We start from the raw sequence: 54,519 nt of genomic DNA, 5'->3' as shown, positions 1-54,519 counted from the left end.
TGCCACCTTGCTGCGCGCACTGGCCGTGCTGCGCCAGCGCGGCCTCAAGCCCACGCTGACCCTGGCCGGCGGCGGCAAGGCGCGCGCCCAGCAGGCGGCGCAGCGGCTCAGCGCCGAACTGGGTCTGCAGGACCAGGTGCAATTCATCGGCATGTGCAACGACGTGCCCGGCCTGCTGCGTGCGCACCGCGTCTGCGTGCTGTCCACGCACTACGAGGGCATGCCCCTGTCCCTGCTGGAAGGCATGGCGGCGGGCTGCGTGGTGGTGGGCAGCCGCGTGGTGGGCGTGCAGGAAGTGGTGCGGCCCGGCGATAACGGCCTGCTGGCCGCGCACGCCGACCCTGAATCGCTGGCCGACGCCCTGCAGCAGGCGCTGCAGGATGACGAGGCCGCCGTGCGCATGGCCGCCACTGCGCGGCAGGAAGCCCTGTCGCACTACAGCCTGCAGCGCATGACCGGCCAGTACGAAGACCTGTTCGCACGCCTGCTGCAGGGGGAGCGTCCGTGACCTGGCTCAGCATCCTGGTGCCCGTCTACAACGTGCTGCCCTACCTGGAGGAATGCCTGCAGTCCGTCATGGACCAGGCCGATGCCGGCGTGCAGGTGCTGGTGCTGGACGACTGCTCCACCGATGGCTCCTGGACCCTGATGCAGCAGCTGGACCAGCGCTGGCCCGGCCGCCTGCAGCTCATGCAGCACGAGCGCAACGCCGGCCTGAGTGCGGCGCGCAACACCATGATCGATGCGGCCACGGGCGACTACCTGTGGTTCCTGGACTCCGACGACAAGCTGCTGCCCGGTGCGATTGCCGGGCTGTCGGCCATCGTGAAACAACATGCGCCCGATGCCGTGCTCTGCGACTTCTCCGTCTGGCGCGAGGCCCCGCGCCTCAAGCACCGCCTGCGCGGCGAGGCGCACCGGCACAGCTTCCAGGGCCCCACGCTGCAGCGCTCGCAGGACCGGGGTGCCCTGCTGGCCGGCCTGCTGCGCACGGGCCAGCTGCATGCCTGGTCCAAGATCTCGCGCCGCAGCCTGTGGGATGCGGGCCTGCGCTTTCCTGCAGGCCGCTACTTCGAAGACATGATGACCATGCCGCAGATGGCGCTGCGCTGCAGCAGCTTCTACTACCACCCCCAGCCCTGGGTGGCCTACCGGCAGCGTGCCAACTCCATCCTCGCGTCCATGACGCCTGCCAAGGCGGCAGACCAGTCCGCCGCCCTGTGGCCCCTGGCGCAAGCCGTGCAAGCCCTGCAGGATGATGCGCTGCGCAACGACGGGCGCCTGCACTTCGCCTGGGCGCACCAGGCCGCGCGCAACCTCATCGGCGCCCTGCGCTTTCTCGACCGGCAGCGGGACATGCCGCCCGCGCAGCGGCAGGCGCTGGCGCAGCAGTTCCTGGCGGACTTCGGCCGCATCTCCCCGCTGTCCCTGCCGGCCCTGCGCCAGGCCTATCTGCGGCGCGGCTGGTGGCTGCGCGCATGGAAGCTGCGCAGCTGGGAGCGCCGCGCGCAACAGCTGGGAACACCGGGAGCCCCTGCATGAGCGGCCTGAAACTGAAAACCCGGGGCGAGCTGTGGCTGGCGGCCGGCATGCGCCGCTTCTATGCCACCTTCGCACGCCGCCTGGAGCAGGGCCCCGCGCCCGACTTCCGCAGCCATGACATCGGGCCTGCGGCGCCCGTGCCGGTCTCCACGCCCATACCCCGCATCATCTGGGCCTACTGGAACGGCGACTCGGTGCCGCTGCTCATACAGCGCTGCTTTGACAACTGGGCCCGCCTGAACCCCGGCTACAGCCTGCGCATCCTCAACGACGCGCAACTGCCGCAATACGTGCCGCAACTGCCCGGCAACCTGCAGCAGCTGCCCGTGGCCAAGCGCTCGGACTGGCTGCGGCTGGAATTGCTGCACCGCCACGGCGGCATCTGGCTGGATGCCAGCACCATCCTCACCGAGCCGCTGGACTGGCTGCTGGAGCAGCAGCAGCGCAGCGGCGCCGACCTCGTCGCCTACTACCTGGAGCGCTACACCCGCGACCCGCAGGTGCCCGTGGTCGAGAACTGGCTCATGGCCGCGCCCCCGGGCAGCGCCTTCATCGCCGCACTGCACAAGGAATACGTGGAGCAGGTCCTGCCGCAGACGGGCGAGGCCTATATCGCCCAGCTCCAGCAGGCCTGCGAATACGAGCAACTGCGCCAGGGCATAGACATGCCCGCCTACCTGAGCATGCACCTGGCCATGCAGCGCGTGCTGCGCGCCGGCGGCAGCTACCGCCTGCGGCTGGCCAAGGCCGAGGACGGCCCCTTCTTCCTGCACGTGCAGGGTAACTGGGGCCGCACCCCGCTCAAGATCCGCCTGATGTTCTCCCGCACCGAACAGGCGCCCGTGCCGCTGATCAAGCTGCGCGCCCCCGACCGCAAGAAGCTGGACTTCTACCTGGAGCGCGGCCTCTACGTGCCCGGCAGCATCGCCGACCGCTACCTGCGGGGCTGAGCGGCGAGCGCGGTCTGGGCCATCAGCCCAGGGCCGTCTCATGCAGGTAATGCCACAGCACCCCTTGGCCCGCACGTTTGAGGATCACGACTGATCGGCGCGAGGTCTCCACGCCGTCCAGGCGATGGGTTTCCAAGTAGCGCATGGCCAGGCCGGCCGCGTCCCGCCATACGGGCTGCATGTCGCAGACGCATATCTCCAGCCCTGGCCGCTGGCCGGCCGCGCGCCGGAACATCTGTTCCACATCGTCCAGGCCGACGAGTCTGCCTGCGGTGGTCACCATGCTGAACTCCGGGCTGAACTGCGGCATCAGCGCCTGCAGCGCGGCCTGTGCGCCCGCTGGTTGGGTGAAGACGGTGTGGATCAGCTTGTGCACCTGATGGATGCTGCGTTCGGCGATGCCGATGTCAATGTCACGGTCGATGGGCTTGTTGTCTTGCATGGTGGTCCTTGAGGGTGTGCAGCGATCGCAGTTGCAGCAGGGGCACAAGCCCTGCCAGCGATGCGATCAGAAACGTCATGTGATAGGCCCGGCCTGCGTCCAGGCGGGTGGCGAGCGTGTTGAAAACCATCAGGAAAAACGCGGCGCCCACGCTGAAGGCCATCTGCCGGTTGAGGTTCCAGATCACGCTGGCCTGCTGCGTCTGCCGGCCCTCGAAGTCCAGCAGCGCCGTCGTCTGCGCGGTATTGGCCCCCAGGCCGCCGCCCAGGCCCATCAGCCCGTAGGCGGCCGCCAGCAGCCAGGGGTCGGCAGGGGCTGCCACGGCGGCCAGCGCCGCAATGCCCAGGCTGTGCAGCACCATGCTGGCGATGAACAGGGGCCGTGCGCCCGCGCGGTTGTACAGCCGGCCGCCCACCAGCATGGACACCAGTGCGCCGCCGGCGTAGACCATCATGAATCGGCCTGTGGCCTGCGCGCTCAGGTGCAGCATGTCCTGCAGGTAGAAGATGTTGAGCAGGTTCACGCCCGTGAACACGCCGGGAATGGCGTGGTAGACGGCCACCGACATGCGCAGGCGCGGGCTTTTGAGCAGTTGCAGTTCCACAATGGGGTGGGCCGTCTTGCGGGCATGGATGGCATACAGCACCGTGAAGGCCAGGCCCGCCGCCATGCCCAGCCAGGCCAGCGCCAGGCCCTGGCCCGAGCCTTGGCCTGCGCCATAGAGCGACATGCCCAGCAGCCAGGCGGCCAGCGCGGCGCTGACCAGCACCAGGCCTTTGAGGTCCGGCCGCTGCCGGGCCGTGGCCGGTGCATCGCGCACCCACAGCCAGGCCAGGCCTGCGGCGGCCAGGGCCAGCGCAATATTGGAATGGAACACCCAGCGCCAGGAGCCGTGGTCCACGATCAGCCCGCCCAGCCAGGGCGAGAGGGCCGGTGCGATCAGCGCCACGGCCATGACCAGCGTGGAGACACGCGCGCGCTCCGGTCCCTGGAACCGGTTGAAGGCCAGGGCCTGGCCCACGGGAATCACCAGGCCGCCCGCCATGCCCTGGATGAAGCGCCAGCCCACCAGCTGGCCGAAGCTGCCCGCCTCGCCGCAGGCCCAGGCGGCCAGGGCGAATGCCAGCATGGAGCCCGCCATCAGCCCGCGCGCGCCCCAGCGGTCGGCCAGCCAGGGGGCAAGGGGAATGGCCAGCGTCAATCCCAGCATGTAGGCATTGGCCACCCAGGCCCCGGCCGAGATGCCCACATGGAACTCGGCCGCAATCGTGGGCAGCGCGACGGCGGGCATGAAGATGTTGATGCAGTCGACGAAGAAACCCATCAGGAAAACGGTGGCCAGGCGGTATCGGTATGTCATCTTGCGCTTTCAGGAGGGGCAAGACTAAAGAGCGCGGGCGGCCACGTCGATGGGGCTATGCTGGACTCTTTGTTTGACTGGATTGAACAATGACCCCCACAAGCACGGCCATGCACACGCTGCTCCACCGCGCGCAGACGTTTCTGGCCGTGGTGGATTTCGGCTCGTACACCAGGGCGGCGGACTTCCTGGGCATCAGCAAGGCCATGGCCAGCCTGCACGTCAAGGCGCTGGAAGAGGCGCTGTCGGTGGCCCTGCTGGTGCGCAACACCCGCAGCATCGCCCTGACGGAAACCGGGCGGGAGTTCTACGACGAGTTCAAGGGCATCGTCCGCGACGTGGGCAGCGCCTTCGACAACGCCATGCACAGCGGCAACCGCATCGCGGGCCGGCTGCGCATCAGCACCACCAGCGAATACGGGGAGAAGTACATTCTTCCGCTGATCCCGGCCTTTCTGGAGCGCTACCCGGGCATCTCGGTGGCCTATGACGTCAACTCTTCACTGAGCGACCTGGTGGCCGAAAAGCTGGACCTGGTCGTGCGCCTGGGCCACCTGGCGGACTCCAGCTTCAAAAGCCGCAGGCTGGCCGGCTACGACATCGTGCTGGTGGCCTCGGCCGCCTTCCTGCGCAGCCATCCCGTGCGCCGGCCCGAAGACCTGGCAGACCTGCCCTGGATTGCCAACAGCAACCTCACCCACCCCACGGCCTGGACGCTGCGCACTGCCGGTGGCCAGGGCGTGGACGTGGTGGGCCGGGCGGCCCACCAATCCAACTCCTCCACCGCCATCCGCGCCCTGGCCCGGTCCTCGCTGGGCGTGGCCGTGCTGCCTGCGTGGTTTGTGGAGGACGACCTGGCCGACGGCGTGCTGCAGCGCGTGCTGCCCGACCACGCCCTGCCGCCCCAGCCCATCAGCGTGGTCTTTCCCGACAGCAGCCACCTGCCGCGCAAGACCCGTGTGTTCATCGACTTCCTGTGCGAGCACCTGGGCCGGGATTGAGCGCGCGGCTGGCCGGCCCGCTCTGGTCCCGTTAAACTGCCCGCAAGCCGAAAGGCCCGGTGCGTAGAAACACCTTCCGTTAGGTTGCAGCCCCCACCTTAAAGCGGGGCTTTGTCATGCCTTATCTCGTCGGATTGGCGCATTTGCTTGCGCCTGTCCGCATGGTTTCGGGCGTGGTGGGGGCTATCCGCAAGGACGCCCGCACGGCTACGGACGTGTTTCTAACCACCACGCCCACCTGTTGTGCGTAGAAACTCAACCGGTGGTTTTCTGTGATCTCGTAGGAAAACAGACCATGACCTTCCCCATCCTTGCCAGCCCCAGCGCTGCGCTTGCCCCTTCCAGCCCTCTTTTCTATCAGGAGGGCTGACCCCATGACATCCCGCAAAAACACTGCCGACGCGGCAGTGCAGGCGCAGCCGTTGCCCAAGCGGCCGCAAGCCGCAAGGCCTTCCGACTGGCCCAGCGCCTGGCAGGCCATGCATGTCTGTCTGGTCGTCATCGAGGGGCGGCTGGTCACCCTGGCCGAGGTCTGTGGCAAAAAGCCTGACCGCAAGGCCCGCCAGTTCGACGTGGAATGCGCGGTGGAGCTGGCGCTGGCGCACATACGCCGCATGCGCGCCGACCCGCCGGACAGCCACCAGGCGTTCGAGCAGCAGTGGCACCTGGCGGCCTGCGCCATCGAGCTGGCCGATGGCGCCTACCGCTTCCCCCGCTCGCGCTACGGCCGCCTGCTCAAGCGCACCCGCTGGCATTTCGACCTGCTCAGGGACCTGGTGGAACGTGTGGAGTGGCAGCACCGGCGCGGCTGAGCCGCAGGCGGCAGCTCAGGCCAGCGGCAGCCGCAGCACGAAGCAGGCGCCCGGCTGGCCGTCGGCGCGGCCCTCGCAGTGCACGCTGCCGCCGTGGCGCTGGGCGATGGAGCGCACCAGGGCCAGGCCCAGGCCCACGCCGCCCGAGCGCTCGCTGGCGCCGGGCAGGCGAAAGAACTTCTCGAAGATGCGCTCGCGGTGGGCCGGCGCCACGCCGGGGCCATGGTCGCAGATGCGGATCTCGGCCATGGCGTCCTGGCGTGCCAGCTCCAGCGTGATGGCGCCCTGGCTGTAGCGGCGCGCGTTCTCCAGCAGGTTGCGCACGGCGCGGCGCAGCAGCTTGGAGATGCCGGGCACTTCCAGCGCGTCGGTGGACTGCAGGTCCAGGTCGGCATCCACGCGTGCGCATTCCTCGGCGGCCAGGCCGATCAGGTCCACGGGCTCGATCGTGCCCACGTCGCCCTCATAGGTCTCCAGCCGGCTGGCCAGCAGGATCTCGTCCACCAGCTGGTCCAGCTCGCTGATGTTGCGCTGGATCTCGGCGCGCGCGCGGGCGCTGGCCGGGTCGTCGCCCATGAATTCCAGGCCCATGCGGATGCGCGTCAGCGGCGAGCGCAGCTCGTGCGAGGCATTGGCCAGCAGCGATTTGTGCGAGGTCACCAGGGTCTCGATGCGCGCGGCGGCGGCGTTGAACTGGTGGGCCAGGTCGGCCACCTCGTCGCTGCCGTGCTCGGGCACGCGCACCGACAGGTCGCCCTCGCCAAAGCGCTTGACGCCGCGCTGCAGGTTCTCCAGCCGCTTGAGCAGGCGGCGGATGATGGGGAACACGCCCACGGCCACGGCCACACCCACCAGGCCCAGCAGCCACAGAAAGCCGAAGGGCGGGCGCAGCCAGAAGGCGGCTGCGCCGTCGTGCGGCGGGCGGTCACCGCGCGGCGGGCGCGGCGCCATGTGCAGCATGTAGGTCTGGCCGTCCGTGCCCTCGATCTCGAAGCGCAGGCCCTCCTCGGGCGGGCCGGGCAGGCGCCGGGCGCGGCCCTGGGCGATGACCTTGCCGTCCGCATCGCGCATGGCCACGTCGCGCGAGGGCGGCGAGCTGGCGCTTTGCACGTTCTGCGCGTTCTGCTCGGCCGCGATCTGCCAGGCCCAGGCCACCGTCAGCGTGAGCACGGCCACGCCGCCGACCACGGCCAGCCAGATGCGCAGGTACAGGCGCTGGGAGAAGAGGGACAGCAGCTTCATTCGCTTGGCTAGTCTTGTTGTTTGGCGAAGACGTAGCCCACGCCGCGCACCGTGAGGATGCGCTTGGGCGCCTTGGGGTCGGCCTCGATGGCGGCGCGGATGCGGCCCATGTGCACGTCGATGGAGCGGTCGAAGGCCTCCAGCTCGCGGCCTCGCACGGCCTCCATGATCTGGTCGCGCGTGAGCACGCGGCCCGCGCGCTCGGCCAGCGTGACCAGCAGGTCGAACTGGTAGGAGGTCAGCTCGCAGGGCTGGCCCGCCACGGTGACGCTGCGCGCGTCGCGGTCGATCTCCAGGCTGCCGAAGCGCAGTGCCGTGGTCGGCTGGCCTGCGGCCGAGCCCTCGCCGCCGCCGCCGCGCCGGCGCAGGATGGCGCGGATGCGCGCCAGCAGCTCGCGCGGCTCGAAGGGCTTGGGCAGGTAGTCGTCGGCGCCGATCTCCAGGCCGATGATGCGGTCCATGGGGTCGCCCTTGGCCGTGAGCATCAGCACCGGCACCTGGGCTGCGGGGCCGGGCAGGGCGCGGATGCGCCGGCAGACCTCCAGGCCGTCCATGTCGGGCAGCATGAGGTCGAGGATGACGAGGTCGGGCAGGTCGGCGCCCGGCACGCCGTCGGCGGGCTGCAGCTGCTCCAGGCCGCTGCGGGCGTCGCCCATGTGCGTGACCTGCAGGCCGTTGTTGCCCAGGTAGTCACCCACCATCTGCGCGAGGCGGGTGTCGTCTTCGATCATCAGAAGATGGTGCGTACTCATGGAGGGCAGTGTATTCATGCTGGGGCCTGGCGTCGTATTGCGACGATGCTCGCAGCGCCCCGTCAGCCGTGCTTGTCGCTTGCGTAAAGTTCGGTAAAACAGCGCAGCCTGCGGCCAGCCGCTCAACTGCCGCGTTGCGCGGGCCGCACCGCATGCACGCGCGAGGCCAGCGCGATCAGCACCAGCACGGGCAGGCCCAGCAGGGCCGTGGCCTGGAAGAAGCTCACGTAGCCATGCGCATCGACAAAGGCGCCCGAGAAGCCGGCCAGCCACTTGGGCGCCAGCAGCATCATGGAGCTGAACAGCGCGTACTGCGTGGCCGAGTACTGCACATTGGTCAGCCCTGACAGGTAGGCGATGAAGGCCGCCGAGGCGATGCCGCCGGCCAGGTTGTCCGCGCTCACCACCCAGACCAGCGCATTCACGTCATGGCCGCGCGTGGCCAGCCAGGCGAACAGCAGGTTGGTGGCGGCCGACAGCGCGGCGCCCAGCATCAGCACGCGCATCACGCCCCAGCGCATGGCCAGCGCCCCGCCCAGGAAGGCGCCCGCCAGCGTCATGATCACGCCGTACACCTTGGTCACGGCGGCCACCTCGTCCTTGGTGAAGCCCATGTCCACGTAGAAGGGGTTGGCCATGATGCCCATGACCACGTCGCTGATGCGGTAGATGGCGATCAGGCCCAGCACCAGCAGCGCCTGCCAGCGGTAGCGGCCCAGGAAGTCGGCAAAGGGCTCGACCAGCGCGCTGTGCAGCCACTCGGCCGCGTTGCGGGCAGGCGCCAGCGGGCGTGGCACCGGTTCCGGCGAGAGCAGCACGGTCAGCATGCCCACGGACATGGAGGCGGCCATGGCCAGGTAGGCCACCTGCCAGGCGCCGCTCTGGTAGCCCGCCGTGCCCGCCACCTCGGCGCGGGCGGCCAGCCACAGCACGCCGGCGCCGGCCCAGATCATGGCCAGCCGGTAGCCGGTCTGGTAGGTGGCGGCCAGCGCGGCCTGGCGCTCGGTGTCGGCAGATTCGATGCGGTAGGCGTCCAGCGCAATGTCCTGCGTGGCCGAGCCGAAGGCCACGGCCAGCGCGCACCACACCAGCGGCGTGAGAGAGACGCGCGGATCGTTGAATGCCATGCCGCACAGCCCGGCGACGATGAGCATCTGCGCGAACAGCAGCCAGCCGCGCCGCCGCCCCAGCCAGCGCGTGAGCAGCGGCAGCGGCATGCGGTCCACCAGCGGCGACCAGACCCACTTGAAGGCATAGGCCAGGCCCACCCAGCTCAGGTAGCCGATGGTGGTGCGGTCCACGCCGGCCTCGCGCAGCCAGAACGACAACGTGCCCAGCACCAGCAGCAGCGGCAGGCCTGCCGAAAAACCCAGGGCCAGCATGCGCAGGCTGGCCGGCTCGGCATAGACGCGCAGGGTCTGGGCCCAGCTGCGGCGGGGCGCTTCAGTGGGGGTGGAAGGGGCGGAGGAGGTGGTGGTGGACGGCTCGGTCATGTTGGGCTGCGGCAGGCTGCGGCCATTATCGGGCCCATGGTGGCGCGGACTGGCGCGCGCTACCATCGCGGGCACAGGATGCCGCCATGGCCTACACCCTCTCTTCCCTCCACAGCGATGCCACCGATACCGCCTTCGCGCCGCACAGCTCGGTGCGCAGCTACAGCGGCGAGCACCAGGCCCACGCCCACGGCCATGCGCAGATCCTCTATGCGCTGCAGGGCCGCATGGAGCTGGAGGTGGGCGGGCGCAGCGCCTTTGTGGACGCCGTCAGCGGCATGCTCATCCCCGCCGGCGTGGACCACGGCTACCTGGCGGCGCCGCGCTCGCGCGTGTTCGTCATCGATGCGCCCAGCGGCCCGGGGCTGGACCGGATGCGGCGCTTTTCCGTGCCACCGGCCCTGCGCGGCCGGGAGTCGGAAGGCCCGGCCACAGAGCAGCTGGCCCAGGTGCTGCAGGCGCCCGGCCTGCTGGCGCGCCGGGGGCTGGACCTGCAAGGGCTGGCCGCGCAGGTGCAGGCCGCGCTGCACGAGGACTGGCCCACGGCCCGGCTGGCCGCCCTGTGCCACATGAGCGCCCAGCGCTTTCACGCGCGCTTCGTGGAGCTGGCGGGCCAGCCGCCCCAGGCCTGGCTGCGCGGCCTGCGCCTGGATGCGGCCGAGCGCGGGCTGGCGCGGGGCCTGCCCCTGGAGGCCACGGCGCTGCGCTGCGGCTATGCCTCGGCCAGCGCCCTGGCCTATGCGCTGCGGCGCGACCGGGGCGTGACGGCGCGGCAACTGCGCGGCTAGCCCGTTCACAGTCCTCCGGACTACGAGCGTTTCTCGACAAATGCCCTGCCGCGCCCGGCGCAACATGGCGCCATGGTTCGCAATTCTTCCGCTTCTTCCTCCGCCGTCGGCATCGCCTTCGTTTCGGTGGCTGCCGTGCTCTGGGGCACGACGGGCACGGCGCAAAGCCTGGGCGCAGGCGGGCTGTCGCCGTTCTGGGTGGGCGCCGCGCAGCTGGCCGTCTCCAGCCTGTTTCTGGGGGCGCTGCTGGCGGTTTCCCATTGGAGGCTGCGCGGGCGGGCCGGGCAGGGCGCGGCGCGCGTCCAGCCGCTGCTGCCCAACCCGGTGCACCTGGGACTGCGCCCGGCCTGGTTCCTGCTGGCATCCATGGGAATCGGCGGCTACAGCATCTTTTTCTACGAGGGCGTGACGCTCACGGGCGTGGCCGTGGGCACGGCCGTGGCGATTGGCAGCGGCCCCATCTGGGCCGGGCTGATGCAGGCGCTGGTGCTGCGCGCGCCCCTGTCTGCGCTGTGGTGGGCCGGCACGCTGGTGAGCGTGGCGGGAGGCGCGGCCATGGTGATGGCCCGGGGCGGCGCCACGCTGTCCTGGAGCGGCCTGGCCCTGTGCCTGCTGGCGGGGCTGTCGTACGCGGGCTATGCGCTGATCAACAAGCGCCTGGTCACCCACATGTCGCCGCGCGTGGTGAATTTCTATGTCTTCACCGGGGCGGCCTGCATGGCGGTGCCGATTGCGCTGGTGCAAAGCGGCCTGCCGCAGTGGAGCCTGGCGGCCGTGCTGGTGGTGGTCTACCTGGGCGTGGTGGTGTCGGGCCTGGCGCACATGCTGTTTTCCATCGGGCTGCGCAGCATCTCGGGCCCCACGGGCGTGACGCTGAGCCTGATCGAGCCCGTGGCGGCCTTCGTGCTGGCGGTGTGGGTCGTGGGCGAGCGGCAGCCGCTGCAATCGTGGCTGGGGCTGCTGGCCGTGCTGGCGGGGCTGATGCTGGTGATCGGCGCCGAGATGCGGGCGCAGCGGGCCGTGATGGCCGCGCAGATGGCGTAACTCTTTGTAGGCCGGCGCCGCTCTTCACGATGCGCTGTTCTCCGCATGTTTCAGGCATGCATGGCCGCTAGACTTGGCGGCATGCAGCAGCCATCCCATCTCTCCTCCGAACCCTGTGCCCCGTCCGCCTGGGGCTGTGCCTGCGCGCCCTGGCGCGCGCGTCGCGGTTTTCTGCTGGCCGGCAGCGCGGCGGCCATGGGCCTGGCCACCGCGCCGGTGGCGGCACAGGTGCAGGTAGGCGGTGCCTCGGGCCTGCGCAAGCTGGTGCCGGCCGAGACGCTGGAAGGCGCCGCCACCGACCAGTACCAGCAACTGCTGGCCAAGGCCCGCGCTCAGGGCGCACTGGCTGGCGACAGCAACCCGCAGCTGCAGCGGCTGCGCGCCATTGCCCGGCGGCTGATTCCCTACACCGCCCAATGGAACCCGCGTGCCAATGCCTGGCGCTGGGAGGTGAACCTGATCGGCAGCAAGGAGATCAATGCCTTTTGCATGCCGGGCGGCAAGATCGCCTTCTACACGGGCATCATCGACCAGTTGCAGCTCACCGACGACGAGATCGCCATGATCATGGGCCACGAAATGGCCCATGCGCTGCGCGAGCACTCGCGCGAGCAGTTGGCCAAGAACCAGGCCACCAGCATCGGCATCTCGCTGGGCGCCCAATTGCTGGGCCTGGGCGACCTGGGCAATGCGGCGGCCCGCCTGGGCGGCCAGTTGCTGTCGCTGAAATTCAGCCGGGGCGACGAGAGCGAGGCCGACCTCGTGGGCCTGGAGCTGGCTGCGCGCGCCGGCTACAACCCCCAGGCCTCGGTCTCGCTGTGGCGCAAGATGGGCCAGGCCACGGGCGACCGTGGCGGCCTGGAATTCCTGTCCACCCACCCCGCAGGCCCCGAGCGCATCCGCGAACTGGAGCGCAACATCCCGCGCGTGGAAGGCCTCTACGAGGCCGCACGGCGCGGGTAGGCAGCCGCCTTCAGGTGGCGGCTTTTTGCTTTGGTTGGTAGCCCATCACGGCTTTCACTTCAAGGTACTCCTTGAAGCCGTGCTCGCCCCATTCCCGGCCCGTGCCCGACTGCTTGTAGCCGCCGAACGGCGCGCCGAAGTCCGGTCCTGCCCCGTTGAGGTGGACCATGCCGGTGCGCAGGCGCGAGGCCACGCGGCGCGCGCGCTCCAGGCTGCCTGACTGCACATAGCCCGACAGGCCGTAGGGCGTGTCGTTGGCCTGGGCGATGGCCTCCTCCTCCGTGTCGTAGGGCAGGATGACCAGCACGGGGCCGAAGATCTCCTCGCGCGCAATGGTCATGTCGTTGCGCACGTCGGCAAACACCGTGGGCCGCACGAAGTAGCCGCGCGCAAGGCCCTCGGGGCGGCCCGTGCCGCCGGCCACCAGGGTGGCGCCTTCGGCGATGCCGGCCTCGATCAGGCCCTGGATCTTGCGGAACTGCGCCTCGCTGACCACGGGGCCCATGTGCATGGCGCCGGTGTCGGCCAGTGCATCGCCCACCTTCACGCCCTCGGCAGCGGCCTTGGCGGCCGCCACGGCGCGCGCATGCAGGGCACGCGGCACGAACATGCGCGTGGGTGCGTTGCAGCTCTGGCCGGAGTTGGTGAAGCAGGCGTTCACGCCCTGGGCAACGGCCTTTTCGATGTCGGCGTCGTCCAGCACGATGTTGGCCGACTTGCCGCCCAGCTCCTGCGTCACGCGCTTGACGGTATCGGCCGAGGCCTTGGCCACGGCAATGCCCGCGCGCGTGGAGCCCGTGAAGGTCATCATGTCGATGCCGGGGTGCACGGACATGGCCTCGCCCACCGAGGGGCCGTCGCCGTTGACCAGGTTGAACACGCCGGCCGGCACGCCCGCTTCGTGCAGGATCTCGGCCACCAGGATGGCATTGAGCGGTGCGATCTCCGAGGGCTTGAGCACCATGGTGCAGCCCGCCGCCAGGGCCGGTGCCACCTTGCACATGATCTGGTTGATGGGCCAGTTCCAGGGCGTGATCATGCCCACCACGCCCACGGGCTCATGCACGATGCCGGTGGTGCCGCGCACGCTCTCGAACTCGAATTCCTTGAGCACCTGCAGGGTCTGCTTCAGGTGCCCTGCGCCCACGGTGGCCTGGGCCGCGCGCGACAGCCACAGCGGCGCGCCCATCTCCAGCGAGATGGTCTGCGCCACCTCGTCGATGCGGCGCATGTAGACCGCCAGCACCTTGTCCAGCAGGGCCAGCCGCTCGTCGCGCGTGGTCTGCGAGAAGCCGTCGAACGCGCGGCGTGCGGCGGCCACGGCTGCATCGACATCGGCGGCCGAGCCCATGCTGATGCGGGCCGCCACCTCCTCGGTGGACGGATTGATCACATCCAGCGTGCGCGGCACGGCCGGGGGAACCCATTGGCCGTCGATATAGAACTGCAGGTGCTCTTGCGTGCTCATGAAGCTGTCTCCGTGTCTCGTTGTCATTGGGTGGAAGGGGTGTCGAAGGTGACGCGCTGGTTCACGCGGTAGTGGGGCCAGTAGTCGGCCACAGCATAGTGCTGCGTGCTGCGGTTGTCCCAGATGGCGATGCCGCCCGCGTCCCATTGATGATGCACCATGAACTCCGGCTTCTTCAGCCAGTCCAGCAGGAAGGCGAGCACGCCGCGCGCCTCGTGCCGGTCCACGCCCGTGATGTGGCGCGTGAAATCGGCATTGACGAAGATGCACTTGCGGCCTGAATCGGGGTTGGTGCGCACCACGGGATGCGTCACGGGCTTGAACTGGCGCAGCGCCTCGAACAGCGCATCTTCGCCCTTGCGGCCCAGGTATTCCCGGAAGCCCGATTCCTCCCAGGTATGGACCGCCTGCAGGCCTTCCAGGTACTGCTGCATGCCGGGCGAGAGCCAGTCATAGGCCTTGCTGGTGCTGGTCCAGCAGGTGTTGCCGCCGGCCGGCGGCGTGGTCACGATCTGGATCACGGTGCCCAGCGGCGGCTGCTGCTTCCAGCTGATGTCGGTGTGCCAGTTGTCTATGGCGGGCGGGCGGTCCTTGTCGGAGATGATCATCTCCACGTCGGGCATGCCGCTCTTGCGCTCGAAGTACGAGCCCTTGGACAGCGGGCCGAACACCTGCGCCAGCGCCACATGCTGCTCGGCCGTGATGGCCTGGGGCCGGAAGAAGATGACCTCGAAGTCGTACAGGGCCTGTCGCAGTTCCGCCTGCACCTCGGGGGACAGGGGCCGGGTCAGGTCCACGCCCTCGATCCAGGCCGCGAAGTTGGGCATGCGCGGCACGGGGCGGATGTGGTGGTAGCGGGCGTCGATGTCGATCAGCTGCATGGGGGCGGCATTGGCCATGGGGTACTCCTTGAAGGAACGGATGGGAGGGGAGGAAGGGGGGAAGGTGGGGAGAAAGGGCTGGCGGGCTCACTGCCAGTGCAGCAGCCGCCTCTCGGCCCAGGACATGAAGCGCACCATGCCCACGCCCAGCAGGGCCAGCACCAGCAGCAGCGCCATGACGCCATTGATGTCGAAGGTGGAGCCCAGGTAGGCCAGGGTCTGGCCCAGGCCCTTTTCGCTGGCGATGATCTCGGTGCCCACCACGCCCAGCAGGGCATAGATCAATCCCAGGCGCAGGCCCGAGAAGATCACCGGGACGGCGCCGGGCAGCGTGACCTCGAAGAAGGTGGTGGCGGCGCTGGCGCCCAGCGTGCGGCACAGCGTCACATGGTCCTGGCTGACGCCCCGCATGCCTGCCACCGTGGCCGACAGCACGATGAAGAAGGTCAGCGAGCAGCCCACGGCGATCTTGCTGCCCAGCCCCAGCCCGAACCACAGGATGAACAGCGGCGCCAGCGCGATGCGCGGCATCACGTTCAGCGCGTTGAAGTAGGGCTCTGCAAAGCGCTCGATGGCCGGCCAGCGCACGAAGGCCAGCCCCGTGGCGAAGGCGGCCACGCTGCCCAGCACGAAGGAGCAGGCCACGGCCGCCAGCGTCCAGCCCAGGTCGGACCAGAACCGGGCCGTGCCCGCATGGTTCCAGAGATAGGCGGCCACGCCGCTGGGCTGGCCGAAGAAGGTGGGGTCCAGCCAGCGGCGCGCGGCGGCCCATTCGGCCAGTCCCAGCACGAGACAGATGAACAGCGCATGCAGCGCCAGCCATTGCAGACGGTCAGCCTTCATGGTGCACCCATCCCGATTCAAGCTGCGACCACAGGGCCGCGTGGAGTTCATGGAAGCGCGGCGACTTCTGCAGGTCGCGGATGGCGCGCGGGCGCGGCAGGTCTATGGGCAGGTCGGCGATGATGCGGCCCGGGCGCGAGGACATCACCACCACGCGGTCGGAGACGGCCACGGCCTCGGCCAGGTCATGGGTCACGAACAGCACGCTGTGGCGGTGCTGCTGGCACAGGCGCAGCAGCAGGTCCTGCAGCTGCAGCTTGGTCTGCGCGTCCAGGGCGCCGAAGGGCTCGTCCATCAGCAGCAGCTGCGCGTCCAGCGCAAAGGTGCGCGCCAGCGCCGTGCGCTGGCGCATGCCGTGGGACAAGGCCTTGGGCAGGGCCTGCGCATGGTCGGCCAGGCCCACCTCCTGCAGCATGCGCAGTGCGCGCTCCGTGCTGTCGGCCGTGCCGACGCCGCGCACGCGCGCGCCGAAGGCGGCGTTCTCCAGCGCCGTGCACCAGGGCAGCAGGCTGTCGCGCGCCAGCATGTAGCCCACGCGGGAACTGCCCAGGCGCGGTGCCTCGCCCAGCACGCGCAGCGTGCCGGCGCCGGTGTGGGCCACCAGGCCCGCGCAGAGGTTGAGCAGACTGGTCTTGCCGCAGCCGCTGGGCCCGACCAGCGAGACGAATTCGCCCTCGGCCACCTGCAGCGCAATGTTGTCCAGCACCTGCGTGCGGCCGTCGGCGGCAATGGCCTGCGGGGGCGGAAGGCGTGATCCATTGGGAGTCATGGCGAGCGCCTCCTTCACTGCGCCAGCAGGGGCGCGGTGTCGATCAGCTGGCTGATCTGCCCCGTGCGCTGCAGGTAGCGGGCGGCGTGCTGCAATGCCCCGGGGTCCACTGCGAACTGCATGGAAGGAATGGCGTTGCGCAGCGCCACCTCCAGGATCCGGTCGCCGTCTGGCGTGTTGATCCTGAAGCTGTCCTGCGCGACTTTGAGCAATGCATCGAAATGGGCCGGTTCGCGGGCATAGCCGGCCGCCTCGTTCATGGCGCGGCGCAAGCCCTCCACGGCCGGGGCGTTCTTGCGCAGGAAGTCGGCGCGCACCACCTGCAGCACGCCGGCGCCGTTGGTGTCCACCACATCGGCCGGACCCTGGCCCCTGCGCGGATCGACGACGATGCGGCAGGCCTGGCTGACCTCGCAAAAGCCATCCATGGGCGAGAACAGCATCAGGCCATCGACCTGTTTTTGCGCAATCGCCGGAAAGGCGGTGTTGGGCGAGCCCACGGCGACGATGGTGACGTCGTCCGCCTTCATGCCGGCACCCTGCAGCAGGCTCACGAGCTGGAATTCGGCCGCGCTGCCACGCGCCGTCACGCCGATGCGCCGGCCCTTGAAGTCCTGCATCACGGCGGGATAGCCCTGGGCGGCACGCGGGGTGGGCAGGGCCGACGAGGCCATGAGGAAGAACGTCGGCGCGCTCGCGCCGCTGCCGATCACCTTGAGGTCGGCGCCCTTGTTGACCGCCTGAAGCAGCACCTCGGGCGGCGTAAACGCCACTTCGAGGTCACCGGCCAGCAAGGTCTGCAGCGCCAGCGGCGCCTGCGGGATGGGGCGCAGTTCGCAGCGTATGCCGTGCTTCTCGCACAGTCCCCGCGCGTTGGCCACGCGCACCAGGAAATTGCCGATGCCGGGGTAGTCCTGGATACGCAGCGTGGGCGTCTGTGCCAGGGCTGCCTGGGTCGAGAGCAGTGCGAACACGAAGGCGGATACCAGGGCGAGCGTGGTGCGGATCATGGGGCGGGCTCCATACGTGTGGGTATGGGGCCGATTACAAGGACGGTGCTATGCGCCAATTGCCGCGAAAGGGACAATGGGCGGGTGAACACCAAGCTCGGTTCCCCCAACACCTCTTTGGCGCAGGCGCGCAGCGAGCGCTATCGCGTGGACCTGCTGGCCGAATTGCCGGCCGCATCGGCACGCGGGCTGCGGGCCATAGGCTCCAGGCGCCGCTACCGCGATGGACAGTTCGTGCAAAAGCGCGGCGATGCGGCCGACCATGCGCTGGTGCTGCTGTCAGGGCGCTTTCGTGTCGTGGCCTTCACCGTGGGCGGCACCGAGCGCATGACGCGCTGGCTGGAGGCCGGGGAGATCACCGGCATCAGCTCGGTGCTGGGCAATGCGCCCGTGCCCGTGGACCTGGTGGCCGATGGCGATGTCGAGGTGCTGGTTCTGCCGCGCCAGCCGCTGCTGGACTTCCTGGAGCGCGATGCGCCCGCATGCCTGGCTGTGGCGCGCCTGCTGAGCCTGCGCGTGAACGGGCTGCTGGACACCATCTTCATCAGTTCGGAGGACACGCTGCATGCCCGGGTCTGGGCCACCTTGCAGGTTCTGGCGGCAGAGAACGGCCAGCCCCTGCCCGGTGGCCGCACCCTGCTGCGCATATCGCAGGGTGATCTGTCGCATGTGGTGGGCGCCTCGCGCCAGCGCGTGAACGAGGAGCTGCGCAAGCTGCAGGCGGGCGGCAGCGTGCGTCTGGGCTATCGGTGGATCGAGGTGCTGGGCTGAGACAGCTGCAGGCTCAGGTCCCGCCCACGTAGGGGTTGCTCTTGCGCTCGCGGCCGAAGCTGCTTTCGGGGCCGTGGCCCGGGATGAACACGGTCTGGTCGCCCATGGGCCACAGGCGCTGGACGATGCTGTCGATCAGCTGCTGGTGGTTGCCCTGGGGAAAGTCGGTGCGGCCTATGCTGCCCGCGAACAGCACGTCTCCCACGAAGGCGCGGTCGATCTGCGGCGCATGGAACACCACGTGGCCGGGCGTATGGCCGGGGCAGTGGCGCACCTGCAGCGTCTCCTGGCCGATGCTCACCGTGTCGCCATCGTGCAGCCAGCGCGTGGGCGTGAAGGGGTCCGAATGCGGGAAGCCGAACATGGCGCCCTGTTGGGGCAGGGCATCGATCCAGAACTGGTCTCCGGGATGGGGGCCGATGATGGGCAACTGCTGTGCATCGGCCAGCTCGCGCGTGCCGCCCGCGTGGTCTATGTGGGCGTGCGTGAGCCAGATGGCCTTGAGCGCCAGGCCCAGGCGCTCAATCTCCCAGCCGATCTGCTCCAGGTCGCCGCCCGGATCGATGACGGCGGCTTCCATGGTCTGGTCGCACCAGACCAGCGAGCAGTTCTGCTGGAAGGCGGTGACGGGGATGGTGTGGTACTGGAGCATGGGCGGCGTGGGTGCTTCTGGCGAAAGCGCCCATTATTCCCGCTCCTTCCCCTGATGGCAGCGCAGGGCCGCCCGCTTGCGCCCTCAGGTGGTCGGCTGGCCGCATTGCCCGCAGAACCGCGCGCCGGCCGGATGGCTGGCGTTGCAGTTCCTGCAGGCCTGCGGCAGCACCGCGCCGCCACACTGCGGGCAAAAGCGCGAGCTGGCGGCAATGGATGCACGGCAGCCGGGGCAGACCGCCGCCACGGCTGCGGCACGGTATGCGCCGCCGCCGTGGTGGCCTCCGCGCGAATGATTTCCGAACAGTCTTTGCAAGAGTCCCATGGTGTATTCCTTCGCACTGCGCGGATGCGCCGCTGCAGTCGTTCAAAGGTGCATTGGGACACGGCAGCGGTGCGCCGGGCCGTGGATGGCGATCATTTAATGTGGCTGTCATCTCGTGGCAATCCAGGTCCTGTGACGGACAGGAGACAGCCTCGCGGGCAGACCCCGTGGCTGCGGCAACGCCGCCGTGTTACAAGCTAGCCGTGCCGCCAAGCCAGCCTGCCCCCGATGCAGGCACGCAAGGATTTTTTCGAGGATGGGCCGGGCCGCCACCTGCGCAATGCAGGGCGGGTACCGGCATCACGCGAGGGAGAACCGGTATGTTGATTGGCGTGCCTGCCGAGACCATGGCAGGAGAAACCCGGGTGGCTGCGACCCCCGAGACCGTCAAGAAGCTGCGTGCGCAAGGCCATGTGCTGCGCGTGCAGGCGGGGGCGGGAGTGGCGGCCAGCGTGCCCGATGCCTTGTACGAGGCAGCGGGCGCGGAGATCGTCGATGTGGCAGGCGCCCTGAGCGCCGACCTGGTGCTCAAGGTCCGTATCCCTTCGGAGGACGAGTTGCCCGGCATCCGCAAGGGCGCAACGCTGGTCGGCATGCTGGACCCGTTCCAGCCCGCAGGCCTGCAGCGCCTGGCCGATGCGGGCATCACGGCCTATGCGCTGGAGGCGGCTCCGCGCACCACGCGTGCGCAGAGCATGGACGTGCTGTCCAGCCAGGCCAACATCGCGGGCTACAAGGCCGTGATGATTGCGGCCAACCAGTACCAGCGCTTCTTTCCCATGCTGATGACGGCGGCGGGCACGGTGAAGGCCGCGCGCGTCGTGGTGCTGGGCGTGGGCGTGGCCGGCCTGCAGGCCATTGCCACGGCCAAGCGCCTGGGCGCCGTGATCGAGGCCAGCGATGTGCGGCCCAGCGTGCGTGAGCAGGTCGAATCCCTGGGCGGCAAGTTCATCGACGTGCCCTACGAGACCGCCGAGGAAAAGGAGGCCGCCGAAGGCGTGGGCGGCTACGCGCGCCCCATGCCGCAAAGCTGGCTGGACCGCCAGAAGGCCGAGGTGGCCAAGCGCGTGGCCCAGGCCGACGTGGTCATCACCACGGCGCTGATCCCGGGCCGGCCCGCTCCCGTGCTGGTCACGGCCGAGATGGTGCAGGCCATGAAGCCCGGCGCTGTCATCGTGGACCTGGCGGCCGAGCGCGGCGGCAACTGCCCGCTGACCCAGGCCGGCATGACCGTGGTCACGCATGGCGTGACCATCGTGGGCCTGACCAACCTGCCCGCCATGGTGGCGGCCGATGCCTCGGCCCTGTATGCACGCAATGTGCTCGATTTTCTCAAGCTCATCATCAACAAGGATGGCGCCCTGCATGTGGACATGGAGGACGACATCGTGGCCGCGTGCCTGATGGCCCATGAAGGCCAGCTGCGGAGGAAATGACATGGAAGCCGTATCCCCCACCATCATCCATCTCATCATCTTCGTGCTGGCCATCTACGTGGGCTACCACGTGGTCTGGACCGTCACGCCCGCGCTGCACACGCCGCTGATGGCGGTGACCAATGCCATCTCGGCCATCGTCATCGTCGGCGCCATGCTGGCGGCGGCGCTCACGGAAACGGGCCTGGGCAAGACCATGGGCGTGCTGGCCGTGGCGCTGGCCGCGGTCAACGTGTTCGGCGGCTTCCTGGTCACGCGGCGCATGCTGGAGATGTTCCGCAAGAAAGAGCGCAAGAGCGCTCCGGCCAAGGACGGCAAGGACGCCAAGGCGGAGGGCCAGTCATGAGCATGAACCTCGTCACATTGCTCTACCTGGTGGCCAGCGTCTGCTTCATCCAGGCGCTCAAGGGGCTGTCGCATCCCACCACCTCCATACGCGGCAACCTGTTCGGCATGGCCGGCATGGTGATCGCCGTGCTGACCACGGCGGCGCTCATCGTGCAGCTGGCGGGCGGCAATGCATTGGGCCTGGGCTGGGTACTGCTGGGCCTGCTGGTCGGCGGCACGGCCGGTGCGGTCATGGCCCAGCGCGTGGAGATGACCAAGATGCCCGAATTGGTCGCCTTCATGCACAGCATGATCGGCCTGGCGGCGGTGTTCATCGCCGTGGCCGCCGTGGCCGAGCCCTGGGCCTTTGCCATCACGGCCAAGGGCGGCGCCATTCCGGGCGGCAACCGCGTGGAGCTGGCGCTGGGCGCCTTCATCGGCGCCGTGACCTTCACGGGCTCGGTGATCGCCTTCGGCAAGCTCAGCGGCAAGTACAAGTTCCGCCTGTTCCAGGGTGCGCCCGTGCAGTTCAAGGGCCAGCATGCGCTCAACGCCGTGCTGGGGCTGGCAGCAGCCTTCTTCGTCTTCGGCTTCTGGCACAGCCAAAGCTGGATGGACATCGTGCTGGTCATCGCCCTGGGCCTGCTGCTGGGCGTGCTGCTGATCATTCCGATCGGCGGCGCTGACATGCCGGTGGTCGTGTCCATGCTCAACAGCTACTCGGGCTGGGCGGCGGCGGGCATCGGCTTCTCGCTGAACAACAGCATGCTGATCATTGCGGGTTCGCTGGTGGGCAGCTCGGGCGCCATCCTGAGCTACATCATGTGCAAGGCCATGAACCGCTCGTTCTTCAGCGTGATCCTGGGCGGCTTCGGCGGCGAGGCCACCAGCGCGGCGGCAGGCTCCCAGCAGCAGCGCAACGTGAAAAGCGGCAGCGCCGACGATGCGGCCTTCGTCCTGGGCAATGCCGAGACCGTGGTCATCGTGCCCGGCTACGGCCTGGCCGTGGCGCGTGCCCAGCACGCGGTCAAGGAGCTGGCCGACAAGCTCACCGAGCGCGGCGTGACGGTGAAGTACGCCATCCACCCGGTGGCGGGCCGCATGCCCGGCCACATGAACGTGCTGCTGGCCGAGGCCGAGGTGCCCTACGACCAGGTCTTCGAGATGGAGGACATCAACAGCGAGTTCGGCCAGGCCGACGTGGCCATCATCCTGGGCGCCAACGACGTGGTGAACCCCGCCGCACACGTCAAGGGCAGCCCCATCTACGGCATGCCCATCCTGGAGGCCTACAAGGCCAAGACGGTGATCGTCAACAAGCGCTCCATGGCGGCCGGCTATGCGGGCCTGGACAACGAGCTGTTCTACATGGACAAGACCATGATGGTCTTCGGCGATGCCAAGAAGGTGGTGGAGGACATGGGCAAGGCGCTGGAGTGAGGCGTGCGCCCGGGCTGAAGTCCGAGGAGGGCAGGGCCCAAGCCCTGGCCTCCTTGAAAACGATCTTGGGTCAGCCCCCGGACCGGGTCAGCAATTCGTCCAGCGCATCGGCGATGGCTTGGCCTTCATGCTCCAGTGAGGCCACCACTTCACCCAATTGATCCAGGGCGACTGAAACCATGTCCAGGGCATGCAGGACGACCGGCACGCCTTCAATGACAAACACAGGATTCATCCGCGCACCCACGGTTGGAGTGCCGCGCGGCAGCAGATTCTGCCGAACCAGTGGAACCACGACGCGACGGCGGTAGCGGTCAAACAGCGAGGACTGGACTACGACGACGTAGGGAATCGAGTCGCGCAAGGCTCCCTTGTTGCGATGAACGTCGAATTGCGCCACTAGAGCGTCGAGTGCTCGTCTGCGAACGAACCCACCGCGATGTTGACCGCGTTCCAGTCGCTGGCGCAGGCGTCGGCAAGCCGTTGGCGCTCACGCTGTGCGCCCTCCTGCCTGGCAACGTATTCGGCCAGCAGGGATTCCATGGTGGCCGAGAGATTGTCGGTATAGGCCTTGGCCTGCGTCACCAGATCTGCATTGATCGTGAGATGGATTGGCCGCTTGGCGCTGGAGACAGCAATGGATTTCATCTCGGAACCCTCAGATAAAGATCATGCGCACAGTGTCTGTATGAGAGCGCGACGAGTCAAACCGCCGCGACCCAAGGCCCTGCTTGAACGTCTCACACCTTCATGTCATAGCCGATGGTGACCGGCGCATGGTCCGAGAACTTCACATCCTTGTAGATGTGCTCGGTGCGTGCCAGTGCGGCGGTGGCCGGGGTGGCCAGGTGGTAGTCCAGGCGCCATCCCACGTTGTTGGCATAGGCCTGGCCGCGGTTGCTCCACCATGTGTAGCAGGCGTCCGTGGTGTCGGGCTGGAGCAGGCGATAAACGTCCACAAGACCGCCCGTGGGATCAGTTTTGTGTAACAACTTTGTCATCCACTCGCGCTCTTCGGGCGTGAAACCGCTGTTTTTCTGGTTGCTGCGCCAGTTCTTGAGGTCGATCTGCTGGTGGGCGATGTTGATGTCGCCGCACAGGATGAACTCGCGCTCGCCCTTCATGCGCATCAGGTGATCGTGCATTTCGGCCAGGAAGCGGAACTTGGCCGTCTGGCGCAGTTCGCCCGAGCTGCCGCTGGGAAAGTAGGCGCTGATGATGGACAGCTTGCGCGCGGGCGTGTCGAAGCGCGCCTCCACGTAGCGGCCCTCGGCGTCGAACTCGTGCGAGCCGAAGCCGACCACGACATCGCTGGGCTCGTGGCGGCTGTAGACGCCCACGCCCGAGTAGCCCTTCTTCTCGGCGTAGTGGAAGTGGCCGCGCAGGCCGGCCAGCAGCTCGAAGCGTCCGGTCATGTCGGCGGCCTGGGCCTTGATTTCCTGCACGCAAATACAATCCGGCGCAGTGGCCTCGATCCAGGCTTCGACGCCCTTGGTCGAGGCCGAGCGGATGCCGTTGAGGTTGAGGCTGGTCAATTTGAACAAGGATGAATCCATGGTGGTGAGTAATCTGCAGGCCGATGACACAGGCCGTCTGGCGCAGGAATTTGTGCAATTCGCCGTTGACGCAGGGGTGCTGCGTTTCGGCGAGTTCAAGACCAAGGCCGGGCGCATGAGCCCGTACTTCTTCAATGCCGGCCTGTTCGATGACGGCGGCAAGATGGGCCGTCTCGCCGAATTCTATGCAAAAGCCATCGCGGCCAGCGGCATCGAGTTCGACATGATCTTCGGCCCCGCCTACAAGGGCATCCCGCTGGCCGCCACCGTGGCCGTGGAGTTGGCCCGCATGGGCCTGAACAAGCCCTTTGCGTACAACCGCAAGGAAGCGAAGGACCACGGCGAGGGCGGCACCCTGGTGGGCGCGCCCCTCAAGGGCCGCGTGCTGATCGTGGACGACGTGATGAGCGCCGGCACGGCAGCGCGCGAGTCCATCGCCATCATCCGCGCCGCAGGCGCCACGCCGCATGCCGTGGCGATCGCGCTGGACCGCCAGGAAATGGCCACCGAGAATGGCCAGGACGTGCCCCACAGCGCCGTGCAGTACGTGCGCAACCAGCTGGGCATGCAGGTCTGCACTATTGCAAAACTGGCAGACTTATTGCTTTATCTTGAGATTCAAGGTGGCAGCGAAGGCAGCGGCCACCATGAGCGCGTGCTGGCCTACCGCCAGCGTTACGGAGTCAACGACAAGGAATAAGGGTTTGATGAACAAGGCGTTGCATGCACGGTTCCTGTGGTGCGCCCTGGCTGGTGCCGCGGCTGGCCCTGCCTGCGCCCTGGATGCCGGCGTGCCGGCCGGCATCTATGCATGCACCGACGCCAAGGGCCGGCGCCTGACGGCAGACCGCCCGATTGCCGAATGCGTGGACCGCGACCAGCGTGTGCTGGGCAGCTCCGGTGTGGAGCTGCGCCGCGTCGGCCCCACGCTGACCGACAACGAGCGCGCCGAGCTCGATGCCCAGCGCCGCCGCGAGCAGGCCGAACAGCGCCGTGTGCGCGAGGAGCGCTCGCGCGAGCGCGCCCTGATTGCGCGCTATCCCAACCAGGCCGCGCACGACGCCGAACGCGCCGAGGCCCTGTCGCAGACCGACCAGGTCGCCAACCTGGCGCGCCAGCGCATACAGGAGCTGCAGGCCCAGCGCGTCAAGATCGATGGCGAGATGGAGTTCTACCGCAAGGACCCGTCCAAGGCCCCCGCCTCCCTGCGCCGCCAGCTCGATGAAAACCGCAGCAGCCAGGAAGAGCAGCAGCGCTTCATCCAGCAGCAGGAGCAGGAAAAAAGCCGCATCAACCAGCGCTTCGATGCCGAGCTCGTGTCGCTGCGTGCGCTGTGGAGCGCGGCCGCCGCCGCTGCGGCTCCCACGGGCCGCTGAACGGCCCTTGCCCCCTGTCTTTCCCGTCTGGCACGAACGGCCTGCCGCACGCCCGGTGCGCGTGAATCGGATTCGTCCTGCAAGCGCTGCCATTGCGGCGGTCTAGGCTGTCACTACATTCCCGGCCACGGATTTTCCCGGGCCCTCAGGGCTTGGCTGCTGGTGTGCGCTGCAGCCACAGGTGCCGGGCCGCCGCGAGAAGGGAGCATGCATGACGGCATGGCGATGGTTGACGGTGCTGTGGCTGTGGGCCGCCGGTGCCTGGCTGGCCTGGGGCGGCGCTCAGCTGCTGTGGGCCGGGGGCAGCGGCTACTACGTGGTGGCAGGTGTGCTGCTGTTGGCCGTGGGCCTGGGCGTGGCGCGCCGGTCGGCCATGGCGCTGTGGCTGTTTGCGCTGTGGCTGCTGGGCACCGCGCTGTGGGCGGTCTGGGAGATAGGGCTGGACTGGTGGTCGCTGGCGGGGCGCCTGGGGGTGCCCTGGTTGATGGGCCTGCTGCTGGTGCTGCCCTGGTCGGTGCGTGCGCTGCGCCATGAGCCCGACATGGGCCAGAACCGGGGCCTGGCACCAGCCCATGCGGCGCTTGCGCTGGTGGTGCTGGGCACGGCCATTCTTGCGGGCCTGTCATTCGGGCGCCAGCGCGATGCCCATGAAACCCAGGGCCAGTTTGCGGGCGCGGCCGCCGCCGCGTCGGACCTGCCGGCCGACGGCCAGGTCACGGCCGTGCAGAACATGTCCATGGTGGCCTCCGATGCCGGTGGCCTGCGCAGCCCGCCGGTGCTGCAGGGCGATGCCACCGATGCCGTGCCCGATGGCGAATGGCACGCCTATGGCCGCACCGGAGCGGGCCAGCGCTATTCGCCGCTGCGCCAGATCGGCCCGCACAACGTGCGGCTGCTGCAATTGGCCTGGGAGTTCCGCACGGGCGATGTGCGCGGCAAACCCGGCGATCCCGAAGAAACCACGTTCGAGGTCACGCCGCTGAAGATCGGCGAGCGCCTGTTCCTGTGCACGCCCCATCAATCGGTGATTGCGCTCGATGCCACCACGGGCAAGCAGCTGTGGCGGCGCGACCTGCCCATGCCCAAGGGGCTGGCGCTGCAGCATCTGACCTGCCGGGGCCTGTCCTACCAGTCGGCGCAGGCGGCCGCGCAGTTCGATGCGGCGGCAGGGCAGACGCATTCGGCGGTGGCGCCGGCTGCAAGGAAGTCCGGCGCGCAGGCCATGCCTGCACCCACCGCCGCATCCACGGCTTCGGCTTCTGCAGCCCCTGGCGATGACGGCCGCTGCACCGCCAAGCTGTTCATGGCCACGGCCGACGGCAAGGTGGTCGCGCTCAATCCCGCAGATGGCCAGGCCTGCAGCAATGTGGCGGGCGGCCAGGGCCAGATCGACCTCTGGCAGGGCATGCCCGAGCGCAAGCCGGGCTCGTACTACTCGACCTCGCCGGTGGTGGTGGCGCGCGACCGCATCATCGTGGGCGGCACGGTGCTGGACAACCATTCCACGCGCGAGCCTTCGGGCGTGATCCGTGCGTTCGACATCCGCTCCGGCGCGCTGCTGTGGGCCTGGGACCCGGGGCGGCCAGGCAACAGCACGCCGCTGCCCCCGGGGCAGACCTATGTGCCCAGCTCGCCCAACAGCTGGTCCATCTCCAGCGTGGACGAGACGCTGGGCCTCGTCTTCGTGCCCATGGGCAATGCGCCGCCCGACCAATGGGGCGGGCGGCGCAGCGCCGAGGCCGAGCAGTATTCTTCCTCGGTGGTGGCGCTGGACATTGCCACGGGTGCCGTGCGCTGGGTGTTCCAGACCGTGCACCACGATCTCTGGGACTACGACGTGCCCTCGCAGCCCAGCCTGATCGACCTGGAGATCGGCGGCCACAGCGTGCCCGCCCTGGTGCAGCCCACCAAGCAGGGTGAGCTGTTCGTGCTGGACCGGCGCACGGGCCAGCCGCTGCTGCCCGTCACCGAGGTGGCTGCGCCGCAGGGCGCGGCACGCGGCGACCGCACGGCGCCCACGCAGCCGCATTCGCAACTGAGTTTCAACCCCCCGGCCCTGACCGAGCGCGACATGTGGGGCGCCAGCCCCTTCGAGCAACTGTGGTGCCGGCTGGCCTTTCGCCGCCTGCGCTACGAGGGACGCTTCACGCCGCCCTCGGAGCAGGGCTCGCTGATCTATCCGGGCAATTTCGGCGTTTTCAACTGGGGCGGCGTGGCCGTGGACCCGCGCCGGCAGGTGGTGTTTGCCACGCCCACGCGGCTGGCCTTCGTCTCCACCCTGGTGCCGCGTGCGGACGATACCTCGCTGCTGGTGCAGGATGGCGGCCCGCCCAAGGACGGCCTGCCCGCGCTCAACGAAAACTTCGGCGCACCGTTTGCGGTGCGGCTCAAGCCCTTTGTCTCGCCGCTGGGCATTCCCTGCCAGGCGCCGCCCTGGGGCTTTGTGGCGGGTGCCGACCTGCGCACGGGCCAGATCGTCTGGCAGCGCCGCAACGGCACGCCGCGTGACCTGAGCCCGCTGCCGCTGGGCTTTCGCATGGGCGTGCCCGGCATTGGCGGCCCGGTGATGACCGCTGGCGGCATGGCCTTCTACTCGGGGGCATTGGACAACTATGTGCGCGCCTATGACGTGGACAGCGGCCGCCAGCTCTGGCAGGACCGACTGCCCGCTGGCGGCCAGGCCACGCCCATGACCTACCTGGGCACGGACCAGCGCCAGTACCTGGTGGTGGTGGCGGGTGGGCATGGTTCGACCGGCACCAAGGCCGGGGACAGCGTGCGCGCCTATGTGCTGCCCAAGGAGGTGGCGGCGCCCTGAAGCGCTCAGCGCCGTGGGGGTCTGCGCCGGGTCATGCCGATCCGGCCCGGCCCAGCATGCGCAGCACGCGCGTGACCAGCAGCGCGGCCACCCAAGCCAGTCCGCCGATCAGAAACGGCAGGCGCAGCAGCGCGCCTTGCTGGGCGAACAGCATCAGCGCGTCCGCCTTCCACAGCGCGGCATAGCCCGTGTACAGGCCGTAGGCCAGCCAGGCCAGCACCCCCAGGGCGAACAGGGCCGCCATGCGCCGGGCGCTGCGGCCATCGCGCGAATCCGCGGGCAGGGCGCGCGTGCCGTGCCAGACCCAGCCGATGGAGGCGAGCACCAGCAAGGCACTGGCTGCCACGGACAGCTGCAGCCAGGTATGGGGAGAGAGTGAGGACATCAAAAGGAAACTGCGCGCCGGCACCGTGCCGGCCGCAGCGAGTGTAGCGGCGCCGTGCTTTGCGCCGCCTGCGCGCTCAGGCCGGCTGCCAGACGGTGGCGCCGTGGCCCTGGCCGCCGCTTCCGGGCACGGCATGGATGCCCAGCACGGCCGCGTGGCGCTGCAGCAGGGCGTCGAATTGCTCGGTGCTTTCCGCCGTGGCCGGGGCGTCGTCGTATTCGCTGGCCACCTGGTCCGTGGTGAAGGAGCTGGCGCCGAACTTCTGGACGATGTTGCGCAGCTTGTCGAGATTGGGGCTGGTGGATGGGGTCATGGCAACTCCTTGGGGTCATGGACGCCTGCTGCGCCGCAGGCCTGTGGGCCAGTGTAGCCCCGGGGCCTGGGCAGGCCATCCGGGGCATCCCCGCAAAGCGGCGTAGGACTTGGAACCCGCCGTCAGCCGCCCGTGGCCACGGGGCCGGCGCTCAGCACTTCGGCCAGCGGCTTGCGGGGCGAGGGCACCTCGCGCTCGCGCAGATCATCGGGCAGGGTGGCGGCATCGCCACGCCAGCCCACGGCGATCACCACCTCGGGCTCCAGGTGCTCGGGCAGGCGCAGCACCTCGCGTGCGGCGTCGGCCGAGAAGCCGCCCATGGCGTGCGTGGCCAGGCCCATGGCATGGGCTTCCAGCGCCAGGTAGCCCCAGGCGCAGCCCGCGTCGAAGCTGTGCTTGCCGGGCGAGGCCTGGCGGTCGGACATCAGCACGATCAGCGCGCTCGCCTCCAGGCACCAGCGGCGGTTGAACTCGTTGGGGATGGTGCTGAAGGCCTGCCAGTTCGCATCGCCGCGCAGCGCATAGGCAAAGTGCCAGGGCTGCTTGTTGCTGGCCGAAGGCGCCCAGCGCGCGGCGTCGGCCAGTTGCTCGATCTGGGCCTGGCTCAGTGCCTCCGGCCTGAAGGCGCGCGGCGACATGCGGCCCAGGAATTGCGGATGGATGGGAGTGGTGGTGTTGCGTGTCATGCGGATAGGCGGCAAGCAGAAAGGAAAGCGGCAACGATAGCGCAAGGCCTCAGGGCTGGCGCGGTGCCTGGCCATGCTGCTGGCTGATCACGCGCAGGTGGCGCTCCATGCGGATGAAGACCAGCACCATCACCACCAGCACAAGGAATGACATCAGCATGCTCCAGAAGGCCGTCTCCACGGCGCCGAAGCGCTCCTTCCATGAGCTGCTGCCTTGGCTGTCCTCGCCGCGCAGCGCGCGCGCCGCATTGTCCAGGGACAGCGTGTAGTTCAGCAGCACCGTGGACAGGATCTGCTGGGCCGTCTGCGCCTGCAGCCGCGGCTCCAGGGCGGCATTGCCGAAGACCTGCTCCAGCGCGGCGGGCAGGCCCTGCACATAGGCCGCATAGGCGCCCTTGCCGTGTTCCAGCTCGGCGGCCTGGGCGCGCTCGTGGATGGCGGCGGCGGTATCCACGGGCTCGACCATCCAGCCGTCTTCCTCGTCGGTGGAGGCGGCTGCGGCAGCCGCTGCATCTGCAGCCGCTGCGTCGGCCGCCGCATCCACGGCACCGGCATCGCCTTCGCGCTGGCCGCGTTCCTGGATGCGGCGCTGCACATCGGCCTCGGATGGCAGGGCGTCGCCTTGCAGCAGCGGGTGCAGCGGCGCCAGGCCCCGGGCCTGGTTGTCCCGCTCGGTGCGCTCGCGCCGCGCGGGATCCTTGTTCACGTAGGCGCGCACCAGGGCGTCGGCCTTCTGGAAGGCGGGGCGCAGCGCCGGATCGGCCAGGCGCTTTTCCATGGCGGGTTCGCCGCCGCCCGCGCCCAGGTCGCGGCTGGTTTCGTCCACGACGAACTGCAGGTCGGGCCTGGCGTCCTTCCAGTTCAATTCCTGGGCCACGGCCTGGGGCGCCTCGGCCTTGCCGGGCCTGAAGCTCTCCCAGGTCCACAGTGCCATGCCCACCAGCACGAGCAGGGAGAACACCAGCAGCACCACGCGCACCACCTGCACCAGCAGGTCCTCGATCCTGCGCAGCATGTTTGTAATCATCGGATTCCTCGGTTGGTTCGTAAAACAAGGGCGCGTCCGGCCCGCCTGCAGGCCTGTTCTGTTGCTATTGATTTGAAAGCGCCGGACACAGACGCGCGAATTCTAGGAAGGCTGCCGCGCACGGGCGCACCGGTTCTCAATGTTTTACATTTCGCGCCAATCTCGAAGTGTGCATGTGCTCCCGTGGCATGCACCGTCCTGCAATGAGTGCCTGCCGGATGGCGGGGCGTTCATGGCCGCAGGGCGCATGGTTCTCCCGCTTGCGGGCGCGCAGGCTTTGGGCCTACCGGCTGTAGCGGCTTCCCGAATCCGCTGTAATGCTCGCTCTGATTTCTGACTGACTAGAGAGGGCTCGCCCATGACCAAAACGTCGCTGGATAAATCGAAGATCAAGTTCCTGCTGCTCGAAGGCATCCACCCTTCCGCACTCGAAGTGCTGCGCAACGCGGGCTACACCAATGTGGAGACCGTGACGGGCGCGCTGGAAGGCGAGGAGCTCAAGCGCAAGATCGCCGACGTGCACTTCGTCGGCATCCGTTCGCGCACGCAGCTGACGGCCGACGTGTTCGCCGCCGCGCAAAAGCTCGTGGCCGTGGGCTGCTTTTGCATCGGCACCAACCAGGTGGACCTGGACGCGGCGCGCGAGCGCGGCGTGGTGGTCTTCAACGCGCCTTACTCCAATACGCGCTCGGTGGCCGAGCTGGTGCTGGCCGAAGCCATCCTGCTGCTGCGCGGCGTGCCCGCCAAGAACGCCTCCGCCCACCGCGGCGGCTGGCTCAAGAGCGCCGAGAATTCCTACGAAATCCGCGGCAAGACGCTGGGCATCGTGGGCTACGGCTCCATCGGCACCCAGCTGTCGGTGATGGCCGAGTCGGTGGGCATGCAGGTGCTGTTCCATGACGTGTCCACCAAGCTGCCGCTGGGCAATGCGCGCCAGGCCGCATCGCTGGCCGATCTGCTGGCCGGCAGCGACATCGTCACCCTGCACGTGCCCGAGCTGCCCTCCACCCAGTGGATGATCGGCGCCAAGGAAATCGCGGCCATGAAGCCCGGCGCCATCCTGATCAATGCCTCGCGCGGCACCGTGGTGGAAATCGAGCCGCTGGCCGAGGCCCTGAAGGCCGGCAAGCTGCTGGGTGCCGCCATCGACGTGTTCCCCACCGAGCCGCGCAGCAACAAGGATGAATTCGTCTCGCCCCTGCGCGGCCTGGACAACGTCATCCTGACCCCGCACGTGGGCGGCTCCACCATGGAAGCCCAGGCCAACATCGGCCTGGAAGTGGCCGAGAAGCTGGTCAAGTACAGCGACAACGGCACCACCACCTCGGCGGTGAACTTCCCCGAAGTGGCCCTGCCCGCCCACCCCGGCCAGAACCGCATCCTGCACGTGCACCACAACCAGCCCGGCGTGCTGTCGGCCATCAACCAGGTCTTTGCCGAGAACGGCATCAACATCGCCGGCCAGTACCTTCGCACCGACGAGAAGGTGGGCTATGTGGTGATCGACCTGGCGGCCCAGTCCTCGGGTCTGGCCGTGGAAAAGTTGACCCAGGTTCCGGGCACCATCCGCTGCCGCGTGCTGTTCTGATGGCCAGGTTTCAGGAAGCTGCGCTTGGGCGCACTTCCTGAAACTGGCGCATTGCCGGGTCGCCCTGTCTGCCCGGCTGCAGCAGCAGCCGCATCAGATCCGTGCGCGTGATCAGGCCGGTCAGCCGGCCTTCGCGCATCACGGGAATGCAGGGCACGCTGTGCCGGGCCAGGGCGTCCAGCAACTGGCCCACGGGCGTGTCTTCGTCCACGCTGAGTTCAGGCGCATGAACCAGCTGGGGCAGCTCCGACAGGCGGGGCACGGCCCGGGTCTTGCCGGGCAGGCGCTGGCCCAGCCAGTTCAACAAAGAAGGTTTTGCCGCAGATTCGGCCGGGCGCACGGGGCTCATCCACAGCCACTCGTACAGCTCGGCGCGGGAGACCGTGCCGGCCAGGCCGCCATCGGCGTCCAGCACCGGCAGGCTCTTGGCCGGGTGCGCGCGAAAGCGTGCGGCCACGGCGTGCACGTCGTCGTCCATGGAGCAGCTCACGGGATGGCGCGTCATCAGCTGGGCGCAGCGCACGCCGCCCAGCCGGTGCTCGATGGCGGTTTCCTCGGCGGCGGCCAGCAGCTCGGCCAGGTCATCGGCTTCCAGGTTGTTTTCCTGGCCGAAGCGCAGCAGCAGCCCCTCCAGATCGGCATGGGACAGGCCCAGGCGCGAGGCATGGCGATGGGCCGCATCGGCGGGCGCGGCCTTGGGCGCCGTGTCGGCATGGTGGGGATAGCGCCGGCCCGTGGCGCGGTGGAGCGCCGTGGCCGCCAGGACCAGCCCCAGTGTCAGCGCGCCCACGGGCAGAAAGGGCAGCATCCAGCCGGCGGCCAGCGAGGCCTTGGCGTTGAGCACCGTCAGCAGGGCCATGGCGCCACCTGGCGGGTGCAGCGAGCGCGTCAGCAGCATGCAGCCTATGGCGCCGCCCACGGCCAGTGCAGGGGCCAGCTGGGGCGGGCACCACTGCAGCACGAACAGGGCCCAGAGCGCCGACACCGTATTGCCCACCACGCAGGACCAGGGCTGGGCCAGCGGGCTGGTGGGCACGGCGAACAGCAGCACGGCCGTGGCGCCCAGTGGCGCGAACAGGCGCAGGGGAAGATCCCAGGTGCCCGCATGCGCCAGCCAGACCAGGGCCGTGGCCAGCCCCATGCCCACGATGGAGCCCATGGCCACGCGCCACATGTCCGCAGGCGCGGGGCGTGGCACCACCGGCCCCCATGCTTTTCTGTTCCAGCCCATGGCCTTGTTGTCTTTTTGTCTTTGCCTGCGCGGCCCCGGGGCAGGGCTGCAAAAGCGCGTCATTTTAGGAAGGGACGCCGCTCTTGCTGGCAGCATGGGCTTTGCACCCTTTCGGTGCGGCGCGCCTGCCGGCTCAGTCCACCACGGACTGGTACACGCCCTCGCGCATCACCCAGCGGTAGGGAATGCGCTGGGCCATGGACTGCATCATGAGGATGGCGAACAAATCCTCCTTCGGATCCACCCAGAAGAAGGTGCCGTAGATGCCGCTCCATGAAAAATCGCCCACGCTGCCCGGCAGCGGGTTGAGGCCGGGCGCCGTGCGCACCGCAAAGCCCAGGCCGAAGCCCTGGCCCACCTCGGGCGAGGGCAGCTGGGCGCCGAAATACGCCATATCCGGCCCCATGCGCACGCTGGCGGGCAGGTGGTTGGTGGTCATCAGCTCCACGGTCTTGCGCGAGACCAGGCGCACGCCGTCCAGCGTGCCGCCGTTGCACCAGAACAGGCACAGCCGCGCATAGTCGGCCATGGTCGAGACCATGCCCCCGCCGCCCGACTCGAACATCATGGCGCGCGTGACCGGGGGGATGGGCGGCATCTGTTTCTGCGGCCCTTCGGGCTGGGGCCGGGCGGCCCGTGCGATCTCGCTGTCGGGTGCATGAAAGCCCGTGTCGGCCATGCCCAGCGGCCCGGTGATGTGCTCGCGCACGAAGGCGGCCAGCGTCTGGCCGCTGACCACCTCGACCACGCGGCCCAGCACGTCGGTGGACATGCCGTATTCCCAGGTCTCGCCGGGCTGGGCCACCAGCGGCAGCTGCGCGAGCTTGGTGATGAACTGCGCATTGGTGAACTTGCCGCTGAACAGGCCCGCATCCAGGTACATCTTCTTGACGGGGTGCTCGGTGCCGGCGAATCCATAGGGAATGCCGGAGGTGTGGCGCAGCAGGTCCTGCAGCGTGATGGAGCGCGCCAGCGGCGCGCGCTCCAGGCCCACGCGCAGCGCGGCCAGCTCGGGCAGGTACTGCTCCACGGGCTCGATGATGGACAGCCGCCCCTGCTCGGCCAGCATCATGATGGCCAGCGAGGTGATGGGCTTGCTCATGGAGGCGATGCGGAAGATGGCATCGGGCCGCATGGCCGTGCCGGCCTCGGGGTCCAGCAGGCCGAAGCTCTCCAGGTAGGCCAGCTTGCCGCGCCGCGCCACCAGGGCCACGGCGCCCGGGATCTCGCCGGTGTCCACGCCGCGCTGCAGCCGGGCCGACAGGCGCGCCAGGCGCGCGCTGCCCAGGCCCACGGTTTCAGGGGAGTCGGCCCAGGGCAGGCCGGGGATGTGCAGGCGGTCGGTGCTGGCGGTCATGGAGTCTCCTGTGGTGTGCGCCGATTGTTCCGGCAGATGGCCTGGTGCGCTGTTGGCTGCGGGACAGCGGCGTGCGGGTGCAGCGGGCATGCCGCCGCTAAACTGGCCCGCAGGAGACAACGACACCATGAAGCAGATCATTCTGGCCGCCGCAGCCTGCGCGGCCGCCGCCTTTGCCATGCCGGCCAGCGCCGCCTATCCCGACAAGCCCATCCGCCTGGTCGTGCCCTTCCCGCCCGGGCAGGCCACGGACATCTTTGCGCGCGCGCTGGCGGAAAAGCTCGCCCAGAAGCTGGGCCAGCCGCTGGTGGTGGAGAACAAGGCCGGGGCCGGCAGCAACATCGGCAGCGAGCAGGTGGTGCGCAGCCCGGCCGACGGCTACACGCTGCTCGTGGCCGGCAGTGCCATGGCCGTGAACCAGACGCTGTACAAGAAGGTGAATTTCGACCCGCGCACCGACCTGGTGGGCATCACGCTGATCGCCAAGGTGCCGCTGGTGTTCCTGGCGCACCCGGGTGCGGGCATCCAATCCATGAAAGATCTGGTGGCCAAGGCGCGTGCCGAGCCGGGCCGCTGGAACTACGCCAGCGCCGGCATCGGCGGCACCCAGCACCTGAGCGCCGAGATGGTCAAGGCGCGCGCCAAGATACAGATAGAGCACATCCCCTACAAGGGCAGCGGCCCCGCGCAGGCGGACTTCGTGGGCGGCCAGGTGCCGCTGATGGTGGATTCGGTGACGGCCGCCCTGCCCAATATCCAGGCGGGCAAGGCGGTGCCGCTGGGCGTGACGTCCAGCGCCCGCTCCAGCCAGCTGCCCGAGGTGCCGGCCATTGCCGAATCGGGCCTGCCCGAGTTCCGGGGCTTCGAGGCCGTGGGCTGGCTGGGCCTGATGGCGCCCAGGGGCACGCCGCAGGAAGTGATAGACCGGCTCAACCGCGAGGCCGTGGCCATCCTGCGCAGCCCCGAGATGCGCAAGTTCATCAGCGACCGGGGATCGGAGGCTGCGCCCACCACGCCCCGCGAGATGGATGCCTTCGTGGCCTCCGAGATCACGCAGTGGGGCCAGGCCGTGCGGCAGTCGGGCGCCTCGGTGGATTGAGGCAGGCGCCCCCCCGGAGCGCGTGGGGGCGCCCGCTGCGGCCGGTCAGGCCAGCTTGGCCTTGAGCAGCTCGTTGACCTGCGCCGGGTTGGCCTTGCCCTTGGAGGCCTTCATGACCTGGCCGACCAGGGCGTTGAAGGCCTTGTCCTTGCCTGCGCGGTACTGCTCCACGTTGGCCGGGTTGGCGGCGATCACCTCGTCGATGATCTTCTCCATGGCGCCCGTGTCGTTCATCTGCTTGAGGCCCTTGGCCTCGATGATGGCATCGACATCGCTGCCTTCACCGCTCCACAGCGCCTCGAAGACCTGCTTGGCGGCGTTGTTGGAGATGGTGCCGTCGCCGATGCGCTTGATCAGCGCGGCCAGCTGGGCGCTGGAGACCTTGGCGGCCTCCATGCCGATTTCCTCGGTGTTCAGGCGGCGCGAGATCTCGCCCATGATCCAGTTGCTGGCCAGCTTGGGCGCATTGCAGGCCCGGGCCGTGTCCTCGAAGTAGGCGGCCATGGCCTGGCTTTGCGTCAGCGTGGTGGCGTCGTACTCGGGCAGGGCGTACTGCTCGACAAAGCGCGCGGCCATGGCGCGCGGCAGCTCGGGCATGTCGGCCCTGACCTGCTCCACCCATTCGGGCGCGACCACCAGCGGCGGCAGGTCCGGGTCGGGGAAGTAGCGGTAGTCGGCCGCGTCTTCCTTGGTGCGCATGGAGCGCGTCTCGCCCGTATCGGGGTCGAACAGCACGGTGGCCTGCTGGATGCGGCGGCCGTCCTCGATTTCCTCGATCTGCCAGCGGATCTCGTAGTCGATGGCCAGCTGCATGTTCTTGAAGCTGTTGAGGTTCTTGATCTCGCGGCGCGTGCCCAGCGGCTGGCCGGGCTTGCGCACGGAGACGTTGGCGTCGCAGCGGAAGCTCCCTTCCTGCATGTTGCCGTCGCAGATGCCGATCCAGGTCACGATCTGGTGCAGCGTCTTGGCGTAGGCCACGGCTTCTTCCGTGCTGCGGATGTCGGGCTCGGTCACGATCTCCAGCAGCGGCGTGCCGGCGCGGTTCAGATCGATGCCCGACTGGCCGATGAAGTCCTCGTGCAGCGACTTGCCGGCATCTTCCTCCAGGTGGGCGCGCACCAGGCGGATGGTCTTCTTCTCGTCGCCGAGGAAGAAGGACACCTCGCCGCCCTGGACCACGGGAATCTCGAACTGCGAGATCTGGTAGCCCTTGGGCAGGTCGGGGTAGAAGTAGTTCTTGCGCGCGAAGATGCTGCGCGGCGCAATGTGCGAGCCCAGCGCCAGGCCGAGCCGGATGGCGCACTCGACGGCCTTTTTGTTCATCACCGGCAGCGTGCCGGGCAGCGCCATGTCCACGGCGCAGGCCTGGGTGTTGGGCTCGGCGCCGAAGGCGGTGCTGGCGCGGCTGAAGATCTTGGACTGGGTGGCCAGCTGGGCGTGGGTCTCGAAGCCGATGACGACTTCATAGCCCTGGATGAGTTTCGCGGTCATGGGGTCTCAGATGCCCTTCGGAGCTTGAAGGTGGAAGTCGGTGGCCTGCTGGAAGCGGTGGGCGGCGTTGAGCAACTGGCCTTCCTTGAAGTAGTTGCCGATCAGCTGCAGGCCCACGGGCATGCCGGCCTCGCCAAAGCCTGCGGGCACGCTCATGCCGGGCAGGCCGGCCAGCGATGCGGGCAGCGTGAAGATGTCGGCCAGGTAGTTGGCCAGCGGGTCGCTCTTTCCGCCCAGCTGCCAGGCCACGGTGGGCGCGGCGGGGCCGGCGATCACGTCGCACTGCTGGAAGGCGGCCTGGAAGTCGTCGGCGATCATGCGGCGGATCTTCTGCGCCTGCAGGTAGTAGGCGTCGTAGTAGCCCTCGGACAGCACATAGGCGCCGATCATGATGCGGCGCTTGACCTCGTCGCCAAAGCCCTGGGCACGGGTCTTCTTGTACATGTCCACCAGGTCCGTGTAGTCCTTGGCGCGGTGGCCGAACTTCACGCCATCGAAGCGCGACAGGTTGGACGATGCCTCGGCCGGGGCCAGGATGTAGTACACGGGAATCGACAGCTCGGTGCGCGGCAGCGAGATGGGCACCAGGCGGGCGCCCAGCTTCTCGTATTCCTTGAGCGCGCCATCCACGGCGGCGCGCACGTCGGCCGACAGGCCTTCGCCGAAGAACTCGGCAGGAATGCCGATGCGCAGGCCTTCGATGCCGTCGTTCAGGCGGGCCGTGAAGTCCTCGGCAGGCACGTCCAGGCTGGTGGAGTCGCGGTCCAGGTCGGGGCCGCACATCTCGGACAGCAGCAGGGCGCAGTCCTCGGCGCTCTTGCCCATGGGACCGGCCTGGTCCAGGCTGGAGGCGAAGGCGATCATGCCGTAGCGGCTGGCGCGGCCATAGGTGGGCTTGATGCCGGTGATGCCGCAAAACGATGCGGGCTGGCGGATGGAGCCGCCCGTGTCGGTGCCGGTGACGGCGGGCGCCAGGCCGGCGGCCACGGCCACGGCCGAGCCGCCCGAGGAGCCGCCGGGCACGCGGTCCGTGTTCCAGGGGTTGCGCACGGGCGCGGGGGCGTCGAAGCCCACGGGCGCGATGGCCGAGTTCTCGTTGGCCGAGCCCATGGCGAATTCATCGCAGTTGAGCTTGCCCAGCGTCACGGCGCCGGCCTCGGCCAGGCGCGTCACCACGGTGGCGTCGAAGGGCGAGCGGTAGCCGGCCAGCATCTTGCTGGAGGCCGTGGTCGGGAAGTCGCGCGTGACGAAGATGTCCTTGTGCGCAATGGGCACGCCAGCCAGGCGGCCGCCCTTGCCCTGGGCAATCAGGGCGTCGGCAGCGCGGGCCTGGGCCAGGGTGGCCTCTTCGTCGATGCTGACGAAGGCGCCCAGGTTCTGGTGCGCCTGGGCGCGGGCCAGGAAATGCTGGGCGGCTTCGACGGCGCCGAGCTTGCGCTCGCGCAGCAGGGCCGACAGGGCCGACACGCCGAGCGTGTGCAGATCAGTGGTTTGCTGGGTCATGTATGGGGTGCGGAAAACGGGGACGGATGCCAGTGACGAGGGCGCGCGGCGCTTACTCGATCACCTTGGGGACCAGGAACAGGCCGCGCTCGACGGCCGGTGCGCTGCGCTGGTTGGCGTCGCGCTGGTCGGGCTCGCTGGCAATGTCCTCGCGAAGACGCAGGGCAATGTCCTGGATGGCGGCGACCGGATGTGACAGCGGGCTGACGCCTGAAGTATCCACAGCCTGCATCTTCTCCACGATGCCGAAAAAATCATTGAGCTGGCCTAGCATGCGCTCACTCTCGGTGGAGGAGAGCTCAAGTCGTGCCAGGTTCGCGATGCGTGCGATGTCTTGTGCGTTCAGTGCCATAGGATTTTTGAAGGGGGCAACGGGATGTAAACCCGTATTTCAAGCCCCGGCAGTAGAAGTTATTCACAGGGGATACGGTATTATCTCGGCTTTGCCGCAATACCCTCTCCGAGCCGGTCATTGTGCGAAAAGCCAACCCCATCCAGACTCCCTAACTTTCATCCCGGCGATGGCAGGCCGACGAGCATGCCGTGCCTGAGAGGACTCTCGTAATGTTCGGAGCTTTCCGTCGGTATTTCTCCACCGACCTTGCCATTGATCTTGGCACAGCCAACACCCTGATTTTCGCCCGCGACAAGGGCATTGTTCTGGACGAACCCTCCGTTGTCGCCATCCGCCACGAAGGCGGACCGCACGGCAAGAAGGTGATCCAGGCGGTGGGCCGCGAGGCCAAGGCCATGCTGGGCAAGGTGCCCGGCAACATCGAGGCCATCCGCCCGATGAAGGACGGCGTGATTGCCGACTTCGTCATCACGGAGCAGATGATCAAGCAGTTCATCAAGATGGTGCATCCGCGCTCGGTGCTCACGCCCAGCCCGCGCATCATCATCTGCGTGCCCTGCGGCTCCACCCAGGTCGAGCGCCGCGCCATCAAGGACGCGGCCGAGGCGGCAGGCGCCACCTCCGTCTACCTGATCGAGGAACCCATGGCCGCCGGCATCGGCGCCGGCCTGCCGGTGTCCGAGGCTTCGGGCTCCATGGTGGTGGACATCGGTGGCGGCACCACCGAAGTCGGCGTGATCTCGCTGGGCGGCATGGTTTACAAGGGTTCCGTGCGCGTGGGCGGCGACAAGTTCGACGAAGCCATCATCAGCTACATCCGCCGCAACTACGGCATGCTGATCGGCGAGCCCACGGCCGAGTCCATCAAGAAGAACATCGGCTCGGCCTTCCCCGGCTCCGAAGTCAAGGAGATGGAAGTCAAGGGCCGCAACCTCTCCGAAGGCGTGCCGCGCAGCTTCACCATCTCGTCCAACGAGGTGCTGGAAGCCCTGACCGATCCGCTCAACCAGATCGTCAGCGCCGTCAAGAACGCGCTGGAGCAGACACCGCCCGAGCTGGGTGCCGACATTGCCGAGCGCGGCATGATGCTCACCGGCGGCGGCGCGCTGCTGCGTGACCTGGACCGCCTGCTGGCCGAAGAAACCGGCCTGCCCGTGCTGGTGGCCGAAGAGCCGCTGACCTGCGTGGTGCGCGGCTGCGGCATGGCGCTGGAGACCATGGACCGCCAGGGCAGCATCTTCACCAGCGACTGATGCGGCGCAGGCCGGGGCCCGTTGTCGCGGGCCCGGGGCCGCAGCCGTCTGACTGCAACGATTTTTCTCCCCCTTCCGTGGTGACCTGCATGCTTGCCCTGCCTTCCTTCGCACCGGGACCGGCCCGTGCTTTCCAGGCTGCAGCAAGTGCGGCAGGGCAGGCCCTGCCACGCGGGAGGGCCGCATGAACCCCAATACCCTGGACCACTCGGCGCCCTCGCTGTTTAAGCGGCGGCCCTCGCGGGTCTCGCAACTGGCCCTGTACAGCGCCCTGGCGCTGTTTCTGATGGTGGCCGACGCGCGTTTCAGGATCACCGATCCCGTGCGCGTGGCCGTGGCCACCGTGCTGTACCCCGTGCAATGGGTGATGCTCAAGCCGGTGCAGGCCGTGCACGACGCCAGCCGCTACCTGGGCTCGCTGGACGATGCCCAGGCCCGCGAACAGGCCGCGCGCAAGGAACTGGTGGCCATGGCCCAGCGTGCATCGCTGGCCGACGAGCTGATCCAGGAAAACGACCACCTGCGCGAGCTGCTGCAGCTGCGCGATCGCCTCACCACGCCCGGCACCGCTGCCGAGGTGGTCTACGACAGCCCCGACCTCTATACGCGCCGCGTGGTCATCGACCGCGGCCAGGTGGATGGCATCGACCAGGGCTCGCCCGTGCTCGATGAAAAGGGCGTGGTCGGCCAGGTCACGCGCGTGTATCCGCTGCGTGCCGAGGTCACCCTGCTCATCGACCGCGACCAGGCCATTCCCGTCTTCAACCCGCGCACCGGCGCGCGCAGCGTGGCCTATGGCGATCCGTCGCCGCTGCGCACCGGCGGCATCGAGCTGCGCTTCATGCCCAGCAATGCCGATGTCCAGGAAGGCGACCTGCTGACCACCAGCGGCGTCGATGGCCTGTACCCGCCGGGCCTGCCCGTGGCCAAGGTGGTCTCGGTGGAGCGCCGCGCCGACTCGGCCTTCTCGCGCATCTACTGCGAGCCCGTGGGCCGCGTGCAGGGCGTGCGCCACGTGGTGGTGCTCAAGCCGCTGGACCGCGCCACCCACCCCGAGGCCGAAGGCGCCGCAGAACCCCTGCGCGCCGGCAAGGGCAAGGAAAAAGACAAGGGCAAGGAAAAAGACAAAGCCAAGGACGGCAAGGGCAAGGAAGCCTCCAAGGACGGCGGCAAGGCCGGCAAGACAGATGCACCGGCCACGCCTGCCGCACCCGCTGCTCCCGCCGCACCCGCCTCCGCCAGGAAGGAGCCCGCATGATCATGCCGCGCGGCCAGCAGCTGCTGCTGCCGGTCAACCCCCTGTTCATCGTCGTCAGCCTGCTGGCGGCGCTGGCACTCAACATGCTGCCGCTGGGCCGCCAGGCCTGGCAGCCCGACCTGCTGATGGTGCTGCTGGCCTTCTGGGCGCTGAACCAGCCCCAGCGCGTGGGCATGGGCGTGGCCTTTTTGCTGGGCCTGTGCATGGATGTGGACCGCTCCTCCCTGCTGGGCCAGCATGCTCTGGCCTATGCGCTGCTGGTGTTCGCGGCCGGCGCCATGGGCCGGCGCCTGTCCTGGTTCTCCACGCCTGTGCAGGCGCTGCACCTGCTGCCCCTGTTCGCCGTCGTGCACGGCCTGCAGGTGCTGCTGCGCATGGTGGCCGGCGGCATCGTGCCCGGCCCGCTGGTGGTGGTGGCTCCCCTGATCGAGGCCCTGCTGTGGCCCCTGGTCAGCGGCCTGCTGCTGGCGCCGCAGCGCCGTCCGCCGGACAGTGACGAGAACCGTCCCCTGTGAGGCTTGACGCGTGATGGAAATCCGCAATACAGAAGCCGAGCTGCAGCGATTCAGGTTGCGCGCATGGGTGATGAGCGTGGTGGTGCTGCTGGCCTTCGGGCTGGTGGTGGCTCGCTTGCTGGTGCTGCAGGTGCAGCGCCATGAGGAGCTGGCAGAGCGCGCCGAAAGCAATCGCACGGCCGTGGTGCCCATCGTGCCCAACCGGGGCCAGATCCTGGACCGTAACGGCGTGGTGCTGGCCACCAACTACTCGGCCTATACGCTGGAGATCATGCCCTCGCGCGCGGGCAACCTTGAAGAGACCATCGACGGCCTGGCCGAGATCGTCGAGATCACGCCGCGCGACCGCCGCAAGTTCAAGCGCCTGGTGGATGATTCCCGCAGCTTCGACTCCCTGCCCATCCGCACGCGCCTGACCGATGACGAGGTCGCGCGCTTCGCCGCGCAGCGCTACCGCTTCCCGGGCGTGGACATCAAGGCGCGGCTGTTCCGCACCTACCCCATGCAGGACACGGCCAGCCACGTCATCGGCTACATAGGCCGCATCAACCAGCGCGAGAAAGAGGCGCTGGAAGACTCCGACGACGCTGCCAACTACCGGGGCACCGACGTCATCGGCAAGCTGGGCGTGGAGCAGAGCTACGAAACCGACCTGCACGGCCAGACCGGCTGGGAAGAGATGGAAACCTCGGCCGGCGGCCATGCCGTGCGCAAGCTCGGCAGCCGCCCCGCCACGCCCGGCGACAGCCTGGTGCTGTCGCTGGACATCAAGCTGCAGCGCATGGTGGAGGAGCTGTACGGCGACCGCCGTGGCGCCCTGGTGGCCATCGATCCGCGCAGCGGCGAACTGCTGGCCATGGTCAGCCGCCCGACCTTCGACCTGAATCTCTTCGTCGATGGCATCGACCAGGAAAGCTGGGCCGCGCTCAACGAATCCATCAACCGCCCGCTGCTCAACCGCGCGCTGCGGGGCACCTATCCGCCGGGCTCCACCTACAAGCCCTTCATGGCGATTGCCGCGCTGGAGTCGGGCAAGCGCCGCCCCGACACCACCATCATGGACAACGGCAGCTGGACCTTCGGCGGCCACACCTTCCGCTCGGGCCACCCCAACGGGCCGACCAACCTGCGCCGCTCCATCATCAAGTCGTCCAACGTGTACTACTACATGCTGGCCAACGACATGGGCGTGGACATGATCCACGACTACATGAAGCCGCTGGGCTTCGGCCAGATCACCGGCATCGACGTGCGCGGCGAGGCGCGCGGCGTGCTGCCCAGCACCGAGTGGAAGCGCAACACCTACAAGCGGCCCGAGCAGAAGAAGTGGTACGCGGGCGAGACCATCTCGCTGGGCATCGGCCAGGGCTACAACAACTTCACCATCCTGCAGCTGGCCAACGCCATGTCCACGCTGGCGGCCAAGGGCGTCAAGCACCGGCCCCACCTGGCCGTGGGACGTGTCGATGCCGTGACGCAGCAGTTCTCGGCCATCAACAAGGACCCCGGCACCAGCATGGGCTACAAGCCCGAGAACGTGGAAGCCGTGCGCGCCGCCGTGGCCGCCGTGACGGTGGAGGGCACCTCGCGCGGCATCTTCGGCAATGCACCCTACACCTCCACCGGCAAGACCGGCACGGCCCAGGCCGTGGGCGTGCGCCAGAACGAGAAGTACAACGCCTCGCGACTGTCCGAGTTCCAGCGCGACCACTCGCTGTACATCGCCTACGCGCCGGCCGACAACCCCACCATCGCCGTCGCCGTCATCGTGGAGAACGCCGGCTTTGGCGCCGCCGCTGCCGCGCCGCTGGCACGCCGCGTGTTCGACTACTGGCTGCTGGGCCGCTACCCCAGCCTGGAGGACATGGCCGCCATGCGCAAGGGCCAGGCCGGCGTGCCCATAGGCGCCCCGCGCCGCGTCTCCGAAATCACGCTGGACGCAGAAACCGTGAACCTGCCCGGCCTGCCGCGCTACGAGCCGCCCGAGGCATCGGTGCCCGTGGCATCCAACCGCGCTGCCGCGCTGCCGCCGCCGTCTGCTGGCGAGCTGGAGGATTGAGAAAGCAAAAGAGCCGGCATTGCCGGCTCTTTGTTTTCTTGAGCAGCCTGCGTGCGCAGGCCCGGGCCTCAATGCCCCATGCGCCCGATGAACGCCGCGATCCGCTCGCTGGCCGGGTTGCCGAAGAACTCGGCGGGCGGTGCCTCGTGGGCGATGCAGCCCTGGTCGAAGAACATCACGCGGTCGGCGACCTCGCGGGCGAAGCCCATTTCGTGGGTGACCACGATCATGGTCATGCCGCCGCGTGCCAGCTCGCGCATCACGTCCAGCACTTCCTGCACCATCTCCGGGTCCAGCGCGCTGGTGGGCTCGTCGAACAGCATCACCTGCGGCTCCATGGCCAGGGCGCGGGCAATGGCCACGCGCTGCTGCTGGCCGCCCGACAGCTGCCACGGGTACTTGTGGGCATGGGCCTGCATGCCCACGCGCTCCAGCAGGGCCATGGCCTTGGCATTGGCCTGGGCGCGCGGCGTCTTGTGGATGCGGCGCGGCGCCAGGGTCACGTTGTCCAGCACCGTCATGTGGCCGAACAGGTTGAACTGCTGGAACACCATGCCCACTTCGCAGCGCTGCTTTTGCAGCGTGGCTTCGTTGTCGGTGACTTCGACGCCGTCGATGGTGATGCGCCCGCCGTCGTGCGGCTCCAGCCGGTTGATGGCGCGCAGCAGCGTGGACTTGCCCGAGCCCGAGGCGCCGATGATCACCGTCACCTCGCCCGTGCAGAACTGCGTGGAAACGCCCTTGAGCACCTGGTGGCTGCCGAAGGACTTGGTGACCTTCTCGGCCACGATGTAGGGCATGCCCCGTGCCAGCTTGTCGGCGCTCATTTGTGGCGGCCCTCCACGTCGAAGCGGTACTCCACGGCAGCCGTGACCTGGGTCACCAGCGTGGTCAGCACCAGGTAGGTCACGCCCACGGTGACCAGGGTCTCCACGGGCTGGAAGGTGGCCGACTGGATGCGGTTGCCCACATTGGTCAGCTCCACCACGCCGATGGCGTACGCCAGCGACGAATCCTTGAGCAGGGCCACGAAGTTGCTCACCAGCGGCGGCAGCGAGATCTTGAAGGCCTGCGGGAACACCACGTCCATGAAGACGCAGATGCGCGGCAGGCCCAGGGCGCGTGCGGCCTCGGCCTGGCCGCGCGGCACGGCCTGCAGGCCGGCGCGCACGGCTTCGGCGTTGTAGGCGCCCACGTTCAGCGCCAGTGCAATGCAGGCGGCTGCGAAGTCGGGCAGGTTCAGGCCCGGGATCAGCACCGGCAGCGCGAAGTAGATGAACAGGATCTGCACCAGCAGCGGCGTGCCGCGGATCGCCCAGACGTAGAAGCCCGCGGCCCAGCGCAGGGCGGCCGTGCGCGAGGTGCGCGCCAGCGCGGCGGCGATGCCCAGCACCAAGCCGGCGGCGCCGCTGACCAGCGTCAGGTACAGCGTGGTGCGCGCGCCTTCGGCGAAGGTGTCGGCATTGGAGCCTATGGGCTCGGGCAGCAGGGACAGCAACTGCCCCAGCAGCGAAACCACGAGCACCATCAGCAGCAGGGCCGTGACCAGGGTGGCGTTGCTGCGCTGCGAGCGGCTCCAGTGGGCGGGCCAGAGGACGGTAAGCATAGGTGGGCTAGAAACAAAAAGGCGCCCTGCAAGTGGGCGCCGGTCGGGCAGATCTGCCCGGGGCCTCAGTCAGGGCAGCGGATGTCTTCGTGGAAGTATTTCTGCGACAGCTTGGCGTAGCTGCCGTCGGCCAGGGCTTCCTTGAAGGCCTTGTTCCAGGCATCGGCCAGCGACTTGTTGTCCTTGGCCACGGCGGCGGCAATGCGCTCGACCAGCAGCAACTCGCCCTGCTTGAGCTGGGCATTGGGGTTCTTTTGCTGCAGTTCCTTGGCAATGAAGCGTTCGGTCACCCAGGCGTCCACCCGCTTGGACAGCAGCGCATTGCGGGCGGCCTCGTTGGTGGGGAAGTTGACCAGGCGCTTGATGCCGGGCAGGTTCTTCTCCATGTACTGCATATAGGTGGTGCCGGTCTGCACCGACACCGTCTTGCCCGCCAGGTCCTTGCCCGAGCGGATGGCCGGGTCCAGCGACATCACGATGGCGCCAGAGCAGTAGTGGGGCTGGGTGAAGGTCACGGCCTTCTCGCGCTCGGGCGTGATGCCGTGCGAGGAGATCACCAGATCCCAGCGGTCCTGCTGCAGGCCGGTGAGCAGGGCGTCGAAGCTGATGGTCTTCCACTCGTACTTCACGCCCATCTTGGCGGCCATCATCTGGGCCAGCTCGACTTCGAAGCCGGTCAGCTGCTTGCCCTCGAAATGGGCGAAGGGCGCGTAGTAGCCCTCGGTGGCCAGGCGCAGCGTGCCTTCCTTCTGGATGGCGTCGAAGGGGCGGGCCTGAACGCCGGCGGCGGTCCACAGGGCCAGCGCGGCGGCGGCGATGACGGTAAAGCGTTTCATGGAACTCCTGGGCTGTCGCTCAAGACCTGACCCCGGCGCCGCAGCATGAAGAAAGCGCCAAGGCACGCATCAGTGCATGGGCCATGGACGGCGGGGCCGGTTTTTTGCGGCTGGTCGGCTGGTCGGGTACGGCCGCTGGCAGGGGTGCGACATGCACCAGCCGCCGCAGCTCAAGGCGAAAAGTCGGCAATTATAGAAGGTTGCCGTCGCCAACGCCGATGGCAGGTGTTGCGAACGCCGCTGGCCCGTGCTCAGGCGATGAAGGCGTCGTAGCCGGTCTTGAGGATCAGCAGGCTCACCACGCCGATGAAAATGCCGCGCACAAAGCCCGTTCCATGGCGCAGGGCCATGTGCGTGCCCAGCATGGCGCCCAGCACATTGGCCACCGCCATGGGCACGGCCAGGTGCCACCAGATATGGCCCTTGAGCGCGAACAGCGCCAGCGCCGCCAGGTTGGTGGCCATGTTCAGCAGCTTGGCCGAGGCCGACGCGTTCAGGAAGTCATAGCCCATCAGCCGCACGAACAGGAACACGAAGAAGCTGCCCGTGCCGGGGCCGAAGAAACCGTCGTAGAAGCCAATCACCAGGCCGATGGCGCAGGCGATCAGCGTCTCGGCGCGGCCCGAATAGTGCGGCGTGTGGTGGCGGCCCATGTCCTTGCGCGCCAACGTGTAGACCAGCACGCCCAGCAGCACCAGCGGCAGCAGCCGGCGCAGGAAATCGGGGGAGATCTGCGTGACGGCCCAGGCGCCCGCAAAGGAGCCCGCCATGCCCACGCAGGCCGCCGGCATCATCGCGCGCCAGGGCAACTGCACCTTGCGGCCGTACTGCCAGGTGGACATGGCCGTGCCCCAGACCGAGGCGCTCTTGTTGGTGCCCAGCAGCGTGGCGGGCGGTGCGGTGGGGAAGGTGGCGAACAGCGCGGGCAGCAAGATGAGGCCCCCGCCGCCCACGATGGCGTCCACGAAGCCGGCCAGCATCGAGGCCAGCGAGACGATGATCCATTCCATAGGGCGGCGATTGTCGCACCGCCCAGGTGCCGCAGCAGGCTGGCCGCAGGCATAAAAAAAGCGCCGGACTTGCCGGCGCTCTGGGAAATGCATCTTGAGATGCTATTTATGAATGTTGATCTGGTTGTGTACGAGTTGTCTCCTCGGCCCCTCTTGTGCAGCACTGTGGTGCCGCGAGAGTGGGTGGACTTTAATGGTCGCACCTGGGTGGTGCATCGGGGATTTCCCGCAGTTACCGCAAAAGTGCGGGATTGCACCAGCAAAGGGCTGGAGCGATGATTGTCGGTTGCCGGACGTTCAGCGCATGCGCAGCACCAGCTTGCCGAAAGCACCCCGCTCCAGATGCTTCAGGGCTGCCGGCAGATCGGCCAGCGCGTATTCGCTGTCGATCACAGGTTGCAGCTTCAGCCAGTCCACGGCCCGCACCAGATCCTGCAGCGCACGCCGGTGTGCCACGCCGATGCCCTGAACGGTGGCGCGCCCCAGCAGCAGCGGATAGACCGAGCCGCGCAGCTCATCGCCCTGCAGATTGCCGATCACCGACACGCGACCGCCCTGTGCCAGGGCCGATAGTGAGCGGCCGAAGTTATCCCCTCCGGCCAGTTCCAGCACATGGTCGGCACCTCGCCCTCCCGTGAGGGCGCGCACTTCGGCGGCCCAGTCGGGCGTGCGGTGGCGGTGGATGCCGTGGTCTGCTCCGAGCTGCGCAGCCCGCGCCAGCTTGTCGTCGCTGCCGGAAACCACCACCACGCGCGCACCCTGCGCATGGGCAATCTGCATGGCGAACAGCGCCACGCCGCCCGTGCCCATGATGACCACGGTGTCGCCGGGCCGAGTAGGCGCGGACTCGGCCAGCGCGAACCAGGCGGTTGCGCCCGCGCACGTCAGGGTGCTGGCCTGCGCAAAGTCCAGCTGAAGGGGCGCGGCGACCAGGTTGTCTTCGCCCAGCACCACGTATTCCGACAGCATGCCCGGCCCGGGCGAGCCCAGCGGCAGGCTGGTGCGCGGCTGCACGCCGTCCTGCCAGCCGGAGAAGAAGGTGCTGATCACGGCGTCGCCAACCGCGAACTCCGCGACGCCCGGGCCGAGGGCGACCACCTCGCCAGCCATGTCCGAGCCGGGCACCAGGGGCAGGGCAGGCACCATGCCCATGCCATCGCGCAGGATCAGCAGATCGCGGTAGTTCAGCGATGCCGCATGCACGCGCACCAGTACCTGGCCCCGCCCGGGCTCGGGAATGGGTACTTGCACCAGCTGCAGGTTTTCATGGCCCAGAGCGGGCAGTTGCCATTGCTGCATGAATGGGGAAGACGCAGGCACGGTCATGGAAGGCGGTCCTTTCGAGGCAGGTATCAAACAGGACTTCAGTCTATTGATTCCTTCATAATTGCATTGATTCAATTTAGGCTATGGTTTGTAGAATTTATGGAACCAATTGCAAATGACAGGCTGGCAGGCGTCAGCGCTTTCGTCGCCTCGGCCGAGGCCGGCAGCTTCGCCCAGGCGGCCGAGCGCCTGGGCCTTACGCGCTCGGCCGTTGGCAAGGCCGTGGCGCGGCTGGAAGAGCGCCTGGGCGCGCGGCTGTTCGTGCGCACCACGCGCAGCCTGGGGCTGACCGAGGACGGCCAGATGTTCTACGAGCGCTGCGCGCAGGCGCTGGAGGACCTGGATGCCGCCCGGCACATGCTGGAAGCCGGGCGGCGGGAAGTGGTGGGCCGGCTGCGCATCAGCGCACCCGTGGTCTTCGGCCGCCACCACGTGGCCCCCTTGCTGCTGGAGCTGGCGCAGCTGCATCCGCGCCTGCGCATCGAGGCCAGCTTCACCGACCGCCAGCTGGACTTCGCCGATGACGGCATCGACCTGGCCATACGCAGCGGGGAACTGCCTGACAGCGACTGGCTGGTTGCGCGGCGCCTTGGCATGCAAACCATGGTGCTGTGCGCATCACCCGCCTATCTGCAGGCCCATGGCGCGCCGCGCAGCGTGGCCGACCTGGCCGGGCATCGCTGTATTGCCTATATGCGCAGCGGCCGCGCTGCCCCCTGGTGGCTGGCCGGTGAGGATGGGACGCTGGCCGCGCCCGTGCTGGAGCCGGCGCTGGGCTTTGACGACATAGAGACCATCGCCACGGCCACGCTGCAGGGCGCGGGTCTGGCCCACATGCCGCTGTGGCGGGTGCGCAGTGCGCTGGACAGCGGGGCGCTGGTGCGCCTGCTGCCCGACGCGCCGGCCGCGCGCATTCCCCTGCATGTGCTGTGGCCGCGCACGCGCTTTCTGCCCTACCGGCTGCGCGTGACCATCGATGCGCTGCTGGCGGCGATTCCGCCGCTGCTGCAGGAGCAGTCCTAGGCGGCCAGCGCAACGGCCGGTTCCGTGCTCTCCCGTGCGGTCTCCTGTCCCTGCCCTTGCCGGTCCGCAAGAATCCAGCCGGCGGCCTTCTCCGCCATCATCAGCGTCGGGCTGTTGGTGTTGCCGCTGGTGATGCGCGGCATGGCGCCTGCATCGATCACGCGCAGGCCCTGTACGCCGCGCACGCGCAGGCGGCTGTCCAGCACGGCCATGGGGTCGTCGGCGCGGCCCATCTTCGTGGTTCCCACGGGGTGGAAGATGGTGGTGGCGATGTCGCCGGCCAGGCGCGCCAGATCCTCGTCGCTCTGGTACTGCACGCCGGGCTTCCATTCCTCGGGGGCGAAGCGCGCCAGTGCGCTCTGGCCGACGATGCGGCGCGTCACGCGCAGGCTGTCGGCGGCCACCTGCCGGTCCTCGGGTGTGGACAGGTAGTGCGGCGCGATGGCAGGCGCCTGGCGGAAGTCCCCGCTGTGGATGCGCACCGTGCCCCGGCTCGTGGGATTGAGGTTGCAGACGCTGGCCGTGAAGGCCGGAAAACCGTGCAGCGGCTCACCGAAGGCGTCCAGCGACAGCGGCTGCACGTGGTACTGGATATTGGGGTGCGCCTGCTGCGGGCTGCTGCGCGTGAAGGCCCCCAGCTGGGAGGGCGCCATGCTCATCGGCCCGCTGCGGCGCAGCAGGTATTCCAGGCCGATGCCGGCCTTGCCCCACAGCGAATTGGCCATGGTGTTCAGCGTGCGCGCGCCCTTGATCTTGTAGACCGAGCGGATCTGCAGATGGTCCTGCAGGTTCTCGCCCACGCCGGGCAGGTCGTGGCGCACGGCAATGCCGTGGTTCTGCAGCAGCGCGCCCGGGCCGATGCCCGACAGCTGCAGGATCTGCGGGGAGTTGACGGCGCCCGCGCACAGCAGCACCTCCTGGCTTGCCTGCACGTTGACCATTTCCGAGCCGGTCCAGACCTGGGCGCCGCTGCAGCGCAGGCCGCCGGCGGGCAGCTGTTCGAACAGCAGCTGGCTGACCTGGGCATGGGTCCACAGCTCGAAATTGGGGCGGCCATAGCAGGTGGGCCGCAGGAAGGCCTTGGCGGTGTTCCAGCGCAGGCCGCCCTTTTGGTTGACCTCGAAGTAGCCCACCCCCTCGTTGCTGCCGCCGTTGAAGTCCTCGGTGGCCGGAATGCCGGCCTGCTGCGCGGCTTCGGCAAAGGCGTCCAGGATGTCCCAGCGCAGGCGCTGCCGCTCCACGCGCCATTCAGCGCTGCCGCCTGTGCCCGTGCCGCCGTGCAGGGCACGAAAGCCCGCATCGGCATTGACGCCGGCATCGAGCCGCCAATGGCTTTCATGCTGGCGGAAGGCCGGCAGCACCTGGTCCCAGCGCCAGGCGTCGTCCCCGGTCAGCTCGGCCCAGCCGTCGTAGTCGCGGGCCTGGCCGCGCATGTAGATCATGCCGTTGATGCTGGAGCAGCCGCCCAGCGTCTTGCCGCGCGGATAGCGCAGGCTGCGGCCGTTGAGCCCTGCGTCGGGCTCGGTCTGGTAGAGCCAGTCGGTGCGCGGATTGCCGATGCAGTACAGGTAGCCCACGGGGATGTGGATCCAGTGGTAGTCGTCCTTGGCGCCCGCCTCGATCAGCAGCACGCGGCTGCGGCCATCGCGCGAAAGCCGATTGGCCAGGAGGGCGCCCGCCGTGCCGGCGCCGATGACGATGTAGTCGAAGGTGGTGTTGCTCATGGAGATGGGCGGGCGTCCGCTGCGGGCCGGAACGTCCTTGGGAGCTGGGGTTGGTGCTTCGGCCCATTGTGCGGACGGCATGCGCACTGTCGAGAGGGAAAGCGCGCTGGACTCCTTTTTTTGCAGCATCGCATGCAGCAGTCATGGCTGTCGCGCTGGTTTTTTGATAAAAATTGCACGCGTAGGGCAAAGCTGTCGTGCGCACGGCGCCGCCAGGCAATCTGCGGCCCGTGCCGCTCGGTTATCCTGCGGTCTTGGCTGCAATGCCGCCCGGCCCTGCCTGCGCGCCCCGCCTTCGCAACCCCCAAGGACTTTCCGCACTTGTCTGCCCTCAACAATCCCCCCCAATGCAGCCTGCGCCGCGACAACGACGGCCAGTGGGCGTTGCTGACCGGCTCCTGGGGCGCGGCCGAGCTGGGCCGGCGGGCGCAGTGGCGCAAGCTGCGTGCGCAGCTGGCCGATGCCAAGGGCGATGACCTGGGCTGGAACCTCGAAGGGCTGGACTGGCTGGACCACGTGGGCGCGCAGCTGCTGTGGAACCACTGGGGCCGTCGCCTGCCCGCGCGTCTTGCGGCCAGCGATGCGCAGCGTGCCATGCTCGAACGCGTGGGCCGTTTCTCCAAGGAGCCTGCGCCGCCGCCCCCGCGCCTGAACCTGCTGGAGCGCATCGACAGCCTGGGCTGCCTGGTGATCAACGCCTGCGGCCATTTCGCGCAGATGACGCGGCTCATCGGCCAGTTGCTGATCGACCTGCTGCGCTTTGCGCGTGCGCCGCACCGGGGCCCCTGGCGCGACATCTCCGGCCATCTTTACTCCATGGGCGCCACGGCCCTGCCCATCACGGCTCTGGTGGGCTTTCTGATCGGCGTGGTGCTGGCCTACCTGATGGCGCTGCAGCTGCGCCAGTTCGGGGCTGAATCCTTCATCGTCAACATCCTGGGCATCTCGCTGATCCGCGAGCTGGGTCCGCTGCTGGCGGCCATTTTGGTGGCGGGCCGCACGGGCTCGGCCATCACCGCCCAGATCGGCGTCATGCGCGTGACCGAGGAATTGGATGCCATGCAGGTCATGGGCATACCGCACGGCTTTCGCCTGGTGCTGCCGCGCGCGCTGGCGCTGGCCATCGCCATGCCCCTGGTCTCGCTGTGGACCACGCTGGCCGCGCTGGCCGGCGGCATGCTCGCGGCCGACCTCACCATGGGCGTCACGGGCGCCTACTTTGCCGAGGCCCTGCCTGCCGCCGTGAAGATCGGCAACCTCTGGATCGCCATGGGCAAATCCGTGGTCTTCGGCGCCCTCATCGCCCTGATCGGCTGCCACTGGGGCCTGCGCGTGGAGCCCAATACGCAGAGCCTGGGCAAGGGCACGACGGCCTCGGTGGTGACGGCCATCACCATGGTCATCGTGGTGGATGCGATCTTCGCAATCCTTTTCAAAGATGTCGGAATCTGATGGCCATGGACACCGAAACCTCCTCCACGCCCGCAGCCGACGAGCCCATCGTGCGCATCGCCGGGCTGTGGAGCGTGTTCGGCGAAGGCGAGAACGCCTTTGCCGTGCACCAGGACCTGGACCTGGATGTGCAGCGCGGCGAGATGCTGTCCATCGTCGGCGGCTCGGGCACGGGCAAGACCGTGCTGCTGCGCCAGATGCTGGGGCTGCTGGAGCCCACCAAGGGCCGTGTCGAAGTGCTGGGCCGCCCGGCCAGCGAAATGGGCCGCGAGGGCGCCGCCAGCCGCGTGGGCATGCTGTTCCAGCATGGGGCGCTGTACTCGGCCTTCAGCGTGCTGGACAACGTGGCCTTCGCGCTGCGCGAGCAGGGCACGCTGCCCGACGAACTGGTGCGCGACGCGGCCCTGGTCAAGCTGCAGATGGTGGGCCTCAAGCCCGAGCATGCCTCGCGCATGCCGGCCGATCTTTCGGGCGGCATGATCAAGCGCGTGGCGCTGGCGCGGGCGCTGATCATGGACCCGCCCCTGCTGCTGCTCGACGAGCCCACGGCCGGCCTGGACCCCACCAGCTCCGACGAATTCTGCGAACTGCTGCGCGAGCTGCGTGCCGAGCTGGGCCTGACCGTCATCATGGTCACGCACGACCTGGACACGCTGTTCGCCCTGTCCTCGCGCGTGGCCGTGCTGGCCGAGAAGAAGGTGCTGGTCAGCGGCCCGCCGCGCGAGGTGGCCGAGTTCAAGCATCCGTTCATCGAGCATTTCTTCCAGGGGGAGCGCGGCAGGCGCGCGATGAGCACGGTATGAGAAGCCCCCCTGAGTCGCTTCGCGCCTTCCCCCCTCTCGCTTTGCGGGGGGGGACGACACCCTCGCGGCGGGGCGGCCCTTGCTCGGTGTCCCTTGCCTTGGGGCGCGCCGGTTTTGAAGGCCGCGCCCTGAGTGCTGGCCCTTGGGGCTGTGGCCCCATGCCTTGTTTTGCTGGGCTCAACGTTATGGACCATTGATATGGAAAACAAATCACATGCCATGGCGGCCGGCATTTTCGTGCTGGTCGTGGCGGCCCTGCTGGCGGGGCTGGCGATCTGGCTGACGCGGGATACGCGGCAGTACAACGAGTACGAGCTGTCCACCAAGGACGGCATCAGCGGGCTGCAGGCCCAGGCTGCCGTGCGCTACAAGGGCGTGGCGGTGGGCAAGGTCACGCGGATCGGGTTCGATCCGCAGACCAATGGCAATGTGCTGATCCGCATCGCCATCGGTGTGAACACGCCCATCACGCCCACCACGTTCGCCGTGCTGGGCTACCAGGGCGTCACGGGCCTGGCCCATGTGCAGCTCGATGATGCAGACCAGCCCCAGCCCCAAC

At 68.6% G+C, this 54,519-nt stretch carries 55 protein-coding genes (1 of these 55 only partly in view); 25 read left to right on the top strand and 30 right to left on the bottom strand.

Annotated features, from left to right (window positions below):
* The 3 genes in view from BW39_RS11820 to BW39_RS11810 are tightly spaced (each overlapping or abutting the next) and all read left to right on the top strand, a layout consistent with a single transcriptional unit that may run on beyond the window.
* Positions 1–508 carry the 3' end of a glycosyltransferase gene (locus tag BW39_RS11820; protein ID WP_043821905.1) on the top strand. 614 nt of this gene lie to the left of the window's left edge, so the window shows 508 of its 1,122 coding nt (coding positions 615–1,122); the start codon falls outside the window, past its left edge; its stop codon occupies positions 506–508.
* Positions 505–1,542 (top strand): glycosyltransferase family 2 protein, encoded by a 1,038-nt coding sequence (locus BW39_RS11815; RefSeq protein ID WP_043821904.1) that lies wholly within the window; start codon positions 505–507, stop codon positions 1,540–1,542. Before BW39_RS11820 ends, BW39_RS11815 begins: the two co-directional genes overlap by 4 nt.
* Positions 1,539–2,492 (top strand): glycosyltransferase family 32 protein, encoded by a 954-nt coding sequence (locus BW39_RS11810; RefSeq protein WP_043821902.1) that lies wholly within the window; start codon positions 1,539–1,541, stop codon positions 2,490–2,492. Before BW39_RS11815 ends, BW39_RS11810 begins: the two co-directional genes overlap by 4 nt.
* A 22-nt stretch (positions 2,493–2,514) precedes the next feature.
* Here the strand turns inward: BW39_RS11810 and BW39_RS11805 are convergent, their stop codons facing one another.
* Both BW39_RS11805 and BW39_RS11800 read right to left on the bottom strand, forming a co-directional pair.
* On the bottom strand, positions 2,515–2,934 hold the full coding sequence (locus BW39_RS11805) for a hypothetical protein (RefSeq protein ID WP_043821900.1): 420 nt from the start codon (positions 2,932–2,934) through the stop codon (positions 2,515–2,517).
* The gene (locus BW39_RS11800; RefSeq protein WP_043821898.1) at positions 2,906–4,294 is read right to left on the bottom strand and encodes an MFS transporter; all 1,389 of its coding nucleotides are present in this window, start codon (positions 4,292–4,294) and stop codon (positions 2,906–2,908) included. Before BW39_RS11800 ends, BW39_RS11805 begins: the two co-directional genes overlap by 29 nt.
* Before the next feature lie 110 nt (positions 4,295–4,404).
* Between BW39_RS11800 and BW39_RS11795 the strand changes: the two genes are divergently transcribed.
* Both BW39_RS11795 and BW39_RS11790 read left to right on the top strand, forming a co-directional pair.
* Positions 4,405–5,295: a LysR family transcriptional regulator gene (locus BW39_RS11795; protein ID WP_235264200.1), complete on the top strand. Its 891-nt coding sequence runs from the start codon at positions 4,405–4,407 to the stop codon at positions 5,293–5,295.
* Positions 5,296–5,669: 374 nt separating this feature from the next.
* Positions 5,670–6,107 carry a hypothetical protein gene (locus BW39_RS11790; RefSeq protein ID WP_043821895.1) on the top strand — a complete coding sequence of 146 codons (438 nt, stop codon included), beginning with the start codon at positions 5,670–5,672 and terminating at the stop codon, positions 6,105–6,107.
* A gap of 15 nt (positions 6,108–6,122) precedes the next feature.
* On the opposite strand, the gene BW39_RS11785 is transcribed toward BW39_RS11790, so the two are convergent.
* From BW39_RS11785 to BW39_RS11775, 3 genes are all read right to left on the bottom strand, one after another.
* A complete protein-coding gene (locus BW39_RS11785; RefSeq protein ID WP_013800196.1) occupies positions 6,123–7,349 on the bottom strand; it encodes an ATP-binding protein in 1,227 nt (408 codons plus the stop codon).
* Between the two features lie 8 nt (positions 7,350–7,357).
* Entirely contained in the window at positions 7,358–8,119 is a 762-nt protein-coding gene (locus tag BW39_RS11780) for a response regulator transcription factor (RefSeq protein ID WP_043821893.1), read from the bottom strand.
* A 104-nt stretch (positions 8,120–8,223) separates the two neighbouring features.
* Positions 8,224–9,594, bottom strand: coding sequence for an AmpG family muropeptide MFS transporter (locus BW39_RS11775; protein ID WP_442854784.1), 1,371 nt, complete (start codon positions 9,592–9,594; stop codon positions 8,224–8,226).
* A gap of 86 nt (positions 9,595–9,680) precedes the next feature.
* Between BW39_RS11775 and BW39_RS11770 the strand changes: the two genes are divergently transcribed.
* The 3 genes from BW39_RS11770 to BW39_RS11760 all read left to right on the top strand — a co-directional run bounded on the left by BW39_RS11770 (position 9,681) and on the right by BW39_RS11760 (position 12,389).
* Complete coding sequence (locus BW39_RS11770) at positions 9,681–10,382, top strand: helix-turn-helix domain-containing protein (protein WP_043821889.1); 702 nt, start codon at positions 9,681–9,683, stop codon at positions 10,380–10,382.
* A gap of 72 nt (positions 10,383–10,454) precedes the next feature.
* Positions 10,455–11,426: a DMT family transporter gene (locus BW39_RS11765; protein ID WP_043821887.1), complete on the top strand. Its 972-nt coding sequence runs from the start codon at positions 10,455–10,457 to the stop codon at positions 11,424–11,426.
* A gap of 60 nt (positions 11,427–11,486) precedes the next feature.
* The gene (locus tag BW39_RS11760; RefSeq protein ID WP_016448572.1) at positions 11,487–12,389 is read left to right on the top strand and encodes a M48 family metallopeptidase; all 903 of its coding nucleotides are present in this window, start codon (positions 11,487–11,489) and stop codon (positions 12,387–12,389) included.
* A 10-nt stretch (positions 12,390–12,399) separates the two neighbouring features.
* Here BW39_RS11760 and BW39_RS11755 read toward each other — a convergent pair whose 3' ends face one another.
* From BW39_RS11755 to BW39_RS11735, 5 genes are all read right to left on the bottom strand, one after another.
* Positions 12,400–13,857, bottom strand: a complete 1,458-nt coding sequence (locus BW39_RS11755) for an aldehyde dehydrogenase family protein (protein ID WP_043821885.1) — start codon at positions 13,855–13,857, stop codon at positions 12,400–12,402.
* Positions 13,858–13,880: 23 nt separating this feature from the next.
* Entirely contained in the window at positions 13,881–14,756 is an 876-nt protein-coding gene (locus BW39_RS11750) for a TauD/TfdA dioxygenase family protein (protein WP_043821883.1), read from the bottom strand.
* 69 nt (positions 14,757–14,825) lie between these two features.
* Positions 14,826–15,581: an ABC transporter permease gene (locus tag BW39_RS11745; protein WP_013800204.1), complete on the bottom strand. Its 756-nt coding sequence runs from the start codon at positions 15,579–15,581 to the stop codon at positions 14,826–14,828.
* Positions 15,571–16,350, bottom strand: coding sequence for an ABC transporter ATP-binding protein (locus tag BW39_RS11740; protein WP_043821923.1), 780 nt, complete (start codon positions 16,348–16,350; stop codon positions 15,571–15,573). The genes BW39_RS11745 and BW39_RS11740 overlap by 11 nt, the downstream gene beginning before the upstream one ends.
* Before the next feature lie 14 nt (positions 16,351–16,364).
* Positions 16,365–17,360, bottom strand: a complete 996-nt coding sequence (locus BW39_RS11735) for an ABC transporter substrate-binding protein (RefSeq protein ID WP_043821880.1) — start codon at positions 17,358–17,360, stop codon at positions 16,365–16,367.
* 84 nt (positions 17,361–17,444) lie between these two features.
* Here BW39_RS11735 and BW39_RS11730 point away from each other — a divergent pair, with 84 nt between their 5' ends.
* Entirely contained in the window at positions 17,445–18,131 is a 687-nt protein-coding gene (locus BW39_RS11730; protein ID WP_013800207.1) for a Crp/Fnr family transcriptional regulator, read from the top strand.
* A 13-nt stretch (positions 18,132–18,144) separates the two neighbouring features.
* Here the strand turns inward: BW39_RS11730 and BW39_RS11725 are convergent, their stop codons facing one another.
* The gene (locus tag BW39_RS11725) at positions 18,145–18,783 is read right to left on the bottom strand and encodes an MBL fold metallo-hydrolase (protein WP_012202273.1); all 639 of its coding nucleotides are present in this window, start codon (positions 18,781–18,783) and stop codon (positions 18,145–18,147) included.
* 84 nt (positions 18,784–18,867) lie between these two features.
* Complete coding sequence (locus BW39_RS30320; protein ID WP_013800208.1) at positions 18,868–19,107, bottom strand: zinc ribbon domain-containing protein; 240 nt, start codon at positions 19,105–19,107, stop codon at positions 18,868–18,870.
* A 320-nt stretch (positions 19,108–19,427) separates the two neighbouring features.
* On the opposite strand from BW39_RS30320, the gene BW39_RS11720 reads away from it, so the two are divergent.
* From BW39_RS11720 to BW39_RS11710, 3 genes are read left to right on the top strand one after another with little or no spacing between them, the layout of a single operon-like run.
* A complete protein-coding gene (locus BW39_RS11720; protein ID WP_043821878.1) occupies positions 19,428–20,543 on the top strand; it encodes a Re/Si-specific NAD(P)(+) transhydrogenase subunit alpha in 1,116 nt (371 codons plus the stop codon).
* Position 20,544: 1 nt separating this feature from the next.
* Positions 20,545–20,889 carry an NAD(P) transhydrogenase subunit alpha gene (locus BW39_RS11715; RefSeq protein WP_012202276.1) on the top strand — a complete coding sequence of 115 codons (345 nt, stop codon included), beginning with the start codon at positions 20,545–20,547 and terminating at the stop codon, positions 20,887–20,889.
* On the top strand, positions 20,886–22,310 hold the full coding sequence (locus BW39_RS11710; protein ID WP_012202277.1) for an NAD(P)(+) transhydrogenase (Re/Si-specific) subunit beta: 1,425 nt from the start codon (positions 20,886–20,888) through the stop codon (positions 22,308–22,310). Before BW39_RS11715 ends, BW39_RS11710 begins: the two co-directional genes overlap by 4 nt.
* A 70-nt stretch (positions 22,311–22,380) precedes the next feature.
* Here the strand turns inward: BW39_RS11710 and BW39_RS30310 are convergent, their stop codons facing one another.
* From BW39_RS30310 to BW39_RS11700, 3 genes are all read right to left on the bottom strand, one after another.
* Positions 22,381–22,710: a CcdB family protein gene (locus tag BW39_RS30310; protein WP_043791081.1), complete on the bottom strand. Its 330-nt coding sequence runs from the start codon at positions 22,708–22,710 to the stop codon at positions 22,381–22,383.
* Positions 22,710–22,958, bottom strand: a complete 249-nt coding sequence (locus BW39_RS11705; protein ID WP_043791083.1) for a type II toxin-antitoxin system CcdA family antitoxin — start codon at positions 22,956–22,958, stop codon at positions 22,710–22,712. The genes BW39_RS30310 and BW39_RS11705 overlap by 1 nt, the downstream gene beginning before the upstream one ends.
* Positions 22,959–23,050: 92 nt before the next feature.
* The gene (locus BW39_RS11700; protein ID WP_013800210.1) at positions 23,051–23,854 is read right to left on the bottom strand and encodes an exodeoxyribonuclease III; all 804 of its coding nucleotides are present in this window, start codon (positions 23,852–23,854) and stop codon (positions 23,051–23,053) included.
* A gap of 10 nt (positions 23,855–23,864) precedes the next feature.
* On the opposite strand from BW39_RS11700, the gene pyrE reads away from it, so the two are divergent.
* The 3 genes from pyrE (at position 23,865) to BW39_RS11685 (ending at position 28,060) form a co-directional block, all read left to right on the top strand.
* Positions 23,865–24,566, top strand: a complete 702-nt coding sequence (gene pyrE / locus BW39_RS11695; RefSeq protein WP_013800211.1) for an orotate phosphoribosyltransferase — start codon at positions 23,865–23,867, stop codon at positions 24,564–24,566.
* A 7-nt stretch (positions 24,567–24,573) separates the two neighbouring features.
* Positions 24,574–25,242 (top strand): hypothetical protein, encoded by a 669-nt coding sequence (locus tag BW39_RS11690; protein WP_043821876.1) that lies wholly within the window; start codon positions 24,574–24,576, stop codon positions 25,240–25,242.
* A gap of 211 nt (positions 25,243–25,453) precedes the next feature.
* Positions 25,454–28,060: a membrane-bound PQQ-dependent dehydrogenase, glucose/quinate/shikimate family gene (locus BW39_RS11685; RefSeq protein WP_043821875.1), complete on the top strand. Its 2,607-nt coding sequence runs from the start codon at positions 25,454–25,456 to the stop codon at positions 28,058–28,060.
* Between the two features lie 31 nt (positions 28,061–28,091).
* Here the strand turns inward: BW39_RS11685 and BW39_RS11680 are convergent, their stop codons facing one another.
* From BW39_RS11680 to BW39_RS11665, 4 genes are all read right to left on the bottom strand, one after another.
* Positions 28,092–28,445 carry a hypothetical protein gene (locus BW39_RS11680; protein WP_043821873.1) on the bottom strand — a complete coding sequence of 118 codons (354 nt, stop codon included), beginning with the start codon at positions 28,443–28,445 and terminating at the stop codon, positions 28,092–28,094.
* A 76-nt stretch (positions 28,446–28,521) separates the two neighbouring features.
* Complete coding sequence (locus BW39_RS11675; RefSeq protein ID WP_013800215.1) at positions 28,522–28,758, bottom strand: hypothetical protein; 237 nt, start codon at positions 28,756–28,758, stop codon at positions 28,522–28,524.
* Between the two features lie 122 nt (positions 28,759–28,880).
* A complete protein-coding gene (locus BW39_RS11670; RefSeq protein ID WP_043821871.1) occupies positions 28,881–29,444 on the bottom strand; it encodes a nitroreductase family protein in 564 nt (187 codons plus the stop codon).
* A 49-nt stretch (positions 29,445–29,493) separates the two neighbouring features.
* Complete coding sequence (locus tag BW39_RS11665; protein WP_043821870.1) at positions 29,494–30,471, bottom strand: hypothetical protein; 978 nt, start codon at positions 30,469–30,471, stop codon at positions 29,494–29,496.
* A 358-nt stretch (positions 30,472–30,829) separates the two neighbouring features.
* Here BW39_RS11665 and serA point away from each other — a divergent pair, with 358 nt between their 5' ends.
* Entirely contained in the window at positions 30,830–32,059 is a 1,230-nt protein-coding gene (serA, locus tag BW39_RS11660; RefSeq protein ID WP_012202286.1) for a phosphoglycerate dehydrogenase, read from the top strand.
* A gap of 10 nt (positions 32,060–32,069) precedes the next feature.
* On the opposite strand, the gene BW39_RS11655 is transcribed toward serA, so the two are convergent.
* Together BW39_RS11655 and BW39_RS11650 are read right to left on the bottom strand one after the other, a co-directional pair.
* On the bottom strand, positions 32,070–33,260 hold the full coding sequence (locus BW39_RS11655; RefSeq protein WP_235264199.1) for an HPP family protein: 1,191 nt from the start codon (positions 33,258–33,260) through the stop codon (positions 32,070–32,072).
* Positions 33,261–33,423: 163 nt separating this feature from the next.
* Positions 33,424–34,647, bottom strand: a complete 1,224-nt coding sequence (locus BW39_RS11650) for a serine hydrolase domain-containing protein (RefSeq protein WP_043821869.1) — start codon at positions 34,645–34,647, stop codon at positions 33,424–33,426.
* Positions 34,648–34,774: 127 nt separating this feature from the next.
* On the opposite strand from BW39_RS11650, the gene BW39_RS11645 reads away from it, so the two are divergent.
* Positions 34,775–35,746 (top strand): tripartite tricarboxylate transporter substrate binding protein, encoded by a 972-nt coding sequence (locus BW39_RS11645; protein ID WP_043821867.1) that lies wholly within the window; start codon positions 34,775–34,777, stop codon positions 35,744–35,746.
* A gap of 45 nt (positions 35,747–35,791) precedes the next feature.
* Here BW39_RS11645 and gatB read toward each other — a convergent pair whose 3' ends face one another.
* Genes gatB through gatC form a run of 3 tightly spaced genes read right to left on the bottom strand, consistent with a single transcriptional unit; the run spans position 35,792 to position 39,092 of the window.
* Positions 35,792–37,237, bottom strand: coding sequence for an Asp-tRNA(Asn)/Glu-tRNA(Gln) amidotransferase subunit GatB (gene gatB, locus BW39_RS11640; protein ID WP_043821864.1), 1,446 nt, complete (start codon positions 37,235–37,237; stop codon positions 35,792–35,794).
* Between the two features lie 6 nt (positions 37,238–37,243).
* Positions 37,244–38,740, bottom strand: a complete 1,497-nt coding sequence (gatA, locus tag BW39_RS11635; RefSeq protein WP_043821862.1) for an Asp-tRNA(Asn)/Glu-tRNA(Gln) amidotransferase subunit GatA — start codon at positions 38,738–38,740, stop codon at positions 37,244–37,246.
* A 52-nt stretch (positions 38,741–38,792) separates the two neighbouring features.
* Entirely contained in the window at positions 38,793–39,092 is a 300-nt protein-coding gene (gene gatC, locus BW39_RS11630) for an Asp-tRNA(Asn)/Glu-tRNA(Gln) amidotransferase subunit GatC (RefSeq protein ID WP_012202292.1), read from the bottom strand.
* Between the two features lie 212 nt (positions 39,093–39,304).
* Between gatC and BW39_RS11625 the strand changes: the two genes are divergently transcribed.
* The 4 genes from BW39_RS11625 to mrdA all read left to right on the top strand — a co-directional run bounded on the left by BW39_RS11625 (position 39,305) and on the right by mrdA (position 44,180).
* Positions 39,305–40,348, top strand: a complete 1,044-nt coding sequence (locus BW39_RS11625; RefSeq protein ID WP_012202293.1) for a rod shape-determining protein — start codon at positions 39,305–39,307, stop codon at positions 40,346–40,348.
* 184 nt (positions 40,349–40,532) lie between these two features.
* On the top strand, positions 40,533–41,606 hold the full coding sequence (mreC, locus tag BW39_RS11620; RefSeq protein WP_043821860.1) for a rod shape-determining protein MreC: 1,074 nt from the start codon (positions 40,533–40,535) through the stop codon (positions 41,604–41,606).
* Positions 41,603–42,121, top strand: coding sequence for a rod shape-determining protein MreD (mreD, locus tag BW39_RS11615; RefSeq protein WP_013800223.1), 519 nt, complete (start codon positions 41,603–41,605; stop codon positions 42,119–42,121). Before mreC ends, mreD begins: the two co-directional genes overlap by 4 nt.
* Positions 42,122–42,134: 13 nt before the next feature.
* Complete coding sequence (gene mrdA, locus BW39_RS11610) at positions 42,135–44,180, top strand: penicillin-binding protein 2 (RefSeq protein WP_043821858.1); 2,046 nt, start codon at positions 42,135–42,137, stop codon at positions 44,178–44,180.
* A 68-nt stretch (positions 44,181–44,248) separates the two neighbouring features.
* Here mrdA and BW39_RS11605 read toward each other — a convergent pair whose 3' ends face one another.
* From BW39_RS11605 to BW39_RS11585, 5 genes are all read right to left on the bottom strand, one after another.
* On the bottom strand, positions 44,249–45,007 hold the full coding sequence (locus BW39_RS11605) for an amino acid ABC transporter ATP-binding protein (RefSeq protein ID WP_012202297.1): 759 nt from the start codon (positions 45,005–45,007) through the stop codon (positions 44,249–44,251).
* Complete coding sequence (locus BW39_RS11600) at positions 45,004–45,786, bottom strand: amino acid ABC transporter permease (protein WP_012202298.1); 783 nt, start codon at positions 45,784–45,786, stop codon at positions 45,004–45,006. The genes BW39_RS11605 and BW39_RS11600 overlap by 4 nt, the downstream gene beginning before the upstream one ends.
* A 65-nt stretch (positions 45,787–45,851) precedes the next feature.
* Positions 45,852–46,622: an ABC transporter substrate-binding protein gene (locus tag BW39_RS11595; RefSeq protein WP_043821856.1), complete on the bottom strand. Its 771-nt coding sequence runs from the start codon at positions 46,620–46,622 to the stop codon at positions 45,852–45,854.
* A 251-nt stretch (positions 46,623–46,873) separates the two neighbouring features.
* Entirely contained in the window at positions 46,874–47,632 is a 759-nt protein-coding gene (locus tag BW39_RS11590; protein WP_013800226.1) for a sulfite exporter TauE/SafE family protein, read from the bottom strand.
* Between the two features lie 297 nt (positions 47,633–47,929).
* Positions 47,930–48,958 carry a zinc-dependent alcohol dehydrogenase family protein gene (locus BW39_RS11585; RefSeq protein WP_235264198.1) on the bottom strand — a complete coding sequence of 343 codons (1,029 nt, stop codon included), beginning with the start codon at positions 48,956–48,958 and terminating at the stop codon, positions 47,930–47,932.
* 99 nt (positions 48,959–49,057) lie between these two features.
* On the opposite strand from BW39_RS11585, the gene BW39_RS11580 reads away from it, so the two are divergent.
* On the top strand, positions 49,058–49,981 hold the full coding sequence (locus tag BW39_RS11580; protein ID WP_043821852.1) for a LysR family transcriptional regulator: 924 nt from the start codon (positions 49,058–49,060) through the stop codon (positions 49,979–49,981).
* Here BW39_RS11580 and BW39_RS11575 read toward each other — a convergent pair.
* On the bottom strand, positions 49,978–51,705 hold the full coding sequence (locus BW39_RS11575; RefSeq protein WP_043821851.1) for a GMC family oxidoreductase: 1,728 nt from the start codon (positions 51,703–51,705) through the stop codon (positions 49,978–49,980). The genes BW39_RS11580 and BW39_RS11575 overlap by 4 nt on opposite strands.
* Positions 51,706–52,026: 321 nt before the next feature.
* Here BW39_RS11575 and BW39_RS11570 point away from each other — a divergent pair, with 321 nt between their 5' ends.
* The 3 genes from BW39_RS11570 to BW39_RS11560 form a co-directional block, all read left to right on the top strand.
* Entirely contained in the window at positions 52,027–53,157 is a 1,131-nt protein-coding gene (locus BW39_RS11570) for an MlaE family ABC transporter permease (protein WP_012202304.1), read from the top strand.
* Positions 53,157–53,960 (top strand): ABC transporter ATP-binding protein, encoded by an 804-nt coding sequence (locus BW39_RS11565; protein ID WP_016448536.1) that lies wholly within the window; start codon positions 53,157–53,159, stop codon positions 53,958–53,960. The genes BW39_RS11570 and BW39_RS11565 overlap by 1 nt, the downstream gene beginning before the upstream one ends.
* 198 nt (positions 53,961–54,158) lie before the next feature.
* Positions 54,159–54,519 (top strand): MlaD family protein (locus BW39_RS11560; protein ID WP_043821849.1); only part of this gene is annotated, 361 nt, incomplete at its 3' end.

Source organism: Delftia sp. RIT313, assembly GCF_000632165.1.
Classification (GTDB): Bacteria; Pseudomonadota; Gammaproteobacteria; order Burkholderiales; family Burkholderiaceae_C; genus Comamonas; species Comamonas acidovorans.
Note: the sequence above shows the minus strand (reverse complement) of the source record. Positions and strands in the feature narration are given on the sequence as shown.

What these genes read in the sequence shown, in the direction of transcription:
- BW39_RS11810 (WP_043821902.1), top strand. Translation starts at nt 1,539, where the DNA reads ATGAGCGGCCTGAAACTGAAAACCCGGGGCGAGCTGTGGCTGGCGGCC.
- BW39_RS11805 (WP_043821900.1), bottom strand. Translation starts at nt 2,934, where the DNA reads ATGCAAGACAACAAGCCCATCGACCGTGACATTGACATCGGCATCGCC.
- BW39_RS11800 (WP_043821898.1), bottom strand. Translation starts at nt 4,294, where the DNA reads ATGACATACCGATACCGCCTGGCCACCGTTTTCCTGATGGGTTTCTTC.
- BW39_RS11795 (WP_235264200.1), top strand. Translation starts at nt 4,405, where the DNA reads ATGCACACGCTGCTCCACCGCGCGCAGACGTTTCTGGCCGTGGTGGAT.
- BW39_RS11790 (WP_043821895.1), top strand. Translation starts at nt 5,670, where the DNA reads ATGACATCCCGCAAAAACACTGCCGACGCGGCAGTGCAGGCGCAGCCG.
- BW39_RS11785 (WP_013800196.1), bottom strand. Translation starts at nt 7,349, where the DNA reads ATGAAGCTGCTGTCCCTCTTCTCCCAGCGCCTGTACCTGCGCATCTGG.
- BW39_RS11780 (WP_043821893.1), bottom strand. Translation starts at nt 8,119, where the DNA reads ATGAATACACTGCCCTCCATGAGTACGCACCATCTTCTGATGATCGAA.
- BW39_RS11775 (WP_442854784.1), bottom strand. Translation starts at nt 9,594, where the DNA reads ATGACCGAGCCGTCCACCACCACCTCCTCCGCCCCTTCCACCCCCACT.
- BW39_RS11770 (WP_043821889.1), top strand. Translation starts at nt 9,681, where the DNA reads ATGGCCTACACCCTCTCTTCCCTCCACAGCGATGCCACCGATACCGCC.
- BW39_RS11765 (WP_043821887.1), top strand. Translation starts at nt 10,455, where the DNA reads ATGGTTCGCAATTCTTCCGCTTCTTCCTCCGCCGTCGGCATCGCCTTC.
- BW39_RS11760 (WP_016448572.1), top strand. Translation starts at nt 11,487, where the DNA reads ATGGCCGCTAGACTTGGCGGCATGCAGCAGCCATCCCATCTCTCCTCC.
- BW39_RS11755 (WP_043821885.1), bottom strand. Translation starts at nt 13,857, where the DNA reads ATGAGCACGCAAGAGCACCTGCAGTTCTATATCGACGGCCAATGGGTT.
- BW39_RS11750 (WP_043821883.1), bottom strand. Translation starts at nt 14,756, where the DNA reads ATGGCCAATGCCGCCCCCATGCAGCTGATCGACATCGACGCCCGCTAC.
- BW39_RS11745 (WP_013800204.1), bottom strand. Translation starts at nt 15,581, where the DNA reads ATGAAGGCTGACCGTCTGCAATGGCTGGCGCTGCATGCGCTGTTCATC.
- BW39_RS11740 (WP_043821923.1), bottom strand. Translation starts at nt 16,350, where the DNA reads ATGACTCCCAATGGATCACGCCTTCCGCCCCCGCAGGCCATTGCCGCC.
- BW39_RS11735 (WP_043821880.1), bottom strand. Translation starts at nt 17,360, where the DNA reads ATGATCCGCACCACGCTCGCCCTGGTATCCGCCTTCGTGTTCGCACTG.
- BW39_RS11725 (WP_012202273.1), bottom strand. Translation starts at nt 18,783, where the DNA reads ATGCTCCAGTACCACACCATCCCCGTCACCGCCTTCCAGCAGAACTGC.
- BW39_RS30320 (WP_013800208.1), bottom strand. Translation starts at nt 19,107, where the DNA reads ATGGGACTCTTGCAAAGACTGTTCGGAAATCATTCGCGCGGAGGCCAC.
- BW39_RS11720 (WP_043821878.1), top strand. Translation starts at nt 19,428, where the DNA reads ATGTTGATTGGCGTGCCTGCCGAGACCATGGCAGGAGAAACCCGGGTG.
- BW39_RS11715 (WP_012202276.1), top strand. Translation starts at nt 20,545, where the DNA reads ATGGAAGCCGTATCCCCCACCATCATCCATCTCATCATCTTCGTGCTG.
- BW39_RS11710 (WP_012202277.1), top strand. Translation starts at nt 20,886, where the DNA reads ATGAGCATGAACCTCGTCACATTGCTCTACCTGGTGGCCAGCGTCTGC.
- BW39_RS11705 (WP_043791083.1), bottom strand. Translation starts at nt 22,958, where the DNA reads ATGAAATCCATTGCTGTCTCCAGCGCCAAGCGGCCAATCCATCTCACG.
- pyrE (WP_013800211.1), top strand. Translation starts at nt 23,865, where the DNA reads ATGGTGGTGAGTAATCTGCAGGCCGATGACACAGGCCGTCTGGCGCAG.
- BW39_RS11690 (WP_043821876.1), top strand. Translation starts at nt 24,574, where the DNA reads ATGAACAAGGCGTTGCATGCACGGTTCCTGTGGTGCGCCCTGGCTGGT.
- BW39_RS11685 (WP_043821875.1), top strand. Translation starts at nt 25,454, where the DNA reads ATGACGGCATGGCGATGGTTGACGGTGCTGTGGCTGTGGGCCGCCGGT.
- BW39_RS11680 (WP_043821873.1), bottom strand. Translation starts at nt 28,445, where the DNA reads ATGTCCTCACTCTCTCCCCATACCTGGCTGCAGCTGTCCGTGGCAGCC.
- BW39_RS11675 (WP_013800215.1), bottom strand. Translation starts at nt 28,758, where the DNA reads ATGACCCCATCCACCAGCCCCAATCTCGACAAGCTGCGCAACATCGTC.
- BW39_RS11670 (WP_043821871.1), bottom strand. Translation starts at nt 29,444, where the DNA reads ATGACACGCAACACCACCACTCCCATCCATCCGCAATTCCTGGGCCGC.
- BW39_RS11665 (WP_043821870.1), bottom strand. Translation starts at nt 30,471, where the DNA reads ATGATTACAAACATGCTGCGCAGGATCGAGGACCTGCTGGTGCAGGTG.
- serA (WP_012202286.1), top strand. Translation starts at nt 30,830, where the DNA reads ATGACCAAAACGTCGCTGGATAAATCGAAGATCAAGTTCCTGCTGCTC.
- BW39_RS11650 (WP_043821869.1), bottom strand. Translation starts at nt 34,647, where the DNA reads ATGACCGCCAGCACCGACCGCCTGCACATCCCCGGCCTGCCCTGGGCC.
- BW39_RS11645 (WP_043821867.1), top strand. Translation starts at nt 34,775, where the DNA reads ATGAAGCAGATCATTCTGGCCGCCGCAGCCTGCGCGGCCGCCGCCTTT.
- gatB (WP_043821864.1), bottom strand. Translation starts at nt 37,237, where the DNA reads ATGACCGCGAAACTCATCCAGGGCTATGAAGTCGTCATCGGCTTCGAG.
- gatA (WP_043821862.1), bottom strand. Translation starts at nt 38,740, where the DNA reads ATGACCCAGCAAACCACTGATCTGCACACGCTCGGCGTGTCGGCCCTG.
- gatC (WP_012202292.1), bottom strand. Translation starts at nt 39,092, where the DNA reads ATGGCACTGAACGCACAAGACATCGCACGCATCGCGAACCTGGCACGA.
- BW39_RS11625 (WP_012202293.1), top strand. Translation starts at nt 39,305, where the DNA reads ATGTTCGGAGCTTTCCGTCGGTATTTCTCCACCGACCTTGCCATTGAT.
- mreC (WP_043821860.1), top strand. Translation starts at nt 40,533, where the DNA reads ATGAACCCCAATACCCTGGACCACTCGGCGCCCTCGCTGTTTAAGCGG.
- mreD (WP_013800223.1), top strand. Translation starts at nt 41,603, where the DNA reads ATGATCATGCCGCGCGGCCAGCAGCTGCTGCTGCCGGTCAACCCCCTG.
- mrdA (WP_043821858.1), top strand. Translation starts at nt 42,135, where the DNA reads ATGGAAATCCGCAATACAGAAGCCGAGCTGCAGCGATTCAGGTTGCGC.
- BW39_RS11605 (WP_012202297.1), bottom strand. Translation starts at nt 45,007, where the DNA reads ATGAGCGCCGACAAGCTGGCACGGGGCATGCCCTACATCGTGGCCGAG.
- BW39_RS11600 (WP_012202298.1), bottom strand. Translation starts at nt 45,786, where the DNA reads ATGCTTACCGTCCTCTGGCCCGCCCACTGGAGCCGCTCGCAGCGCAGC.
- BW39_RS11595 (WP_043821856.1), bottom strand. Translation starts at nt 46,622, where the DNA reads ATGAAACGCTTTACCGTCATCGCCGCCGCCGCGCTGGCCCTGTGGACC.
- BW39_RS11590 (WP_013800226.1), bottom strand. Translation starts at nt 47,632, where the DNA reads ATGGAATGGATCATCGTCTCGCTGGCCTCGATGCTGGCCGGCTTCGTG.
- BW39_RS11585 (WP_235264198.1), bottom strand. Translation starts at nt 48,958, where the DNA reads ATGACCGTGCCTGCGTCTTCCCCATTCATGCAGCAATGGCAACTGCCC.
- BW39_RS11580 (WP_043821852.1), top strand. Translation starts at nt 49,058, where the DNA reads ATGGAACCAATTGCAAATGACAGGCTGGCAGGCGTCAGCGCTTTCGTC.
- BW39_RS11575 (WP_043821851.1), bottom strand. Translation starts at nt 51,705, where the DNA reads ATGAGCAACACCACCTTCGACTACATCGTCATCGGCGCCGGCACGGCG.
- BW39_RS11565 (WP_016448536.1), top strand. Translation starts at nt 53,157, where the DNA reads ATGGCCATGGACACCGAAACCTCCTCCACGCCCGCAGCCGACGAGCCC.